We start from the raw sequence: 57,416 nt of genomic DNA, 5'->3' as shown, positions 1-57,416 counted from the left end.
GAAGGTATGAAGCCGGGCAAGCCGCTGAAGCACGAGAAGAAAGAGAAAGAAGTGGCGGCCACGGAAATTGACTCGAGTTCGCATTCAGCTGCCGGGGCAGAGGAGTAAACGATGTTTGGTAAATTAAGTTGGGAAGCAGTCCCATTCCACGAGCCGATCGTGATGGTGACCATCGCCATGATCGCCCTCGGTGGTCTGGCGCTGTTCGCTGCAATCACCTACTTCAAGAAGTGGACTTACTTGTGGACCGAGTGGCTGACGTCGGTCGACCACAAGAAAATCGGCGTGATGTACATCATCGTCGCCATGGTCATGCTGCTGCGCGGTTTTGCCGACGCCATCATGATGCGTACCCAGTTGGCCATGGCCACCGAGGGTTCGCCTGGCTACCTGCCACCTGAACACTATGACCAGATCTTCACCGCTCACGGTGTGATCATGATCATCTTCATGGCGATGCCATTCTTCACCGGCCTGATGAACCTTGCAGTGCCGCTGCAGATCGGCGCGCGTGACGTTGCGTTCCCGTTCCTGAACTCCCTGAGCTTCTGGCTGCTGGTGTCCGGCGTTGTGCTGATCAACCTGTCCCTGGGCGTCGGCGAATTCGCCAAGACCGGTTGGGTTGCTTATCCACCGCTGTCGGGTCTGCAATACAGCCCTGGCGTGGGGATGGACTACTACATCTGGGCGCTACAGCTATCCGGGTTGGGTACGACGCTAACGGGGGTCAACTTCCTCGCGACCGTGCTGAAAATGCGTACCCCTGGCATGAAACTGATGGACATGCCGATCTTCACCTGGACCTGCACCTGGGCAAACGTTCTGATCGTGGCTTCGTTCCCGATCCTGACCGCTACTCTGGCACTGCTGACCCTTGACCGTTACATGGATTTCCACATTTTCACCAATGAACTTGGTGGCAATCCAATGATGTACGTCAACCTGTTCTGGGCCTGGGGCCACCCTGAGGTTTACATCCTGATCCTGCCGGCATTCGGCATCTTCTCGGAAGTGATCTCGGCGTTCACCGGCAAGAAACTGTTCGGCCACCACTCGATGATCTACGCCTCGGGCGCGATCTCGGTACTGGGCTTCATGGTTTGGCTGCACCACTTCTTCACCATGGGTTCGGGTGCGAGCGTCAACGCCTTCTTCGGTCTGGCGACGATGCTGATTTCCATCCCGACGGGTGTGAAGCTATTCAACTGGCTGTTCACCATCTACCAGGGCCGTCTGCGCTTCACCAGCCAGGTGATGTGGACGCTTGGCTTCATGGTGACCTTCGCCATCGGCGGCATGACCGGCGTACTGCTGGCCATCCCGGGTGCTGACTTCGTTCTGCACAACAGCCTGTTCGTGATCGCGCACTTCCACAACGTGATCATCGGCGGTGCGGTATTCGGTTACATCGCAGGTTTCGCGTTCTACTTCCCGAAAGCGTTCGGCTTCAAGCTGCACGAAGGCTGGGGTAAAGCAGCGTTCTGGTTCTGGATCTCGGGCTTCTTCGTCGCGTTCATGCCGCTCTATGCACTGGGCTTCATGGGCATGACCCGTCGTCTGAACGCCACCACCAACCCTGAGTGGGTACCGTACCTGTACGTTGCCATGTTCGGTGCGGTGATGATCGCTGTCGGTATCGCCTGCCAGCTGATCCAGCTGTACGTGTCGGTGCGTGACCGCAACAAGCCAGAGAACGTTTGCGATCACGGTGACCCGTGGAATGCACACACTCTGGAATGGTCGACCTCGTCGCCACCTCCGTTCTACAACTTCGCTGTGCTGCCTAAGGCTGACTGCATCGACCCGTTCACCGAAGCCAAGGAAAACGGTACCGCGTACCAGCGTCCGGCCAAGTACGAGCCGATCCACATGCCGAACAACACCGCCACTGGCGTAGTGATGGGCGCACTGTTGACCGTGTTCGGTTTCGCGATGATCTGGCACATCTGGTGGTTGGCGATCGCCAGCCTGGCCGGCACTGTCATCTACTTCGTGATCCACGCTGCACGTGACGACCAGGGCTATATGGTTCCGGTTGAAACGATCGAGCGCATCGAAGCCGAGCAGCACAAGCGTCTGGTCGCGGCAGGGAAAATCCCGGCCGGTGCCACCCGTGTTGAAACCTCGTTGGAACAGGCTTAAACCATGTCGAATTTAGTGACCAATGCCGGACACGCCCATGGTGAACATGGGCACGATGACCATCACCACGATTCGGGCGAGATGACCGTATACGGTTTCTGGCTCTACCTGATGACCGACTGCATTCTGTTTGCGTCGATCTTCGCGGTGTACGCAGTACTGGTAAACAACGTAGCCGGTGGCCCGTCGGGCCACGACATCTTCGAACTGCCATACGTGCTGGGCGAAACTGCTCTGCTGTTGTTCAGTTCGATCACCTACGGCTTCGCCATGCTGGCGTTGTACAAAGGTAAAAAGCAGCAGGTTCTGGGCTGGTTGTTCATGACCTTCCTGCTCGGCGCAGGCTTTATCGCCATGGAGATCAACGAGTTCCACCTGCTGATCTCCGAGGGCTTCGGTCCTAGCCGTTCGGGCTTCCTGTCCGCGTTCTTCACCCTGGTCGGTACCCACGGTCTGCACGTGTCTGCGGGTCTGATCTGGATGGGCATCATGATGTACCAGGTCAACAAGCACGGCCTGACGGCGACCAACAAGACCCGTCTGAGCTGCCTGAGCCTGTTCTGGCACTTCCTGGACGTGGTGTGGATCTGCGTATTCACCGTTGTTTACCTGATGGGGACTCTGTAATGGCTAATGCACACTCCCATGACAGCCATGATGCTGGCCACGGCAGCGTAAAGTCGTACGCCATCGGCTTCATCCTGTCGGTGATCCTGACCGTCATCCCGTTCGGTCTGGTGATGTACCCGAGCCTGCCGAAGGCCACCACACTGGCAATCGTCCTGCTGTTCGCAGTGATCCAGGTGATCGTTCACCTGTATTACTTCCTGCACCTGGACCGTTCGGTGGCTCAGCGTAACAACGTGATCGCGTTCGTCTTCACGGCCATCGTGATCCTGCTGCTGGTTGGCCTGTCGTTGTGGATCATGTTCAGCATCCACACGTTCATGATGGCGAAGTGAGGTAAGACCCGATGTCGCTCAAGCACTTTATCCAAATCACCAAACCGGGGATCATTTTCGGTAACGTGCTTTCTGTGGCAGGCGGGTTTTTCCTGGCCTCGAAAGGGCATGTCGATCTGGCGGTGTTTCTGGCTGCCATGATCGGTACATCCCTGGTTGTCGCCTCCGGTTGCGTGTTCAACAACTGCATCGACCGCGACATCGACCTGAAGATGGAACGCACCAAGAACCGGGTGCTGGTGCAGGGCTTGATCTCCCTGAAACTGGCCCTGGTCTACGCGACCATCCTTGGTGTTCTCGGCGTTGCATTGTTGTACAAGGTGGCCAACCCGTTGGCCGCCCTGTTCGCGGTAATCGGCTTCGTGATCTACGTCGGCTTCTACAGCCTGTACCTCAAGCGCAAGTCGGTTCACGGCACGCTGGTGGGCAGTCTGTCGGGCGCCATGCCGCCAGTGATCGGTTACGTCGCCGTAACCAACAGCTTCGACATGGCCGCGCTGACGTTGCTGGTGATGTTCAGCCTGTGGCAGATGCCGCATTCCTACGCCATCGCGATCTTCCGCTTCAACGATTACCTGGCCGCATCGATTCCGGTGCTGCCAGTGAAGCGCGGAATTGAAGTGGCCAAGAAGCACATCCTGCTCTACATCCTGGCGTTCCTCGTGGCGACCTTGATGCTGACCTTCAGCGGTTACGCCGGCATGAGCTACCTCGCCGTCGCCGCGGCCATGGGCATGTACTGGTTGTACATGGCCTGGACCGGCTACAAGGCAGTGGATGACACGGTCTGGGCACGTAAGCTGTTCGTGTTCTCGATCTTCACCATCACCGCCCTGAGCGTCATGATGTCCCTGGACTTCAAGGTGCCGAGCGAGCTACTGCTGACGTACGCGCCGTAAGGCTCAAAGGCTTGAAGAAAAACCCCGCACATTGAGAGATGTGCGGGGTTTTTTATTGGGTGAATCATGCTGAATCGAGGTGACGCCATCGCGAGCAGGCTCGCTCCCACAGGGGATTTGTGAACGACGCCAATCAAATGTGGGAGCAAGCCTGCTCGCGATGGCGTGCGCCGCCGATTTCGAAGGTTGCGGAGTACTTTCAAAAGACCTAGATTTGGATCCAGTGATAGCGCCATGCCATTCCCTCGGCGCTCAACTGTTCTACTCCGCGATATTTCACGCATCGATTCAGAGGCTGGGCGAAATGACTGAGAGGATGACCTGCGACGAGCGCTTCATTGCCCTGGCACAAGAGCTGAATTACGACATCTATGGCGAGAACACCGCCGGTGGCAATTACGCACCGTTGATCCGTCATCGCGATGAGTTGTACATCAGCGGCATGGTGCCGCGTACTCACGGCAAGATTCAGTACCCGGGTCGGGTGGGTCTGGAGTTGACCCTCAAGGATGCCCAGGCTGCTGCGAGCATCAGTGCGATGCGTTGCCTGGCGCTGATCGTCGATGCAGTCGGTTCGCTGGACAAGATCAAGGCGTTGCTACGGGTCACTGTGTACGTGAAGTCGACGCCGGACTTTGTTGACCTGAGCGAAGTGGCCAACGGTGCATCGGATGTTTTCAGCCATGTGCTCGGCGATGCCGGCCGGCACACGCGCACCACGGTCGGTGTGTATCAGTTGCCGAAGAACGCGGCGATCGAAGTCGACATGATTGCGGCATTGCACTCCGACGCATAACTCCCAAGCCGAAAACCAAAAAGCCCCGCCTGAATCTCAGTGCGGGGCTTTTTCGTCAGCGCCGAAATATTACTGAGCGGCGATGCTGTAGCCATCGAACGCGGTCTGCTGTTGCAGGGCGGTGATGATGTTCTTGCGGTTGATCGCGTGTTCGGTGCCGGCGTTGTCGAGGAAGGTTTCGCCCTCCAGCTCGGCTTCTTCGCCTTCACCGACGAAGGTGAAACCGAGGAACTCCAGCGCTTCGCGGTCAACGCTCAAGCGCGAACGTGGAGTGCGCAGCGGCAAGGTCACACTGGCGCCGTCCTTGCTGATGGTGAAGATTTCGAGTTCTTTCTTCTTGGCGGCCTTGCTCTTGCCGCCGCTCGGGTTGCTGATCGCCTGATGGGTCTGATTCAGCACTTTCAGCGCGAGACCGTAAACGATTTCCTGAAAAGCCGGATCGTCCTTGAAGCAGGACAGGATGCGGCCGATCGAGAATTTGCTGCTCAGGTCTTCAAGTGCGGCGATGTCGGCGGCTTCGGCGTCTTTCAGAGCCTTGAGTTCGCCCATCAGCTCATAGGCCTTGTCGTCATCGAAGCTGTCGTGGGCCTGACGGATCGCGGCGCGCAGCTCGCGAATCTGGTCGCTTTCGCGGTTCGACTGAAAAGCGTCGAGGACCATCTCGCTGATGATTTTGGCTTGTGGCAGGTGTTGTGAAAGATTGATGGAGTTTTCGTATTCCGCTTTGGACGATTCGGTAACGACGGATTCAGCGGTGTTGAAATCGGACATTGAAATTTCACTACTTTTTAACTTGAGTGGAGATGAGAAAGCACAGGGCTTTTTCAGGCCGACTAATTTAGGGGAGCGGGGCGGCGTTGTCACGGAGCAACGGGCTGGCGGTCGAGTTTTTTACCGCTGACTCATCAAGCACCCAGAGGCGGGCGTTGCGCCTGAAGCGTTCGTAGCAGCCAATAGAACTTAAGCGAGCGGGTGCTGATCAATCCGCAGACAAATCCCGACGCTACAGCCTTGAGCAACAACATGCCCGCTTCGGTAGTGCGGTCCGGGTGCACGTCATCCTGGTAGCCGAAGTAGTAGTTCACCGCAAAAAACAGCAGCAACAACACCAGTGCCTTCCAGGTCCCCGGCACGATTAATCCGGTTTCCGGGTCGTCGAGCTCTACGCCCTTGCGGGAAAAGATCAGCCATGCCGACAGGGCACCGAGGGTCAAAGCGATCAACCAGCCGCCCAGCGTCAAACCGGGATCAACCGACAGGTTCAGCGAAAGCAGCGACCAGACCAGCAGGACCAGCGGTGTCGACAGCAGCGAAAACCGGGTCTCGTGCTGAGGCTTGCGAGCCTTCAGGCCGAAATACACCATGATCAGAAAAACCACATAAACCCACAGTGGGGTGTTTTGCAAAATGGCGAGCATCGCGCAGCGTCCTTGCTGAAAAAAGAGGGGAGATCATAGCTGGTGTCATAGCGTTAAGGGTTACTTCAGTCGTGGGCGCTCCATCGCAATCAGCGACGTTTGAAAACCCAGGCGGGCAAAAAACGCCTCGGCGCCTTCACGGCCTGCGCGCAGCACCCAGGTGATGTCGGGGTTATCCCCATGACGTGCTCAACCAATGCCCGGCCAATGCCTTCGCGTCGATGCTGCCCGTCGACCACGACCATCGACAGATAACCGTTGGATAAACCATCGCTGATACCGCGGGCGAAACCTGCGATGCATGTGCCTTTGAGGGCAATGGCCGTGCGTTGGGAGTTGGCGATGAGCTGTGCAAAGTCTTCGCTTGAACCGGTTCGATGGCCCCATCCATGCTGACCGAGGAACACTCGCACTGATTCCACTTCGGCGGGCAACAGATCGCGTACGGTCAGGTAGTTGTTCATCGGTGGGTCGACTCCTTGTCGCGGACGTGGTGAGTTAGAGGAACTAGGATCTGCCCCATGCCTGCATCGCGAAATCGACGAAGCGCCGCAGCTTGGGCAGGCGATAACGATCCGGGGCATACAACAGGTGTAGAGGTCGGCTCGGGGGTTGGTAGTCGGGGATGACCGTCACCAGTCGGCCATCGCGCAAATCCTCTTCCACCAGGGCATCGGGCAGCATCACGATGCCCATGCCCGTACGTGCCGCCTGATGCAGGCCGGCGGAGCTGTTGATCAGCATCGGCCCGCTGACGTCGACCATGATTTCGCCGTCCGGGCCGCTGAGGCGCCAGCGCTTTTCCACCGATTGCCAGTCATCGCCGGTGGGGTAGGCAAAGGACAGGCAGTCATGCTGTTGCAGGTCTTGTGGCGTCAGCGGCATGCCTCGTCTTGCGACATACTCCCGCGCCGCGCAGACGGTCAGGGTGTAGTCGATCAGGGGCCGGGCTATCAAGTTGGACTGTTCGAAGTGACCCAGGCGGAAGGCGACGTCGAGGCCGCTTTCCAGCAGATCCGGGCGGCTATTGGTCAGTACCACGTCGAGTTTGACCTTCGGCCATTGCAGGGAAAATTCACTCAGCGCTGGCGCCAGGCGCTCAACGCCGAAGGTCAGAGGAGCGGTAATACGCAGGATGCCACGAGGCTCATCAAGGGCCTGCTCGGCGAGGCGTTCAGAGTCAGCCAACAGTCCCAGCACTTCGAGGCAGCGCTGGTAATAGACGCTGCCGAACTCGGTCAGTCGCTGGCGCCGCGTGGTGCGTTGCAGCAGTTGCACGCCGAGCCGTTGCTCCAGCGCGCGCAGGTGATTGCCTACCATCGTCGTCGACATGTCGCACTGCAACGCGGCCGCCGTCATGCTCCCCGATTCGACCACTTTGACGTAGACGCTCATCGACTGAAACAGGTCCATTATCAAGTCCGGCTTTTAAATGATTGAAGTTTTACCGAGTTTATCCAGTTCTGGTGGCTAACCATACTGCGAGCACACCGACCTTCACTGGAGTTTGAAGTCATGACCGCCGCGCTGATGAACACCTACCAACCGCTGGCCCTGAGTTTCACCAAAGGCTTGGGCACGCGCCTGTGGGATCAGGCCGGTCGCGAGTATCTGGACGCGGTCGCCGGGGTGGCGGTGACCAATGTCGGCCACTCGCACCCGCGCATCGTTTCGGCGATCAGCGAACAGGCGGGATTGCTGCTGCATACGTCCAATCTGTACAGCATCGATTGGCAGCAACAGTTGGCCAACCGGCTGACTGAGTTGTCGAGAATGGACAAGGCGTTCTTCAACAACTCCGGGGCCGAGGCCAACGAAACCGCTTTGAAGCTGGCGCGGTTGTACGGCTGGCGCAAGGGCGTCGAGCAGCCGCTGGTGGTGGTGATGGCCAACGCGTTTCATGGCCGCACACTCGGTACGTTGTCCGCCAGTGATGGGCCGGCGGTGCGCCTGGGTTTCAACGAATTGCCGGGGGATTTCGTCAAAGTGCCGTTCGGTGATCTCGCTGCACTGGACCATGTTCAACGCAAACACGGTGAGCGGATCGTCGCGATTCTGGTGGAACCGATTCAGGGGGAAAGTGGTGTGCAACTGGCACCGCCGGGTTATCTGAAAGCCTTGCGTGAACTATGCAACCGGCATGCGTGGCTGCTGATGCTTGACGAGATCCAGACCGGTATCGGCCGCACGGGCCAGTGGTTTGCGTTTCAGCATGAAGGCATTGTCCCGGATGTCATGACCCTGGCCAAAGGACTCGGCAATGGCGTGCCGATCGGTGCATGCCTGGCGCGGGGCAGGGCGGCGGATCTGTTCACGCCCGGCAGCCATGGCAGTACGTTTGGCGGTAATCCGCTGGCCTGTCGGGTGGGCTGCACGGTGCTGGAAATCATTAATGAGCAAGGCTTGCTGGAAAATGCGCGGATACAGGGTGAGCGCTTGCTGGCCCGGTTACGCGCAGAGCTGGTGGATAACCCGAATGTGCTGGCGATTCGTGGTCAGGGTTTGATGATCGGCATCGAGTTGAAACAGCCGATTCGTGACCTGACGCTGATCGCGGCGCGGGATCATGGGCTGCTGATCAACGTCACGCGCGGCAAGACCATACGGCTGCTGCCGCCGCTGACGATTGATGAGCGGGAGGTGGGGATGATTGTCAGAGGTGTGGTGCGGGCACTGACCGCGCATTGACGGCTTGCAAGTAGCACTGTAGGAGCGAGCCTGCTCGCGAAGGCGGCCTATCAGTCGGCATCTGTGCTGGATGATTGATCGCTTTCGCGAGCAGGCTCGCTTCCGCAATCACAGTGCAAGGTCTTAGTCCGGGTATTCCGACAAATCCGGCGCCAGCATCCGTGTCTTCGCCGCTCCATTGGAGTTGTGCTGAATGATCTCGCGTGGCTGGCCTTGCTCGTTGAAAAACACCTGACCGATCCCCGCTGAGTTCCACAGTCGTTCACCTGCCTCGGCATGTTCTGGTGTGTACGGCACGATGCGCATACGTCGACGTTTGGTCAGCCAGTTCAGTGGCGAGCGCGGTGAGTAGAGCCAGCGGTTGAGACGGTCGAACCACTCCAGCAGGGTTTTCGGAAACTCGTTCTTGATCCCGCTGCTGGTGATCTGCCAGATCCGTGGGCCGGCCTTGCGGTGTCGGATAAGTACTTCGTAGACGAAGGAATAATGCACATCACCGGACAGCACCACGTAGTTACCCGGCGTACGTGTGTGTCGGAAAATATTCAGGATCACCTGCGCGGCGCCACGATGGGCCATCCAGTTCTCGGCATCCACCAGCAGTGGGTAACCGCACCAGCTGAAGACCTTTTGCACCGTTTCAATCAGCTTCACACCAAAAATCGGCGCGGGCGAAACGATGATCGCCGACGGGTGATCGAGCAGCTCTTGCTGCAGTTCGCTCAAGGCTTCCCAGTCGAGCAGACCCGACGGTTGCTTGAGCGTCATTTCGCTGCGCCAGCGTCGGGTACGCGTGTCAAGCACGACCAGCGCCGGGCTGGTCGGCATCACGAAGTGCCAGTTCTGAAAGCACAGCAAGTCATCGATCAGTTCGTCCTGCACCGGGCTGTCGAGGTAATGGTCATCGCCACTGGCGGCCAGGCGTCGGGTTTTCTCCAGTACATCCTTGAAGGCATCCGGGTTATTGCCCCAGCCCTGGCACAGCATGTAGGCAATCAGCGCGTTGCCGATGATGCGCTTGGAGAACGGATGGCCGTAGGCCGTTTCCTCCCATTGCGCGGAAAGGTTCCAGTCATCGGTGATGTCGTGATCGTCGAAAATCATCAGGCTCGGCAGATGCGCCAGCACTCGGGCGACGTTGTCCAGTCCTGCCTTGAAGGCGTCGATCCGGGTCTGTTCGAGTGCATATCGCTTGAGGCGATCCGGCGTCAGTAGCGGAGGCTGCGGATTGATCAGTGTCCACGCAACCGGTGACCACACCAGCAAGTACATCGCCATGATTTCGGCAAACGTCACCAGGTGATTGTCGGCGCTGCTGCTGGTGAAAATCGGCTTACGCGCACCGCCGAAAAATCGCTCGCGCAACGTCTCGTTGCTCTCCAGAGCCGGTAACAAATCCGCACGGTGGTAGTAACTGGCCGGGTGTTGGTAGAGTTTCGCGCTGTCGCTGACCACGGCACCTTCGAGGTGTTCGTCGAGCAGGCCGAGGCGCTCGATCAAGGCATGGATCGCCCGCAGCATCGGGCCGGCAACGTCATCGGCGTAGACCTGATCGCCGCTCATCATCAACAGCGCCGGGCGTTGTTGCGGGTCGGTTTGCGCCGCCAGCAGTTGATCGACACACAGCAAACCATCCGCCGCCGGGTGATGCGGCTTGCGGCAGGAGCCGTGGAGCAACTGATCTATCCGGGAGCGCAGGACAAAGTTCGGGCGGGTGGTATCGGCATAAAGCAGGTGCGGCGCCCAATCGGCTATGCCTTTTTCGTCATCGATCAGCAAGTCGTAGTCGATAAAGGTGTCGAAGGGCAGGGCGCTATCGAGTGTGATATCGATGAGGTGAACAAACGCTCGACTGCCTACGGGAATGACTGTGCAATTCTCTACATCGAGCGGAATGTCTCCTACACCCTGCAAGCGCAAAGTCAGCGACAGAGGACGCGTACCGACCAGCCACATCACCAGTCGTGTCGGCTCCAGCCGTCGCAGCAGCGGGCCGGCCAAAACAGCAGGCAGGGAGTTCAGGTCATCAAGTGTTGGAGACATCCGGGTCAAAGCTCAAGGCGCACAGGCCGGCGATGATAGCGCAGCCGGCGCCTTGATCCCTTAAACGAGGCTTAAGAGTCGCTCTTCTTCAGCTTCAGATCGAGCAGTCGCCACGCAGCCTTGCCGGCATCGTTGCCGTCCAGTTGCTGCACTGAACAATCAAAATGGTAGCGGACATCGTCGCCCAACATGTTGCGGGCAGTGGCGGTACTGCTGACGGTGTAGGTCTGATCCTTGAAGCGCTGGCTGCTGGCGTCCCGGGCACTCGAGATCACCGTCGACGCTGAAAAACGCATGGCACTCTTGATGAAGGGCTCGCAAATCATGTAAGCCATCAAGGATTTGTCGGCATTCGGATTGCTGCCGGCCAATCGGCGCAAAACGGCGAAGTCGTTGCTCACGTTATCCTTGAAGTCCTTCTCGGCCAGTGCAGCCGGCAGACGTTTGCTGAAGTTCGGCAGTAAAGCGGATTCGGGCGGCGAAGGCTCATTCTGTGGACTGCTGGCGACATAGGCCGGAAGGTTTTCAGTTTCAGTTTCAGTTTCAGTTGCAGTTGCAGTTGCAGTTGCAGTTGCAGGTGCAGGTGCAGGTGCAGGTGCAGGTGCAGGTGCAGGTGCAGGCGGCACGACTGTAACGGGGGGCGGCGTCGGAGCCGGTTCTGGGGCAGGTTCAGCTTCAGGCATCACTGCAACAGGCTCGACCTTTTGAGTGACAGTCTCTTGAATCTGCTTTTGCGCAGTTTTGCGCTCCGGCACGAACAGCGAGAACGTGATGGAGAACACCACAATGCCGACAATAAAACCCGCCCCCGCACCGAGAACGTTGCCGACAAACAGATTCCAGTTACCGCGGTTCTTCACCACCCAGCGCCACATGAAACCCCATGCCGCCAGAAATGCGAGTAGACACAGAAACTCCATTCGATCCTTTCCTTAACCTGCAAAAACCTTGAAACAGCGCGTGCTGATGAGCCGCGCTGAAGATGGACGGCAAGATAACAAAATAGTAGCGTCGCGCCACGCTCTTCATCGGCGTAACGGACTTTGATGAGGACGGGATCTTTCTCAACCAAAGGATGGACAGATGATCGACTTCAACAACAAAGGTTTCTTCAAACTCAAGCAGAACGACGAATACGCCGAGCGTGTGACGGCATTGCTGCTGGAAGGCGAAGAGGTGATCGATTCCTACAAAGCCATGCGCGACGGCGTGGTGTTCACCAACAAACGCATCATCGCGGTCAATGTGCAGGGCATCACCGGCAGCAAGAAGGATTTCACGTCACTGCCGTACAAGAACATCGTCGCGTACTCCGTGGAAACGTCGGGCACGTTCGATCTGGACTCGGAGCTGGAGATTTATTTTTCTTCGCTGGGAAAGGTGAAGTTCGAGTTCACCGGGAAAACGTCGATGGTGGAAATTTCGAAGTACATCTCCAGGCATTTGCTGTAAGCGCGTGGCGCGTTCAATTACAGAATGTCTTTCAAGTATCCCTTGAGCGCGAGGAGCGGCTGATCAAGCTGCTCCAACGACTGCGCCTGGCTCAAATCGGCGGATAATTTGTGCAGCTCACGGCCGAGCGGCTTCTCGACACCGCCCAAAGCATCCATCGCCAAGCCCAGGCATTCATTGATTTTGAACTGAATGGTCTGCACATCACCCCGTCGCACCAGCAGTTCGAAAATGTCTTTCTGATAGTCACCCATGACCATATCGTCCCGCAAAATCGGGCTCAGGCCTTCTTCCTCGTAAGCGAGTTTGAGGGAGAAAAGAGCGACTGTTTCCAGTGACGTTTCCATGGGATGGTTCCTTCGGGGCTGATGGCCAAGAAGCGGAAGATCAAAAGATCGCAGCCTGCGGCAGCTCCTACACAAGTCAGAGCTTTATTGCAGGCGAAAAAAAAGGCCTTGCTAAGCAAGACCTTTCTTAATTTTGGTGCCCCGAGGGAGACTCGAACTCCCACTCCTTTCGAAAACGGATTTTGAATCCGCCGCGTCTACCAATTCCGCCATCAGGGCTCAATGGCGGCGAAGTATAGAGATGAGATTACCGTCGGTCAATCAGGTACATAGAGAATTTTCGATATTTCCGCTAGACTTTCCGGCCCTGCTAGACGAACCCCATCATGCGCGTTGCTGACTTTACTTTCGAGCTCCCTGATTCGCTGATCGCCCGCCACCCTTTGGCCGAGCGTCGCGGTAGTCGCCTGCTGACCCTTGATGGGCCGAGCGGCGCCCTCGCACACCGTCAATTCACTGACTTGCTTGAGCATTTGCGCCCGGGCGATTTGATGGTGTTCAACAATACCCGGGTGATTCCGGCGCGGCTGTTCGGGCAGAAAGCGTCCGGCGGCAAGCTGGAGATCCTCATCGAGCGGGTTCTTGATTCGCATCGCGTGCTGGCGCATGTGCGCTCCAGCAAGTCGCCGAAGCCGGGTTCGAAGATTCTCATCGACGGGGGTGGCGAAGCCGAGATGCTCGCGCGTCACGATGCGCTGTTCGAGCTGGGGTTCGCTGAAGAAGTGCTGCCGCTGCTTGATCGCGTCGGGCACATGCCGTTGCCTCCTTATATAGATCGCCCGGATGAAGGCTCGGATCGCGAGCGTTATCAGACCGTTTATGCCGAGCGTCTGGGCGCGGTGGCGGCGCCGACGGCGGGGCTGCATTTCGATCAGTCGTTGATGGAGTCGATTGCTGCCAAAGGCGTCGAGACCGCATTCGTGACGTTGCACGTGGGCGCGGGTACGTTCCAGCCAGTGCGCGTCGAGAAGATCGAAGATCACCACATGCACAGCGAATGGCTGGAAGTCGGCCAGGATGTGGTTGATGCGGTCGCCGCGTGCCGTGCGCGCGGCGGTCGAGTGATTGCGGTCGGCACCACCAGCGTGCGTTCTCTGGAAAGTGCGGCGCGCGATGGCGTGCTCAAGCCGTTCAGTGGCGACACCGACATCTTTATCTACCCGGGCCGGCCGTTCCATGTGGTCGACGCTCTGGTGACCAATTTCCATTTGCCCGAATCCACGCTGTTGATGCTGGTTTCGGCGTTTGCCGGTTATCCCGAAACCATGGCCGCTTATAAAGCCGCTGTCGAAAACGGATACCGCTTTTTCAGCTACGGTGATGCGATGTTCATCACTCGTAATCCTGCACCTACTGCCCCTAAACAAACCGGCCCAGAGGAAACAGAATGAGTCGCGAATGTCGCATGTCCTTTGAGCTCCTGGCCACTGATGGCAAGGCCCGTCGTGGTCGTCTGACCTTCCCGCGTGGCACCGTCGAGACCCCGGCCTTCATGCCGGTCGGTACTTATGGCACGGTCAAGGGCATGTTGCCGCGTGACATCGTCGCCACCGGCGCGGAAATCATTTTGGGCAACACCTTCCACCTGTGGCTGCGCCCTGGCACCGAGGTCATCAAGGAACACGGCGACCTGCACGATTTCATGCAGTGGAAGGGTCCGATCCTGACCGACTCCGGCGGTTTCCAGGTGTTCAGCCTCGGCGCGATGCGCAAGATCAAGGAGGAGGGCGTGACCTTCGCCTCTCCGGTCGACGGCTCGAAAGTGTTCATGGGGCCGGAAGAATCGATGCAGGTTCAGCGCGATCTGGGCTCCGACATCGTGATGATCTTCGACGAATGCACGCCGTACCCGGCTGACGAAGATGTCGCTCGCGTATCGATGGAGCTGTCGCTGCGTTGGGCCCAGCGTTCGAAAAATGCCCACGGTGACAACACTGCGGCGCTGTTCGGTATCGTTCAGGGTGGCATGCACCAGGATCTGCGCATGCGATCGCTGGAAGGCCTCGACAAAATCGGCTTTGACGGCCTGGCCATCGGCGGTCTGTCGGTGGGCGAGCCCAAGCACGAGATGATCAAGGTGCTGGATTATCTGCCGGGCATGATGCCGGCTGACAAACCTCGTTACCTTATGGGCGTTGGCAAACCGGAAGATCTGGTTGAGGGTGTGCGCCGCGGTGTGGACATGTTCGATTGCGTGATGCCAACCCGTAATGCCCGCAACGGGCATCTGTTCATTGATACCGGCGTGCTGAAGATCCGTAACGCGTTCCATCGCCATGATGATTCGCCGCTCGATCCGACCTGCGATTGCTATACCTGCCAGAACTTCTCCCGCGCTTATCTGCATCACCTGGACAAGTGCGGCGAAATGCTGGGAAGCATGCTCAATACCATCCATAACTTGCGCCATTATCAGGTGCTCATGGCTGGTTTGCGCGAGGCTATTCAACAGGGTACATTGGCCGCCTTTGTCGATGCCTTCTACGCCAAACGCGGGCTCCCCGTTCCGCCTTTGGACTGAGTTTTCTGACCCCAAGATTCAACATTTGCAACTGGAGTGCTAAATGAGCTTTTTTATCTCTAACGCCATGGCCGACGCGGCTGCACCGGCTGCTGCCGGCCCAATGGGCGGCGGTTTCGAGTGGATTTTCCTGGTCGGCTTCCTGGTCATCTTCTACCTGATGATCTGGCGTCCACAGGCCAAGCGCGCCAAAGAGCAGAAGAACCTGCTGAGCAGCCTTGCGAAGGGCGACGAAGTGGTCACCACCGGCGGCATCGCCGGCAAGATCACCAAAGTGGCCGATGACTTCGTGGTTCTGGAAGTTTCCGACACCGTGGAAATGAAGTTCCAGAAAGGCGCCATCGCCGCCACGCTGCCAAAAGGCACGCTGAAAGCGATCTAAAGGTAACAACTTCTACTCAATCGACGGGGCGCGCAAGGCGCCCCGCGTCATAACGGGCGGCGTGATGCTGAACAAATATCCTCTGTGGAAATACATTCTGATCCTGGCGGTGCTGGCGGTCGGTCTGATTTATTCCGCTCCCAATCTATACCCCGATGACCCGGCCATTCAGGTCAGCGGTGCAAGCACTGCGCTGCAAGTCAATCAGGCTGATCTGGATCGTGTGAGCACTGCGCTCAAGGAGTCCGGGATCAACGTCAAGGCAGCCACTCTGGCGGCCAACGGCAAGGGCGGTCTGATCCGTCTGACCAAGGCTGAAGACCAGCTGCCGGCCAAAGACGTTGTGCGCAAGGCGTTGGGTGATGACTACGTCGTCGCGCTGAACCTGGCACAAACCACCCCGCAATGGCTGCGCAATCTGGGCGCGCACCCGATGAAACTGGGTCTGGACTTGTCCGGTGGTGTGCACTTCCTGCTCGAAGTGGACATGGACAAAGCCCTCGATGCACGCCTGAAAGTCTACGAAGGCGACGTCAAGAGCCTGCTGCGCAAAGAGAAGCTGCGCTATCGCAGCCTGCCGCAACTGGGCGGTGCCATTCAGTTGGGCTTCAGCGATGCTGACTCCCGCGAACAGGCCCGTGCGCTGATCCGCAAGAACTTCAACGATTTCGACATTGTTCCGGCCGACCTCAACGGTCAACCGGTGCTGCGTCTGGCGATGACCCCGGCCAAGCTGGCGGAAATCCGTGAATACTCCATCAAGCAGAACTTGACCACGGTACGTAACCGCGTCAACGAGCTGGGTGTTGCCGAACCGATCGTTCAGCGCCAGGGCGCCAACCGCATCGTGGTTGAGCTGCCGGGCGTGCAGGACACTGCCGAAGCCAAGCGTATTCTCGGCAAGACGGCCAACCTTGAGTTCCGTCTGGCAGCAGAGCCAGGTGCTTCGAAAGCCACTTCCGAGACTTTCGAGTTCCGTGAAGGCAAGCGTCCTCCTGCGCAGATCGAGCGTGGCCTGATCATCACCGGTGACCAGGTGACCGACGCCAAGGCCGGTTTCGGCGAGCACGGCACGCCTGAAGTGAACATCCGTCTGGATGGCCACGGTGGCGAGCTGATGAGCCGCGCAACCCGTTCCAACGTTGGTCGCAGCATGGCGGTGATCTTCATCGAGCAGCGTCCGATCACCACTTACACCAAGCAAGTGGTTGATGGCGTCGAGAAAGACGTTGCTGTTCAGACGTTCAAAGAAGAGAAGAAGATCATCAGTCTGGCGACCATTCAGTCGCCACTGGGTGCTCAGTTCCGCATCACTGGCCTGAACGGCCAGGGCGAATCGTCCGAACTGGCTCTGCTGCTGCGTGCCGGTGGTCTGGCGGCGCCGATGTACTTCGCTGAAGAGCGCACAATCGGCCCGAGCCTGGGTGCTGACAACATCACCAAAGGTATCGATGCGTCGCTGTGGGGCATGCTGTTCGTGTCGTTGTTCATCATCGCCATCTACCGCTTCTTCGGCGTTATCGCCACCGTCGCACTGGCGGTGAACATGGTGCTGCTGCTGGCCTTGATGTCGCTGCTGGGTGCAACACTGACCCTGCCGGGTATCGCCGGTATCGTGCTGACCATGGGTATGGCGGTCGACGCCAACGTGCTGATCTTCTCGCGGATTCGTGAAGAGATCGCCGCCGGCATGACCATCCAGCGTGCAATCAACGAAGGCTTCGGCCGGGCATTCACCGCGATTCTCGACGCCAACCTGACTACCTTGTTGGTTGGCGGCATTCTCTTTGCGATGGGCACAGGCCCGGTCAAAGGTTTCGCAGTGACCATGTCCCTCGGGATCTTTACCTCGATGTTCACGGCCATCATGGTGACCCGCGCAATGGTCAACCTGATCTTTGGCGGACGTGACTTCAAGAAGTTGTGGATTTAAGGGGCTGCCATGTTACGTACAATCAACTTCATGGGCGTTCGCAACTTTGCGTTCGGCGTCACAGTGTTTCTTACGGTGCTGGCTATTTTCAGCGTCTTCCACAAGGGCATGAATTGGGGTCTGGACTTCACCGGCGGTACGCTCATCGAGCTGACCTACGAGCGTCCGGCTGACGTCACCAAGGTGCGCGAGCAACTGACCACTTCCGGTTATCACGAAGCCATCGTGCAGAACTTCGGTGCAACCACCGATTTGCTGGTGCGTATGCCGGGTGAAGACCCGCAACTGGGCCATCAGGTCGCGGAAGCGCTGCAGAAGGTCGGCGGCGACAACCCGGCGACCGTCAAACGTGTCGAGTTCGTCGGTCCGCAGGTCGGTGAAGAGCTGCGCGATCAGGGCGGCCTCGGCATGCTTCTGGCGCTCGGCGGTATCCTGATCTACCTGGCTTTCCGCTTTCAGTGGAAATTCGCGGTCGGCGCCATTGTTTCGTTGATCCACGACGTGATCGTGACCATCGGTATCCTGTCGTACTTCCAGATCACTTTCGATCTGACCGTACTGGCGGCGGTGTTGGCGATCATCGGTTATTCGCTGAACGATACCATCGTGGTATTCGACCGGGTTCGTGAGAACTTCCGTGTGCTGCGCAAGGCAACGCTGATCGAGAACATCAACATCTCGACCACCCAGACCCTGCTGCGCACCATGGCGACGTCGATCTCCACCTTGCTGGCGATCGCGGCACTGCTGTTCTTCGGCGGTGACAACCTGTTCGGTTTCTCGATCGCATTGTTCATCGGTGTTCTGGCGGGTACCTACTCGTCGATCTACATCGCCAACGTGGTGCTGATCTGGTTGAACCTGACCACTGAGGATCTGATTCCTCCGGCCAACACCGAGAAGGAAGTCGACGACCGTCCATAAACGGCCATCGTTTTCCCGGCAGTCAGGCGAAAAAGGCGCGAGTTGAACTCGCGCCTTTTTTTATGCTCCAAGGCTGGGAGAAGCGCGGGCGCGTCCCGCATGTGATGGTCAGGAGGTTCATGTGAACAAGTCGTTGCTGGTTGGTGCGGTATTGGGTGCTGTCGGTGTGACTGCCGGGGGTGCTGTTGCCACCTACAGCCTGGTTAAAAGCGGCCCTGAGTATGCGCAAGTGTTGGCCGTCGAACCGGTCAAGACACAGATAAAGACTCCACGTGAAGTGTGCAAGGACGTGACAGTGACTCGTCAGGCACCGGTAAAAGATCAGCATCAGATCGCTGGTACGGTGGTCGGTGCACTGGCAGGTGGTTTGCTGGGTAATCAGATTGGCGGCGGCACCGGCAAGAAGATTGCCACGGTGGCTGGCGCGGTCGGTGGCGGCTATGCCGGTAACAAGGTTCAAGAAGGCATGCAGAACCGCGATACCTACACCACCACGCAAACCCGCTGCAACACGGTCAATGACATCAGCGACAAGGTCGTCGGTTACGACGTGCGTTACTCGCTCGATGGCAAGGAAGGCAAAGTGCGGATGGATCGCGATCCGGGCAACCAGATTCCGGTCGACAAGGAAGGCAAGCTGATTTTGTCGCAGAATGAGCCGGGTCAGTAAAGACCGACAGTTTTAACAAGAAGCACCCTGCGGGGTGCTTTTTTGTGCCCGGAATTTCTGGCTAAACCCGGATCTCTTGTGGGAGCGAGCAGGCTCGCTCCAGCATGAAGATTTTGGTGATCTGAAGATCGAATTCCAGGCATAAAAAAAGCACCCCTAGGGTGCTTTTTTTGTTTCGCTGGAAGCTTAGCGCTTCAGCGAAGCCGGCAGGTGCGGCTGGATCGCCGTCAGGACTGCCTTGAAGCATTTGGTGTTGCCGGCAACGATGTGGCCTTTTTCCAGGAAGTCGTGACCGCCAGTGAAGTCGCTCACCAGACCGCCTGCTTCTTGAATCAGCAGGGCGCCTGCAGCCATGTCCCACTCGGACAGGCCCGATTCCCAGAATGCGTCGAATCGACCGGCAGCCACGTAGGCCAGGTCCAGGCTCGCCGAACCGGCGCGGCGGATGCCGGCAGTCTGGCCAACCAGGGCGCGGAACATGCCCAGGTAGTTGTCGAGGTTGTCCATCTGGTCGTCACGGAACGGGAAGCCAGTACCCAGCAGAGCGCCGTCGAGGCTGGTGCGACCGCTGACGCGCAGACGACGACCGTTCAGTTGAGCGCCGCGACCACGGCTGGCGGTGAATTCTTCCTGGCGAACCGGGTCCAGAACCACAGCGTGCTCCAGTCGGCCGCGGTATTTGCAGGCAATGCTGACAGCGAAGTGAGGAATGCCGCGCAGGAAGTTGGTGGTGCCGTCCAGCGGATCGATGATCCACAGGTACTCTTCGCCTTCGATGCCGGTGCCGGCGTGCAGGCCAGTTTCTTCACCCTGGATCGAGTGATTCGGGTAAGCCTTGCGCAGGGCATCGATGATTTTCTGTTCAGCGGCGCGATCGACCTCGGATACGTAATCCTTGGCGTCTTTTTCGTCGACCTTGATGGTATCCAGGCGCTCGATGGAGCGGAAGATCAGTTCACTGGCGCTGCGGGCGGCGCGCAGCGCGATATTCAGCATGGGCTGCATGGATGTGTCACCTAAGGTTGTTAAAGAAAGCCGCGCATTCTATCAGAACTTTTCTTCAGGTGAAGGACGCTGTTCGCTTTCATAGCTTAACGGTAGGCTGTTCTGTAAGATTTGCACCCCTTTCCTGTGTCCGAGAGCGCCTCCCTTGCTGCAGAACATTCGTGTCGTCCTGGTCAATACCAGCCACCCCGGCAACATCGGCGGGGCCGCGCGCGCCATGAAAAACATGGGTCTGTCGCGGCTGGTGCTGGTCGAACCGCGGTTGTTTCCGCATCACGAAGCCGATGCTCGCGCTTCCGGTGCCGGTGACATCCTTGAAAACGCGCAAGTCGTCGCCACCCTGGAAGATGCCTTGGTCGGCTGCAATCTGGTGCTCGGCACCAGCGCCCGCGACCGCCGCATTCCGTGGCCGCTGCTGGATCCGCGTGAATGCGGCAGCAAAGTGGTCGAGGAAGCCGGGCAAGGCGCGGAAATCGCTTTGGTGTTCGGTCGTGAAGATTCCGGCCTGACCAACGACGAGCTGCAGCGATGTCACTTTCACGTGCACATCCCCTCTGATCCTGGGTTCAGTTCACTGAATCTTGGGGCAGCGGTGCAGGTGTTGAGCTATGAAGTGCGCATGGCCTGGCTGGCCGCACAAGGTCAGCCGACCAAGATCGAGAAAGAAGAAGTGGCCTCGGTGAAAAGTGCCGAGCTGGCGACCATGGATGAGCTGGAGCGTTTCTATGAGCATCTGGAGCAGACGCTGGTTGCCATCGAATTCCTCGATCCGGAAAAGCCGCGGCACTTGATGGCGCGCCTGCGCCGGTTATACGGACGCAGCTCGGTCAGCCGGGCGGAAATGAACATTTTGCGTGGCATCCTCACGGAAACCCAAAAAGCGGCCCGTGGCGAGCTTCTGAAGCGGAAGGACTAAATGATGTTTGAGCGTTTGCGTGAAGATATCCAAAGCGTATTCCATCGAGACCCGGCGGCGCGTAACGCTTTTGAAGTCCTGACCTGCTATCCCGGCATGCATGCGATCTGGATTCATCGACTCGCGGGCATGCTGTGGCGCAACGAGCTGAAATGGCTGGCGCGGCTGGTGTCGAATTTCGGTCGCTGGTTGACCGGGATCGAGATTCATCCGGGGGCGAAAGTCGGTCGACGCTTCTTTATTGACCACGGCATGGGCATTGTCATTGGCGAAACCGCCGAAATTGGCGATGACGTGACTATTTATCAAGGTGTGACCCTGGGTGGTACCAGCTGGAATAAAGGCAAGCGCCATCCGACGCTGGGTGATGGCGTTGTCGTTGGTGCTGGCGCCAAGGTGCTGGGGCCATTCACTGTCGGTGCTGGTGCCAAGGTCGGTTCCAATGCGGTGGTGACCAAGGAAGTGCCGCCGGGCGCCACGGTCGTGGGGATTCCCGGTCGAATCATCGTCAAATCCGATGAAGAGCAGGATGCCAAGCGCAAGGCCATGGCAGAGAAGATCGGTTTCGATGCTTATGGTGTCAGCGAGGACATGCCTGACCCGGTAGCGCGCGCGATCGGCCAGTTGCTCGATCACCTGCAAGCGGTCGACGGGCGTCTGGAGGGGATGTGCGGCGCGCTGAAAGATCTGGGCAGCAATTACTGTGCGAAAGATCTCCCTGAGCTGCGAGAAGAAGACTTCGCCTGCGTCAAAGGCAAGGATCAAAGCCAGGCCAGTTAAACCGCGCCGATTTCTTCGCGGGCAGGCTCCCTCCCACATTGGAATGAGTTCTCCTGTGGGAGCGAGCCTGCTCGCGTAGAGCGATAACTCGCAATCACTGGCTGTACGCCGCCAGCCTTTGCTATGATGCGCGCGCTCTTTTGCGGGTAAACCCGACTAAAGCACTAGGTCTTATAGTTGACTTAAATGCTCGGGAATTGCATACTCCCGCCCATTCCGAACTCCGTGGTAACTGTCCATGCGACTGACTACAAAAGGCCGATACGCCGTGACCGCCATGCTTGACCTGGCGTTGCACGCGCAGCACGGGCCCGTGTCCCTGGCCGATATCTCCGAGCGCCAAGGCATCTCCCTGTCCTATCTCGAACAGCTTTTCGCCAAGCTGCGCCGCAGTAACCTGGTTTCCAGTGTTCGCGGCCCCGGTGGTGGTTACCAGCTGTCTCGCGACATGCAGGGCATCCAGGTGGCGCAAGTGATCGATGCGGTCAACGAATCGGTCGATGCGACCAAGTGCCAGGGCCAGGGCGATTGCCATTCCGGCGACACCTGCCTGACCCATCATCTGTGGTGCGACTTGAGCCTGCAGATTCACGAATTTCTAAGTGGTATCAGCTTGGCTGATCTTGTGACTCGCCGTGAGGTGCAAGAAGTAGCCCAGCGTCAGGACCAGCGCCGTTGCAACAGCAAGGCGCCACGCCTGGAGAAGATTGAAGCGTCCGCCGTCGAATGACAGCCAAAGAGCTAGCGGCACGCCAGCCCTGATTTAGGAGATAGTCCATGAAATTGCCGATTTACCTTGATTACTCTGCGACCACCCCGGTCGATCCGCGCGTTGCGCAAAAAATGAGCGAATGCCTGCTGGTCGATGGAAACTTCGGTAACCCGGCGTCCCGTTCCCACGTGTTCGGCTGGAAAGCTGAAGAGTCCGTCGAAAACGCCCGTCGTCAGGTGGCCGATCTGGTCAATGCCGATCCGCGCGAAATCGTCTGGACTTCCGGTGCCACCGAGTCCGACAACCTGGCAATCAAGGGTGCGGCACATTTCTACGCCTCCAAGGGCAAACACCTGATCACCACCAAGATTGAGCACAAGGCTGTCCTCGACACCATGCGCCAACTGGAGCGTGAAGGTTTCGAAGTGACCTACCTCGAGCCTCAGACTGACGGTCTGATCACCCCGGCAATGATCGAAGCTGCATTGCGCGAAGACACCATCCTGGTGTCGGTCATGCATGTGAACAACGAAATCGGCACCGTCAACGACATCGCCGCCATCGGCGAGCTGCTGCGTTCGAAAGGCATCCTGTTCCACGTCGACGCCGCTCAGTCCACTGGCAAGGTCGAGATCGACCTGCAGAAGCTGAAAGTCGACATGATGTCCTTCTCTGCTCACAAAACCTACGGCCCTAAAGGCATCGGCGCGCTGTACGTCAGCCGCAAGCCGCGTGTGCGCATCGAAGCGACCATGCACGGCGGCGGTCACGAGCGTGGCATGCGTTCCGGCACCCTGGCGACTCACCAGATCGTCGGCATGGGTGAAGCATTCCGTGTAGCCAAGGAAGACATGGCTGCCGAAAACGTCCGCATCAAAGCCTTGAGCGACCGTTTCTACAAGCAGGTCGAGCATCTGGAAGAGCTGTACGTCAACGGCAGCCTGACCGCCCGCGTTCCGCACAACCTGAACCTGAGCTTCAACTACGTTGAAGGCGAGTCGCTGATCATGGCACTCAAGGATCTGGCGGTATCGTCCGGTTCGGCGTGCACCTCGGCATCGTTGGAGCCTTCGTACGTATTGCGTGCCCTGGGCCGCAACGACGAACTGGCACACAGCTCGATCCGCTTCACCTTCGGCCGCTTCACCACCGAAGAAGAAATCGATTACGCCGCGCAGAAAGTTTGCGAGGCCGTTACCAAGCTGCGCGCTCTGTCGCCGCTGTGGGACATGTACAAAGACGGCGTCGATATCTCGAAGATCGAGTGGGCGGCACACTAAATATAGAAGCCGCCAGGTACAGATCCTGTAGCGACGCGGCGACTGACGCAGCGCAGTTGCAGGGTCTCAAGAGCGGCCCTGATGAGTGAGGATTGAGAATCATGGCTTACAGCGAAAAGGTCATCGACCACTACGAAAACCCGCGCAACGTCGGCAAGATGAACGCGGAAGATCCTGATGTCGGCACCGGCATGGTTGGCGCACCAGCGTGCGGCGACGTGATGCGTCTGCAGATCAAGGTCAACGATCAGGGCGTTATCGAAGACGCCAAGTTCAAGACCTACGGCTGCGGTTCCGCCATCGCCTCCAGCTCCCTCGCCACCGAGTGGATGAAGGGCAAGACTCTGGATGAAGCGGAAACCATCAAGAACACTCAGCTGGCCGAAGAACTGGCCTTGCCGCCAGTGAAAATTCACTGCTCGGTACTCGCTGAAGACGCTATCAAGGCGGCTGTTCGCGATTACAAGCAGAAGAAAGGCTTGATCTAAGCATTGGGCGACGAGTAAGGAGTCAACGATGGCTATCAGCATGACAGAAGCGGCTGCTCGACACGTGCGGCGCTCCCTCGACGGGCGCGGCAAAGGTGAAGGGATTCGTCTGGGTGTTCGCACCACAGGCTGTTCCGGCCTTGCCTACGTGCTGGAGTTTGTCGACGAGGTGGTTGCAGAGGATCAGGTGTTCGAGAGTCACGGCGAAAAAGTGATCATCGACCCGAAAAGCCTCGCCTACCTGGACGGCACCGAGCTCGATTTCGTCAAGGAAGGGTTGAACGAAGGCTTCAAGTTCAACAATCCCAACGTTCGCGGTGAATGTGGCTGCGGCGAAAGCTTCAATATCTGAGGCTTGTCGTGGGTATTCCTTGTCATTTCGCTTTATTCGAGCTGCAACCGAGCTTCCGTCTGGATCTCGAGCAGTTGGCCACGCGCTATCGTGAGTTGGCGCGCGGCGTTCATCCTGATCGCTTTGCCGACGCTTCCGAGCGTGAGCAGCGTTCGGCACTCGAGCAGTCTGCGCGCCTCAACGACGCTTATCAGACGCTCAAGAGTCCGGCCCAGCGTGCACGCTACCTGCTGACCATCAGCGGGCATGAAGTGCCGATGGAAGTCACGGTCCATGACCCCGAGTTTCTTCTGCAGCAGATGCAATGGCGCGAAGAGCTCGAAGACCTCCAGGACAGCGCCGACCTCGACGGTGTCGCGGTATTCAAGCGTCGCTTGAAAGTGGCTCAGGAAGAACTCAACGAAAGCTTCGCGGCCTGTTGGGATGATGCAGCGCAACGTGAACAGGCCGAACGCCTGATGCGGCGCATGCAGTTCCTCGACAAGCTCACCTACGAAGTGCGCCAGTTAGAAGAGCGCCTCGACGATTAACCCAGTGCCGCTCCGGTCGCACGCCTGATATACAGATAAGTCCTGATCACGATGGCCCTACTGCAGATCGCCGAACCCGGCCAAAGTCCTCAACCGCACCAGCGTCGTCTGGCTGTGGGGATCGACTTGGGCACTACCAATTCGCTGGTCGCTGCGTTGCGCAGTGGTCTTTCCGAACCGCTGGCCGACGCAAACGGGCAGGTCATCCTGCCGTCCGCCGTGCGTTATCACGCCGACCGCGTCGAAGTCGGTGAATCGGCCAAGCTGGCTGCGTCCTCCGATCCTTTGAACACGGTACTGTCGGTCAAGCGCTTGATGGGTCGTGGTCTGTCCGACGTCAAGCAATTGGGCGAGCAACTGCCGTACCGCTTTGTTGGTGGCGAATCGCACATGCCGTTCATCGACACCGTGCAAGGCCCGAAAAGCCCGGTCGAAGTTTCCGCCGATATTCTCAAGGTGCTGCGTCAACGCGCTGAAGCGACGTTGGGTGGCGAGCTGGTCGGTGCGGTGATTACCGTGCCGGCGTATTTTGACGATGCTCAGCGCCAGGCCACCAAAGATGCGGCCAAACTCGCTGGTCTGAACGTGTTGCGTCTGCTCAATGAGCCGACCGCAGCCGCCGTGGCGTACGGTCTGGATCAGCATGCTGAAGGCTTGGTCGCGATTTATGACCTGGGTGGCGGCACCTTCGATATTTCGATTCTGCGTCTGACTGGCGGGGTTTTCGAAGTGCTCGCAACCGGCGGCGATAGCGCGCTGGGCGGCGATGACTTCGATCACGCGATTGCCAGCTGGATCATCGAGCGCGCGGGCCTGTCCGCTGACCTCGATCCGGGCGCACAGCGTAATCTGCTGCAAACCGCCTGCGCGGCCAAAGAAGCACTGACCGATGGGGTCAGCGTTGAAGTGACCTACGGCGACTGGAAGGCGCAACTGACCCGCGAAGCCTTCGATGCGCTGATCGAGCCGATGGTTGCGCGCAGCCTGAAAGCCTGCCGCCGTGCCGTGCGTGATTCCGGTATCGAGCTGGAAGACGTGCACGCCGTAGTCATGGTCGGCGGTTCGACTCGCGTTCCACGTGTTCGCGAAGCCGTTGCCGAAGCTTTCGGTCGTCAGCCTTTGACTGAAATCGATCCGGATCAAGTGGTGGCCATCGGTGCTGCGATCCAGGCCGATACGCTGGCTGGCAACAAGCGCGATGGCGGCGAACTGCTGCTGCTCGACGTGATTCCGCTGTCCCTGGGGCTGGAAACCATGGGCGGTCTGATGGAGAAGGTGATCCCGCGCAACACCACAATCCCCGTCGCTCGCGCACAAGATTTCACGACTTATAAAGATGGCCAGTCGGCCATGGCGATCCATGTACTGCAGGGTGAGCGCGAGCTGATCAGTGACTGCCGTTCGCTGGCGCGCTTCGAATTGCGTGGCATTCCAGCAATGGTGGCTGGCGCGGCGAAGATTCGCGTGACCTTCCAGGTCGATGCCGATGGTCTGCTCAGCGTTTCCGCCCGTGAACTGGGTTCGGGCGTCGAGGCGAGCATTCAGGTCAAGCCGTCCTACGGTCTGACCGACGGCGAAATCGCCAAGATGCTCAAAGATTCGTTCCAGCACGCCAATGACGACAAAGTCGCCCGCGTCCTGCGTGAGCAGCAAGTCGATGCCCAGCGCCTGATCGAAGCGGTGCAGGGCGCTCTGGAGGCTGATGGCGAGCGTTTGCTCGACGCCGAAGAGCGCATGGTCATCGACCTGCAAGTGCAGGAACTCACCGAACTGATGAAAGGTACCGATGGTTACGCCATCGAGCAGCAGACCAAGCGTCTGTCGCAAGTGACCGATGCTTTTGCTGCCCGCCGCATGGATCTCACGGTGAAAGCCGCTCTGTCGGGGCGCAATCTGAATGAAATCGAGGATATCTGATGCCGCAGGTCATTTTTCTGCCCCACGAGAAGTTCTGCCCTGAAGGCATGGTGGTCGAGGCTGCGCCCGGCACATCGATTCTCGAACTGGCCCACGAACACCACATCGAGATGGAAAGCGCCTGCGGCGGCGTCTGCGCTTGCACCACTTGCCACTGCATCATCCGCGAGGGTTTCGACTCGATGGAAGAGGCTGACGAGCTGGAAGAAGACTTCCTCGATCGTGCCTGGGGTCTGGAAGCGCAGTCGCGCCTGGCCTGTCAGGCTATCGTCGGTGAAGAAGACATCACCGTCGAAATTCCGAAATATTCGCTTAACCATGCGGCCGAAGCGCCGCACTGACTGGTAAGACTGTCATGAGCTACGGTTGGAATGATGTTCAACGTATTGCAGAAGAACTGGCCGAGGCCCATGCCGGCGTCGATCCGTATTCTGTAAGTTTTGTCCGTTTGCAGCAGATGATCCTGGATCTGCCTGACTTCGACAGCACTTCTGGCCGTGTCGGCGAGAAGGTGCTGGAAGCGGTTCAGGAGCTCTGGGCCAAAGAATTGGACTGATCGTCTCGCAGGTTAGGCAATACCCAAGAACCCGCGTATAATTCGCGGGTTTAATTTTTCGCAAATTACCGTTTCTGGAGTTACACCATGGCTGTTCAACGCACTTTCTCCATCATCAAGCCTGACGCTGTTGCAAAAAACGTCATCGGCGAAATCACCACTCGTTTCGAAAAAGCCGGCCTGCGCGTTGTAGCTTCGAAACTGAAGCAACTGTCCAAAGCTGAGGCTGAAGGCTTCTACGCTGAGCACAGCGCTCGTGGTTTCTTCGGCGACCTGGTTGCTTTCATGATCTCCGGTCCTGTTGTTGTTCAGGTTCTGGAAGGCGAAAACGCTATCGCTCTGAACCGTGAGCTGATGGGCGCTACCAACCCTAAAGAAGCTGCTGCCGGCACCATCCGCGCTGACTTCGCTGATTCCATCGACGCCAACGCTGTTCACGGTTCGGACTCCGAAGCCGCTGCTGCTCGCGAAATCTCGTACTTCTTCGCAGCTACTGAAGTAACCACTCGCTAAGCATTGCTTAAAGAGTGAAGGTGAATCCATGACTACATCGACTGTTAAAACAAACCTGCTGGGTCTGACCCAGCCGGAAATGGAAAAATTCTTCGACTCAATCGGGGAGAAGCGTTTCCGTGCCGGTCAGGTAATGAAATGGATTCACCACTTTGGCGTCGATGATTTCGACGCCATGACGAACGTCAGCAAAGCCTTGCGCGACAAGCTCAAGGCGATTGCTGAGGTCCGTGGTCCGGAAGTGGTCAGCGAGGACATCTCCAGCGACGGCACCCGTAAATGGGTGGTGCGCGTGGCGTCCGGCAGCTGCGTCGAGACCGTGTACATTCCCCAGGGCAAACGCGGCACTTTGTGCGTTTCGTCCCAGGCAGGCTGTGCCCTGGATTGCAGTTTCTGCTCCACCGGCAAGCAAGGCTTCAATAGCAACCTCACCGCCGCCGAAGTCATCGGTCAGGTGTGGATTGCCAACAAATCTTTCGGCAGTGTCCCGGCCACCGTCGACCGTGCCATCACCAACGTGGTGATGATGGGTATGGGTGAGCCGCTGCTGAACTTCGACAACGTCGTCGCCGCCATGCATCTGATGATGGATGATCTGGGCTACGGGATCTCCAAGCGCCGCGTGACCCTGTCCACCTCGGGTGTGGTGCCGATGATCGATGAGCTGGCCAAGCACATCGACGTATCCCTGGCGTTGTCCCTGCACGCACCGAATGACGCATTGCGTAACCAATTGGTGCCGATCAACAAGAAATATCCGCTTAAGATGCTGCTAGAGTCGTGCCAGCGCTACATGTCCGCCCTTGGCGAGAAACGTGTGCTGACCATCGAGTACACCTTGCTCAAGGACATCAACGACAAGGTCGAACACGCCGTTGAGATGATCGAGCTGCTGAAGAATATTCCATGCAAGATCAACCTGATCCCGTTCAACCCGTTCCCGCACTCCGGTTACGAGCGGCCAAGCAACAACGCGATCCGTCGTTTCCAGGATCAGTTGCATCAGGCCGGTTTCAACGTCACTGTCCGCACCACCCGTGGTGAAGACATCGATGCCGCATGTGGTCAATTGGTAGGGCAGGTGCTGGATCGCACCCGTCGCAGCGAACGTTACATCGCGGTGCGTGAGTTGAGCGCCGACAGCGATCTGGCACAGAACGCCGCGAACACTAACTAAGAGAGGATCTCTATGTCCCTGCGCTTTGCGCTGCTGTTGCTGTTGGCCAGCCTGAGTGCTGGTTGTGTCCTGTCGGGTGACTACAACCCGATGAAGACCAGCAAGGGCCGCGATGAAGCGCGGGCTGCCTATGTGCAGTTGGGGCTGGGGTATTTGCAGCAGGGCATGACCGAGCGGGCCAAGGTGCCGCTGAAGAAAGCACTGGATCTGGATAGCTCCGATCCCGACGCCAATGCTGCCCTCGGTCTGGTGTTTCAGGCCGAAATGGAGCCGAAACTGGCCGACGAGCACTTCCGAAAAGCCTTGTCCTCCCGTCCCGCTGATGCGCGCATCCTCAACAACTACGGCAGTTTTCTCTACGAAGAACAGCGTTATAAGGAAGCCTACGAGCGTTTTGAACAGGCCGCCGCCGATACCCTGTATCCTGAGCGTTCGCGTGTATTCGAGAACCTCGGCATGACCGCATCCAAGCTGGGGCAGCGTGAGTTGGCGCAGCAGCAGCTGGAAAAGGCCCTGCGTTTGAACCGTCAACAACCGCGTGCATTGCTGGAAATGGCTGAGTTGTCCTTCGAAGACAGGCATTATGTGCCCGCGCGTGACTATTACGACCGTTTCAGCCTGCTAACCGAGCAAAATGCACGTAGTCTATTGCTCGGCGTTCGGCTGGCAAAAGTGTTTGAAGATCGCGACAAGGCCGCCAGTTACGGCCTGCAATTAAAACGACTCTATCCCGGTACGCCGGAATATCAGCAATACCTGTCGGAGCAATGATGAAAGCGGCGCATCCCGAAGTTGTAGCAGCGAATCGCGTTAACCCCGGTGAGACCCTGCGCCAGGCCCGCGAAAGCAATGGCTGGTCGCTGGCCGAAGTGGCCCTCAAGCTCAACCTCACCGTGACTTCCCTGAGCAATCTTGAAGCCGGCGCCTTCGACAAGCTGCCGGGGCATACCTTCGCTCGCGGTTACATTCGCGCCTATGCCAAGTTGCTCGGTATGGATCAGACCGTTCTGGTTCAGCAATTCGACCAGTCCACCGGCACCGATTCCCAGGGCAGCAACGTCCATGCGCTGGGCCGTATCGAAGAGCCGGTGCGGGTGTCCCACACTATTTTGCGTATCGTCAGCCTGCTGTTGCTGATCGCGGTCATCGGCGGCGGTTTCGTCTGGTGGCAGGATCAGACCTCGCTGCGGAGCAAAGACTTGACCACTCTGGCCCCGGAGCACGTCGAAGTCGAAGGCGCCGATGGCACCACCCAGATTCACCCGATCGACGAGCCGGAAGATCAGGCTGTCGCTGAAGGTCAGGCGGAGGGCGCGACCGCTCTGGCCCTGCCGCAGTCGGAAACCACCGCTGAATCGACCGGTGCCGAGCCTGCTGCGCCAGCAACTGCACCGGTTGCTCCAACTGCTCCGAGCGCAACGCCCGCAGCACCGGTTCATACGCCCGCCCCGGTTGTTGCCACGCCTGCTACTCCGGCACCAACTGTTCCGAGCACGCCAGCGCCGACTGTCACCGCGCCAGTGGCCCCGACGATCAGCGCTCCTGCCGCAGCCGCTCCGGTGGCCGGTCAAGGCCAGGTGTCGGTACAGTTCGTCGCCGATTGCTGGACCCAGGTCAGCGACGGCAGCGGCAAAGTTCTGTTCAGTGGCCTGAAGCGTAAAGGCGACAGCCTGGCGGTTGCCGGCAAGCCACCGTTTGCCGTGCGCCTGGGCTATGCCCGTGGCGCGCAGGTCAGCTACAACGGCCAGCCGGTCGATGTCGCTCCGTTCACCAGTGGCGAGACTGCTCGCCTGAAGTTGGGTCAATAAGTCATGCACGGCGAATCTCCAATCAAACGTCGCGTTTCGCGCAAGATCTGGGTCGGCAATGTGCCGGTGGGCGGCGATGCGCCGATCGCTGTGCAGAGCATGACCAACAGCGACACCAATGATGTTGCCGCCACCGTTGCGCAGATCAATCGTCTGGAAGCCGCCGGTGTCGACATCGTCCGCGTATCGGTGCCGGACATGGACGCCGCCGAGGCGTTCGGCCGAATCAAGCAACTGGTCAAGGTGCCGCTGGTTGCCGACATTCACTTCGACTACAAGATCGCTTTGCGCGTAGCCGAACTGGGTGTGGACTGCCTGCGGATCAACCCGGGCAACATCGGTCGTGAAGACCGCGTGCGTGCCGTGGTCGATGCCGCCCGTGATCGCGGGATTCCGATCCGCATCGGCGTCAACGCCGGTTCGCTGGAAAAAGACCTGCAAAAAAAATACGGCGAGCCGACGCCAGCGGCGCTGGTCGAGTCCGCTCTGCGCCACGTCGAACACCTCGAACGCCTGAATTTCCAGGACTTCAAGGTCAGCGTGAAGGCCTCCGACGTGTTCATGGCCGTCGAAGCCTACCGTTTGCTGGCCAAGGAAATCGTTCAGCCGCTGCACCTGGGCATCACCGAAGCCGGTGGATTGCGTTCGGGCACAGTGAAATCCGCCGTGGGCCTAGGTATGCTGCTCGCCGAGGGGATTGGCGATACTATCCGCATCTCGTTGGCGGCCGACCCGGTCGAGGAAGTGAAGGTCGGTTACGACATTCTCAAGTCTTTGCATCTGCGTTCCCGTGGCATCAACTTCATCGCCTGCCCGAGCTGCTCGCGGCAGAACTTCGATGTGGTCAAGACCATGAACGAGCTGGAAGGGCGCCTTGAAGACCTGCTGGTGCCGCTGGATGTCGCGGTGATCGGTTGTGTGGTCAACGGCCCCGGCGAAGCCAAGGAAGCCCATATCGGCTTGACCGGCGGCACGCCAAACCTGATTTACATCGACGGCAAACCGTCGCAGAAACTGACGAATGACAATCTGGTGGATGAGCTGGAAAGGCTGATCCGCGAGAAAGCGGCCGAAAAGGTCGAAGCTGACGCAGCGGTTATCGCGCGCGGCTGAGCCTGACTGAAAGCCGAACGAATTTAAGGATTTAAAGTGAGCAAGTCTCTGCAAGCCATTCGTGGCATGAACGACATCCTGCCCGAGCAGACCCCGCTGTGGCGCTATTTCGAGAGCACCGTTGCGCGCCTGCTGGATAACTACGGTTACAAGCAGATCCGCATGCCGATCGTCGAGTTCACCGAGCTGTTCAAGCGCTCCATCGGTGAAGTGACCGACATCGTCGAAAAGGAGATGTACACCTTCGAAGACCGCAACGGCGACTCCCTGACCCTGCGTCCGGAAGGCACTGCCGCGTGCGTGCGCGCTGTGCTCGAGCACGGCATCACCGGCGGTGGTCAGGTGCAGAAGCTTTGGTACATCGGCCCGATGTTCCGCCACGAGCGTCCGCAAAAAGGCCGTTATCGCCAGTTCCACCAGATCGGTCTTGAGGTGTTCAACCTCGACGGTCCGGACATCGATGCCGAACTGATCATCATGACCTGGCGCCTGTGGGGCGAGCTGGGCATTCGTGATGCGGTCAAACTCGAACTCAACAGCCTCGGCACCAGCGAGTCCCGTGGTCGTTATCGTGAAGCGCTGGTCGAGTACCTCTCGGCGCACCACGACAAGCTCGACGAAGACAGCCAGCGTCGTCTGAAAACCAACCCGCTGCGCGTGCTCGACACCAAAAATGCCGACACCCAGGCCGTGCTGGTCGATGCGCCGAAAATGGCCGACTACCTCGACGACGAATCCCGTGCCCACTTCGAAGGCTTGAAGGCCCGTCTGGATGCCGTCGGCATTCCTTACGTGCTCAACCCGAAGCTGGTGCGTGGCCTCGATTACTACAGCAAAACCGTTTTTGAGTGGGTCACCGACAAGCTGGGTGCCCAGGGTACCGTGTGCGCGGGCGGCCGTTATGACGGTCTGGTCGAGCAGATGGGTGGCAAGCCAACCACTGGCGTCGGTTTCGCCATGGGTATCGAGCGCCTGGTGCTGATGCTCGAAACCCTTGAGCAGATCCCGGAAGAAATCTCCCGTCAGGTCGATGTCTACCTCTGCGCCTTCGGTGAAGCGGCCGAGCTGGCCGGTCTGAAACTGGCCGAACGTGTTCGCGATCAACTTCCAAACCTGCGCCTGCAAGTCAATGCCGGCGCCGGTAGCTTCAAGAGCCAGTTCAAGAAGGCCGACAAGAGCGGTGCGCTGTACGCGCTGATCCTCGGTGACGACGAAATGGCCCAGCAAGTGGTAGGTTTCAAACCCCTGCGTGGCCAGGGCGAACAACAAAGCATTGCCTGGGATGCGCTCGCCGCTCACCTGGCCACCTGCGTCGTGCAGGGTTGAAGCTGTCTAAACAGCCGATTTAGCGATTAAGGAGTATTGGGGTGTCGAGTACCGAAGACGAACAGTTGGCGGATTTGAAGGACTGGTGGACACGCAACGGCAAACCTCTGGTCACCGGCGGCCTGTTGGCGCTGGTCATCGTGTTCGGCTGGCAGGCTTATCACAAGTATCAGAGCAACCAGTCGCAAGGCGCCTCGGTGCTCTATCAGCAATTGCTGGAAACCACGCTGACGCCTGACGGCAAGCCTGATGTTGCCCGTGTTGCAGATCTGGCCGGCAAGCTCAATAGCGAGTTCGGCGGTTCTGCCTACGCACAGTACGGCAGCCTGTTCGTGGCCAAGGTTGCAGTCGACAGCGGCAAGCTGGACGACGCCGCGACCGAGCTGAAAACCATCGTCGACAAACCGGCCAACCCGGCGCTGGGCGAAATCGCCCGTCAGCGTCTGGCGCAGGTGCTCGGCGCGCAGAACAAGGCCGAAGACGCCCTGAAACTGCTCGACGGCGACGCCGACAAAGCGTTCCTGGCCACTCGCGAAGAACTCAAGGGCGACCTGCTGGTACAGCTGGGCCGTACCGATGACGCGAACAAGGCGTATCAAAAAGCCAAGGCGGCACTGTCGGATGAAGCGGCGGTCGGTGGCCTTCAAATCAAGCTCGACGACCTGGCCAAAGGGGATGCGTGACGTGATCCGTTGGAAGCATGCAGCATTGCTGGCTCTGGCCCTTCTGGCCGCGGGTTGCAGCAGCAACAGTAAAAAAGAATTGCCACCGGCTGAACTGACCGACTTCAAAGAAGAAGTGGTTCTGCACAAGCAGTGGAGTCGTTCGATCGGTGACGGTCAGGGCGAAACCTACAACATGCTGGTGCCGGCGATCGACGGTGACACCATCTACGCCGCTGATGTGACCGGCGTGGTGATGGCCATGGATCGCGGCAATGGCGACGTGAAGTGGAAGCAGGATCTCGATCTGCCTGTCTCCGGCGCCGTTGGCGTGGGTTACGGTCTGGTTCTGATCGGCACTCTGCGTGGCGAAGTGGTCGCTCTGGATACCAGCAATGGTGAAGAGAAGTGGCGTGCTCGCGTCAACAGCGAAGTCCTTGCGCCGCCGGCCAACAACGGCGACGTGGTGGTGGTTCAGACTCAGGACGATCGTCTGATCGGTCTGGATGCCTCCACCGGTACGCAACGCTGGGTGTATGACAGCACGCCTGCCGTTCTGACCCTGCGTGGCACCAGTGCACCGCTGGTGACCAACCGCCTCGCGGTGGCTGGCCTGTCGACCGGCAAAGTGGTCGCTCTGGACATCTCCAACGGCGTGCCGGTGTGGGAACAACGGATCGCGATTCCACAGGGTCGTTCGGAACTGGAGCGCGTGGTCGACATCGACGGCGGCCTGCTGCTGTCCGGCGGTACGCTGTACGTTGCCAGCTATCAGGGTCGCGTGGCGGCACTGGATCTGGAGAGCGGTCGTCAACTCTGGCAGCGCGATGCGTCGAGCTACGCCGGTATTGCCCAGGGTTTCGGCAGCGTTTACGTGAGCCTGTCCTCGGGCACCGTTGAAGGCGTCGACGAGCGTTCCACCACTGCGCTGTGGAGCAACGATTCGCTGGCTCGCCGTCAGTTGTCGGCTCCGGAAGTGTTCTCCAGCTACGTGGCAGTGGGTGACCTGGAAGGTTATCTGCACCTGCTGAGTCAGGTTGACGGTCGTTTCGTCGGCCGTGAGCGCATCGACAGCGACGGCCTGCGTGCCCGTCCGCTGGTGGTGGGTGACACGATTTATGTGTATGGCAACAGCGGCAAACTGGAAGCCCTGACCATCAAGTAACAACTATGCTTGGGGTTAATCCCCAAGCGGCCTTGTATTTACAAGGCTTGCAGCACCCATGGGTGTTGCCCCGAGCACCAGCCGCTGCCTCGCAGCGGCTTTTGTATTTTCTGAAATAACGAAGTGGAGAGCCGCATGGTTCCCGTAATCGCCCTGGTGGGCCGACCGAACGTCGGCAAATCCACCTTGTTCAACCGCCTGACCAGGACTCGCGACGCCATCGTCGGCGACTTGTCCGGTCTGACCCGTGATCGCCAGTACGGTGAGGCCAAGTGGCAAGGGCGTTCCTACATTCTGATCGACACCGGTGGTATCTCCGGTGACGAGCACGGTATGGACGAAAAAATGGCCGAGCAGTCGCTGCTGGCCATTGAAGAGGCAGATGTTGTTCTGTTCCTGGTAGATGCCAAGGCCGGTTTCACCGCCGCCGACCAGATGATCGCCGAGCACCTGCGCAAACGTAACAAGCGTTCCCACGTGGTCGCCAACAAGGTCGACAACATCGACCCGGAAATGGCTCGCGCCGAGTTCGCCCCGCTGGGCATGGGCCACGCGATCCCGATCGCGGGTGCTCACGGTCGCGGCATCACGCAATTGCTGGAAGCCGCCCTTGGCGATTTCCCGCGTGATGATGACGAGCCTGCTGAAGGCGAAGAAGAAGAGATCGTCGCCGAAGGCGAGGAAGCCAAGCGCATTCCTGGCCCGAGCGAAAAAGACGGGATCAAGATCGCCATCATCGGCCGTCCGAACGTCGGCAAATCGACGCTGGTCAACCGCATGCTTGGTGAAGACCGGGTCATCGTCTACGACCAACCCGGCACCACGCGTGACAGTATCTACATCCCGTTCGAACGGAATGAAGAGAAGTACACGCTGATCGACACCGCCGGTGTGCGCAAGCGCGGCAAGATCCACGAAGAAGTCGAAAAATTCTCCGTGGTCAAAACCCTGCAGGCGATCAAAGACGCCAACGTGGTGATCTTCGTGATGGACGCCCGCGAAGGCGTGGTCGATCACGACCTCAACCTGTTGGGCTTCGCCATCGAATCGGGTCGTGCGCTGGTTATCGCGATCAACAAGTGGGACGGCATGACGCCGAGCGAGCGCGACTTCGTGAAGGTCGAGCTGCAACGTCGACTGTTCTTCGTTGATTACGCCGACATCCACTTCATCTCGGCCTTGCACGGTACTGGCGTGGGCAACCTCTACGCTTCCGTGCAGAACTCGTTCAAGTCGGCGGTCACCCGCTGGCCGACCAACCGTCTGACCCAGATTCTCGAAGACGCGGTTGGCGAACACGCGCCTCCGATGGTCAACAACCGCCGGATCAAGCTGCGTTATGCCCACTTGGGTGGTGCGAACCCGCCGATCATCGTGATTCACGGTAACCAGATCGAGAAAGTGCCGAAGTCGTACGTGCGCTATCTGGAGAACACTTATCGCCGCGTGCTGAAGCTGGTCGGTACGCCGATTCGCATCGAGTTCAAGGGCGGCGAGAACCCGTACGAAGGCAACAAGAACACGCTGACCGACCGCCAGGTCAACAAGAAGCGTCGCTTGATGTCGCACAACAAGAAAGCCAGCAAGAAGCGCCGCGACAAGAAGTAAGGTCGCTGGCCGTTGATCGTTCCCATGCTCCGCGTGGGAATGTATCCCGTGACGCTCTGCGTCACAAAAGCTGCGGACGCAGAGCGTCCAAGGCTGCATTCCCACGCAGAGCGTGGGAACGATCGTTGAAAGAGAAGGGCGCCGGTAGGCGCCCTTTTTTTATGGGCGTCGGATGGGCTATCCTCGGGCTCTCCCGCGCCGCCGTCAGAGCCGGGTGTTGAGCAGGGAACCCCCGATGATCACCAGTAAGCTGCCGAATGTCGGCATCACTATTTTCACGCAGATGTCTCAGCTCGCGGCGCAGACCGGAGCCATCAACCTGTCCCAGGGTTTTCCTGATTTCGACGGCCCGCAGTCGTTGCGCGACGCGGTGGGACGGCATATCGCCAGTGGCCACAACCAGTATTCGCCGATGACCGGCCTGCCGGCACTGCGTGAGCAGATTGCGGCGAAGATCGCTCGCAGCTACGGCGTGAAGGTGGATGCCGACACTGAGGTGACGGTGACGCCGGGCGCCACCCAAGCGATCTTCTGTGCGATTCAGGCGGTTATCCACAACGGCGACGAAGTCATCGTGTTCGACCCTTGCTACGACAGCTACGAGCCGGCGACGGAGTTGGCGGGCGGTCGGTGTGTGCATGTGCAACTGAACCCGAACGATTTCTCCATCGATTTCGACAAGCTCGCGGCGGCCCTGAGCCCGCGCACGAAAATGATCGTCATCAACACCCCGCACAACCCCAGCGGCGCATTGATCAGCCGCGCCGAGCTGGATCAACTGGCGGCATTGATTCGCGACCGCGACATCTACCTGATCAGCGACGAAGTCTACGAACATCTGGTGTTCGACGGCGTGCCGCATGTCAGTGTGCTGGCCCATGAAGAGCTGTATCAGCGCGCGTTCGTGGTCAGCTCGTTCGGCAAGACCTACCACGTCACTGGCTGGAAAACCGGTTACGTCGTCGCGCCCCCCGCGCTGACCGCCGAGTTGCGCAAAGTGCACCAGTACGTCAGTTTCTGCGGGGTCACGCCGTTGCAATACGCCTTGGCCGATTACATGGCCGAACATCCTGAGCACGTCGAAGAGTTGCCGGGGTTCTATCAGGCCAAGCGCGATCTGTTCTGCGATCTATTGGCTTCGTCGCGATTCAGCTTCACCCGTGTCGCTGGCACCTATTTCCAGTTGGTCGACTATTCGCAGATCCGTCCCGAGCTGAACGATGTCGAGATGGCGACATGGATGACCCGCGAACACGGCGTGGCGAGTATTCCAGTGTCGGTGTTCTACCAGAACCCACCTGAAGGCCAGCGCCTGGTGCGTCTGTGCTTTGCCAAACGCGAGGAGACGCTGCGCGAAGCGGCGGCAAAACTATGCGCGATCTGAGTACGTTGCCCGACCTCAATCTGGCGTTGATCCAGACCAGCCTGGCCTGGCACGACCGTCAGGCCAACCTTGAGCACTTCGACGCGTTGCTGGAACAGGCGCGTGGGGCAGATCTGATTATCCTGCCGGAAATGTTCACCACTGGCTTCTCGATGGAGTCGGCAACCCTCGCCGAAGCCGAAAACGGCCCGACCAGCAAATGGCTCAAGGCGCAGGCGGCGAAACTCAACGCGGTGATCACCGGCAGCGTGATCATTCAGGCGGCTGACGGTAGCCATCGCAATCGTCTGCTGTGGGCACGTCCCGATGGCGAAGTGCTGCATTACGACAAGCGTCATCTGTTTCGCATGGCCGGCGAGCACAACCATTACACCCCCGGCGAGCGCCAAGTGCAGTTCGAGCTCAAGGGCTGGCGCATCCGCCCGCTGATTTGCTACGACCTGCGCTTCCCGGTGTGGAGTCGCGACGCCCAGGACACCGATCTGCTGCTGTACACCGCCAACTGGCCGGGTGCCCGGCGTCTGCACTGGAACCGTTTGCTGCCAGCGCGAGCGATTGAAAACCTCTGCTACGTGGCGGCGGTGAATCGCGTGGGGACCGACGGCAAGGGCTTTGCCTACACCGGTGACAGTCAGGTACTGGATTTCCAGGGCGAGATGTTGCTGGCGGCGGGGGAGGCTGACGGCGTGTTCAAGGCAGTGTTGGAAGCGGCGCCACTGGCGGCGTACCGCGAGCGCTTTCCGGCGAATCTGGATGCGGATACCTTCGAGTTCACCTGAGTTTTGCGCCGTCTGTTCAGGCCTCTTCGCGGGCAAGCCCGCTCCCACAGGGAATTGCGTTCAAACTGTGGGAGCGGGCTTGCCCGCGAAGAGGCCTGATTGAACAACACAAAACCATCAAGCAAAAAAAGGCCCCGGAGTTCGCACTCCGGGGCCTTTTGCATTTCAACGAAGGCTTAAGCCGCTTTCGCTTCCGGCTGGCTCAACGAGCGGTTCAGTGCACTGAACAGTGCCTTGAAGCTGGCGGTGGTGATGTTTTCATCGATCCCTACGCCGTGCACCGCACGCTCACCGTTCACACGCAGTTCGATGTAGGCCGCAGCCTTGGCGTTGGTACCCGCACCAATTGCGTGTTCGTTGTAGTCCATGATCTCCACTGGAATCGGCAAGCCGGCCACCAGTGCTTCCAGCGCACCGTTGCCTTTGCCGCGCCAGTGCAGGTTGGTTTCGCCTTGACCCTTGCTCGCCACTTCCACTTCAACATTGCTGTTGCCGTTTTCTTCCTGCAGGCGATGGCTGACCAGCGCGTACGGGGTGTTGGCTTGCAGATATTCGCTGATCAACAGCGAGTGGATCTGCTTGGCGGTCATTTCCAGGCCCAGACGGTCTGTTTCACGCTGCACGACCTGGCTGAACTCGATCTGCATGCGACGCGGCAGGCTGATGCCGTATTCCTGCTCCAGCAAGTAGGCGATGCCACCCTTGCCGGACTGGCTGTTGACGCGGATCACCGCCTCATAGCTGCGGCCGATGTCGGCCGGATCGATCGGCAAGTACGGCACTTCCCACAGGGCATCGGATTTCTGCTGGGCGAAGCCCTTGCGGATCGCGTCCTGGTGGGAGCCGGAGAATGCGGTGTGAACCAGGTCACCGACGTACGGGTGACGTGGGTGAACCTGGATCTGGTTGCACTCTTCGACGACTTTGCGCACGCCGTCGATGTCGGAGAAGTCCAGTTGCGGGTCGAGGCCCTGGGTGTACATGTTCAGTGCCACGGTGACGAGGTCGACGTTACCGGTGCGCTCGCCGTTGCCGAACAGGCAGCCTTCGACGCGGTCGGCGCCGGCCATCAGGCCCAACTCGGTGGCGGCCACGCCGGTGCCACGGTCGTTGTGGGTGTGCAGACTGATGAGCACGCTGTCACGACGGTTGATGTTGCGGTGGAACCATTCGATCTGGTCGGCGTAGACGTTCGGCGTCGCGCATTCAACGGTGGCTGGCAGGTTGAGGATGATCTTGTGCTCAGGCGTCGGGTTCCAGACCTCGATCACCGCGTCACAGACTTCCTTGGCGAATTCCAGTTCGGTGGCGCTGAAGGTTTCCGGCGAATATTCGAAGGTCCACTCGGTGTCTGGCTGCATCGCGGCGTATTTGACGAACAGCTTGGCGGCGTTGACCGCGATGGCCTTGATGCCGTCCTTGTCCTGGTTGAAGACAATGCGACGGAAAGACGGCGAGGTAGCGTTGTACAGGTGAACGATGGCTTTTTTCGCCCCGCGCAAGGATTCGAAAGTGCGCTCGATCAAGTCTTCACGGCCCTGGGTCAGCACCTGAATGGTGGTGTCTTCCGGGATATGGCCTTCTTCGATGAGAGTACGCACGAAGTCGAAGTCGGTTTGCGACGCTGCCGGGAACGAGGCTTCGATTTCCTTCACACCCACTTGAACGAGGGTTTTCCAGAAGCGCAGCTTTTTCACCGCGTCCATCGGCTCGATCAGCGACTGGTTGCCGTCACGCAGGTCGGAGCTGCACCAGATCGGCGCGGTGTCGATGGTTTTCGACGGCCAGGTGCGATCCGGCAAGTTAATGACGGGAAATGCGCGGTATTTCGAAGACGGATCTTTGAGCATGCTCATCGGGAAATTCCTTATTGTCTGGGCCGAAAAGAGGCGGCCTGCCGGTGGAACGAATGTTCTTGGAAAAGCGTGGGACGAGGCGCAGCGATTCAGCCCGGCAGTCGTGCGCTGACGAGGCACAGGCTGCGGTGCTGGCGAAGCTGAATAAGGGTGTGAGAGGTTTTCATGCCTTCAACCCTAACCGCGGGTGGGAAGGATGGCAAGCAGTCGGAAAAAATTGAGAGGAATACTCGGAAAGCGAGTTTTTGCGCGATTTTATTGTGCGTAATAAAGGCGATTGTTTAGTTTTTTGCGCGGGGTTCGGTTGGGGCGCAATTGGTTTTTTGGGGGCATTGAGTATTGCGGTGTTGTACAGGCCGCCTTCGCGAGCAGGCTCGCTCCCACAGGGGATCTTTGTTGTTAATAAGATCGAGTGTGGGAGCGAGCCTGCTCGCGAAGAGGCCAGTCGCCTCAACACATATTTAAGGCTGGAATGCACCAATGAAAATCGCCGGATCCACCCGCGCATCATTCAGGCTGATATTCCAGTGCATGTGCGGCCCGGTCGCCCGGCCAGTCGAACCCACTTTGCCGACCACTGCGCCACGCGCCAGTTGATCGCCGACCTTCACATCAATCTTCGACATATGGCAGAACATACTGATAAAGCCCTGACCATGATCGACAAACACCGTGTTGCCGTTGAAAAAATAGTTGCCGGTCAGAATCACTTTGCCCGCCGCCGGAGTCTTGATCGGCGTGCCCGCCGGCACCGCGAAGTCCAGGCCCGCATGCGGATTGCGCTCTTCACCATTGAAGAAACGGCGCACACCAAACTTGCTCGACAGCGGCCCGTTGACCGGTTTGTCCAGCAGCAGGTTACTCGGCGTGTTCGGGCTGAAACTGCGATACGCCTTGATCTGCTCGGCCAGTTCGCCCTCGATGCGCTTGAGGTTCGACTGATCCGGATTGACTTGCTGCTTGTTCTTCAGGGTGATGCGTTGTTCAGGGTATTTCTTGTTGCCCACGGTAAACGGCAGATTGCGCCCACCACTGCTGATCTGCTGCGCGCCGGGCTTGACCGTCAGCGGCACGCCAACAATCGCCAGCCAATTGTTCTGCTCCTTCACCACCAGCACCGGTTTGCCCTGATACGTGGCTTTCGGCGCCTGAGCGGCAACGCCCAGATCAACCACCGCGACGCCCCCCGGCACCGGTTTGTTCAGCAGCCGGGTGATGTAACTCTCGGCGTGGGCGTTGAAGGTCAGACAGAGCAAAAACAATGGAGCCAGAAAACGCGGCATGGATCAGTCCAGTAAAGAGAGGGTGACAGGCGTCAGGTGATTGTCCTCGACGCGCACTTGCAGTTCGCCTTCGCCGAGTTTGGCCTTGAGGCGCTGCCCGGTGTGAGTCTGTGCGGCGTTGCGAATCGCATGGCCGCGTTCGTCGAGCAGAATGCTGTAACCACGGCCGAGGGTCGCCAGCGGACTGACCACATGCAGTGTCTGCATCTGGCTATGCAATTGCAGACGACGGTTTTTCAGACCTTCGCGCATGGCTCGCGGCAGGCGTTCGGCGAGGCTGTCCAGACGTTGGCGCAGCATCGCCAGTTGCCGTCCCGGATGCTGACCGGCGAGGCGCGTTTCCAGGCGAATCAGGCGTTCGCGGCGGGTGTTGAGGTGACGTTCAAAGGCGCGGCGCATGCGCATGTCCAGATCGTCCAGACGCTGAGCCTGCTGGCGCAGACGTTCACCGGGATGACGCAGACGCCGGGCCATGCCTTCAAGGCGCAGGCGATCACGCATCAAACGGTCTCGCATGCGCATCACCAGACGGCGGTGCAGGCTTTCCACCTGACGGATCAGATGGCTGGAGTCTGGGGCGAGCAGTTCGGCGGCGGCGGAAGGCGTCGGTGCGCGAACGTCGGCGACAAAGTCGCTGATCGACACATCGGTTTCATGGCCGACAGCGCTGACAATCGGCGTTACGCAGGCATCGACGGCGCGGGCCACGGCTTCTTCGTTGAAGCACCAGAGGTCTTCCAGCGAGCCACCGCCACGGGCAAGGATCAACGCATCGAAGCCGCGGGCATCGGCCATTTTCAGGGCGCGGACGATTTGTGCAGTGGCTTCGCGGCCCTGTACGGCAGTCGGAATCAGCGTCAGTTGCACCTGCGGCGCACGACGGCGGAACACGCTGATGATGTCGCGGATCACCGCGCCGGTCGGCGAGCTGATGATGCCGATGCGCTGCGGATGCGCCGGCAGCGGCACTTTGCGTTCGGCGCTGAAAAGGCCTTCGGCGCTGAGCTTTTCCTTCAGTGCATCGAAGGCCAGACGCAACGCACCGTCACCGGCCGGCTCCACGGTGTCGAGAATCAGCTGGTAGTCGCCACGGCCCTCGAACAGTGAAACCTTGCCGCGCACCTTCACGGCCAGGCCATCCTTCAGCGCCTGACGCACGCGCGCCGCGTTCTGGCGGAACAAGGCACAGCGCACCTGGGCGCCGCTGTCCTTGAGCGTGAAGTAAATGTGCCCCGACGCCGGGCGGGCGAGGTTGGAGATTTCGCCTTCGACCCAGATGTTGCTGAACACGTCTTCGAGCAACACCCGCGCACGGCCGTTGAGCTGGCTGACGGTCAGGACTTCACGGTCCAGGCCAAGTCTTGCAAAGGGATCTTTAATCATGGGGCGCAGTTTAAAGGCATTCGCCGTCGAATCACCACATGTCCCCTGTAGGAGTAAGCCTGCTCGCGATAGCGGTGTGTCAGGCGAAGAGGTGGTGATGGACAGATCGCTATCGCGAGCAGGCTCACTCCTACAAGGGATTTGTAAAAGTCTGGAGGAAGTGCTGGATCAGCGGGGACGGGTTCTGGCGATAGGCGAGGGCGACGGTGCTTTGGCAGTCGGGGTCGCTCAGTGGCAAAAAGCGTACGCCGGGCGGGGCAAGGTCCTGCATCGATTCCGGCAGCATGGCAATGCCGAATCCGGCCTGAATCAACTGCAATTGCGTGGTCTTGCGCGACATCACCCGCGCCGCTTTCGGAAAAAAGCCCTGACGCATGCACAGGTCGGCACATAAATAGCTCAGGCCGCCGCGCTGTGGATGGGGAATGGAAATGAACGGTTCATCTTTCAGTTGCGCCAGTTCGACCAGGGCCGAATCGGCCAACCGATGTTCGGCCGGAACTGCCAGCAGCAAACGCTCAGTAAACAGCGGCACAATCTGAATGCCTTCACGCTGACGAAGCACAGGCAGGCGCAGCAAGCCAATATCGAGGCGCCCCTCGGCCAGATCCTCAAGTTGCGCCTCCGAGGACAGTTTGCCGATGTCCAGCGACACGCCTTGTTGCTGATCGAGATAGCGGCTGATGTCACGCAGCAGGCGCCCACTGATCGGTACGGTGCTCGAATGACTCAGGCGCAATGTACCGAGTTGGCCGTTACCGACTTCGGTGGCCATGGCGCTGGCTTTACTCAGCTCGTTGAGCAGATTTTTCGCACGCGGTAAAAACGCTTCGCCCGCGGCGGTGAGTCGAGGCTGGCGCGCGGTGCGTTCGAACAACGGTGTTTGCAACTGGATCTCCATCTCCTTGATCTGCCGGCTCAGCGCCGATTGCGCAATGAACAATCGCTCGGCTGCAGCACTGAAACTGCCGCATTCGGCGATTTCCACGAAGTAACGCAGTTGGCGAGTAGATAGCACGAGATATGCCTTTTCGAGATGGGTGGTCGGCTTTGAAGATATTAGTCGCAATGCTTGGCGCTGGCTAAAGTCATCGCAGGCTTATTAAGGAAGCGGATCGATGAGTGTGGCGGGGCTGTTGAGTGAATGGGCGTGGGGCGCCGAGGGCTGGGTGGTGATCGGGCTGGCTATCGCATTGGCTTACATCGTGTTCGGCATCGCCGGATTTGGCACGGCGCTGGTGGCGGGACCGATTCTGATTGTGTTTATGCCGTTGTCGAAAATCGTGCCGTTGCTGGTGTTGCTGGATTTCGTTGCAGCGTTCGGCAATCTGCTGCCGTCGCGCCGCGATGTGGCCAAGCCTGAGTTGTTGCGGCTGCTGCCGTGCATGGCCGTGGGTTGCACGTTGGGGGTGATCTTCCTGCTCAACCTCAAATCGGATCTGTTGTTGCTGTTGATGGGGCTGTTCATCAGCGCCTATGCGATTTACAGCCTGTGGGTCAAAACGCGGCCGGTGCAATTGTCAGCGGCGTGGGCGGTGCCGATGGGTACGGTCGGTGGGTTGTTCGGGGCGCTGTTTGGCAGTGGCGGCTTTTTATACGCGATCTATCTCAACAGCCGGTTGCCGAAAGACGCAGCGCGGGCCACGCAAAGTGCGCTGATCAGTTGCAGTACGGTGGTGCGTTTGAGCCTGTTTGCCATCGCCGGCGTGTATGCCGAGCTACCCTTGTTGATGTTGGCGCTGTGTCTGTTGCCGGCCATGGCGCTGGGGTTGTGGATCGGGCGGCGGTTGACCCTGCGCTTGTCTCGCGAGGCGTTTGTACGGCTGGTGACGTGGCTGGTGCTGGCGAGCGGGATTGCGTTGGTCGGGCGCTATTTCAGCACTTGACCGCATTTCGTCAGGGATTAAGCTGCCGCCCGCACTGACGCCATCGCTGGCAAGCCAGCTCCCACAGAGTTCGGTCGCTCACAAATATTGTGTACACCAGAAAAACCTGTGGGAGTTGGCTTGCCAACGATGGCGTCGGAGAGAGCACCGCAGAATTTCCATTTGACGTCACAGGCTGCACCCATGAATTCGCAAAGCATCATCGTCCCGAAAATTTCCACCCTGCCGGTCCACGAACCCCGGGCCCGGGCGATCGTGCGCTGGCTGGTGCGCAAGAACATCATCGAGGAAGAGTTGACCACCTGCGGGCGCACTGGCAACCGCATGGCCCACGCCATTGCCGATGGCGCCCGCGCCGTGGTGTTGCACCCAGAGGCGCTGCCGTTCGGCGAGCCGATCAACGGCCTGGAGATCGTCACCAAACGCTGCATCTACACCCCGGCCAAGGGCTTTCTCGAAGAAGCCGGTTGCGCCGAGTGCCGTCGCGAAGTCGGCGAAGCGCTGTTCGAAAGCCTTGAAGACTGGTTTCCAGGCCGCACGGACAACTTCACCTGCCCCGAATGCGGGCACGAAGACGACATCAACGGCTTTCTGTACCTGCAGGAGTGCGCGTTCTCCAACCTCGGTTTCATCTTCAATAACTGGCTGGAAGCAGGGTTCAAACAGAGCTTTATCGATGAATTTGCCGATTGGCTGGATCAACCTGTCTCTTGGGTCAAGGTGGAGCTGTAGGGCCGGCGATTCCCGTACATCAGCAACATTGATATTAAGCAGAGTTTTACATTGAACAGCAGGGGGTGTCTGACTATAATGGCGCGCTTCCATTTTCCCGCTCGGGAGCCCCCGCGATGCTGCGTATCAGCCAAGAAGCTCTGACATTCGACGACATTCTCCTAGTGCCTGGTTATTCCGAGGTGCTTCCTAACGAAGTCAGTCTCAAGACCCGCCTTACCCGTGGCATCGAGCTGAACATTCCTCTGGTTTCTGCTGCAATGGACACCGTCACTGAAGCCCGTCTGGCAATCGCCATGGCTCAGGAAGGTGGCATCGGCATTATCCACAAGAACATGACCATCGAGCAGCAAGCTGCCGAAGTTCGCAAGGTCAAGAAGTTCGAAGCCGGCGTCGTCAAGGATCCGATCACCATCGAGGCTGACGCCACGGTTCGTGATCTGTTCGAATTGACCCGCATGCACAACATTTCCGGCGTTCCGGTACTACACGATGGCGACCTGGTCGGCATCGTTACTTCCCGTGACGTGCGTTTCGAAACCCGTCTGGAAGCCACCGTACGTGAAGTGATGACGCCTAAAGAGCGTCTGGTCACCGTACGCGAAGGCGCCAACAAGAACGAAGTCCGCGAGTTGCTGCACAAGCACCGTCTGGAAAAAGTTCTGATCGTCGACGACAAGTTTGCCCTCAAAGGCATGATGACCGTCAAAGACATCGAAAAAGCCAAAGCCTACCCGCTGGCCAGCAAGGACGATCAAGGTCGTCTGCGCGTTGGCGCTGCTGTCGGCACCGGTAAAGACACCGGTGATCGCGTCGCAGCCCTGGTCAATGCCGGTGTGGACGTGGTGGTGGTCGACACCGCGCACGGTCACTCCAAAGGTGTGATCGACCGCGTTCGCTGGGTCAAACAGAACTTCCCTGAAGTGCAGGTGATCGGCGGCAACATCGCCACCGGCGCCGCTGCCAAGGCTTTGGCCGAAGCGGGCGCCGACGCAGTCAAGGTGGGTATCGGCCCTGGCTCGATCTGCACCACCCGTATCGTCGCCGGTGTCGGCGTCCCGCAAATCAGTGCCATCGCCAACGTTGCCGCTGCCCTCGAAGGCACCGGCGTGCCGTTGATCGCCGACGGCGGTATCCGTTTCTCCGGTGACCTGTCCAAGGCCATCGTGGCCGGTGCTTCCTGCGTGATGATGGGCTCGATGTTCGCCGGTACTGAAGAAGCACCGGGCGAGATCGAACTGTTCCAGGGCCGTTCGTACAAGGCGTATCGCGGCATGGGTTCGCTGGGCGCCATGTCCCAGGCTCAAGGCTCCTCCGACCGTTACTTCCAGGACTCCTCGGCCGGTGCCGAGAAACTCGTTCCGGAAGGCATCGAAGGCCGTGTGCCTTACAAAGGCACCCTGAGCGCGATCATTCACCAGTTGATGGGCGGTCTGCGTTCCTCGATGGGTTACACCGGCAGCGCCAACATCGAAGAGATGCGCACCAAGCCTGAATTCGTGCGGATCACCGGCGCCGGCATGGCCGAATCCCACGTGCACGACGTGCAGATCACCAAAGAAGCGCCAAACTACCGCGTAGGTTGAGCCTTCAAGCAACAAGCTAAGCAACCGGGGCTGTTTTATTCAGCCCCGAGTTGTTTCTGAATCACGACTGTTTCTGAATGACTTAGACGAGACTGAATCATGGCCCTCGATATTCACGCTCACCGCATCCTGATCCTCGACTTCGGCTCGCAATACACCCAACTGATCGCCCGCCGCGTGCGCGAGATCGGTGTGTACTGCGAACTGCACCCGTTCGACATGGACGAAGATGCGATCCGCGAATTCGCTCCAAAAGGCGTCATCCTCGCCGGCGGCCCCGAGTCCGTACACGAAGCCAACAGCCCGCGTTGCCCGCAGGCCGTGTTTGACCTGGGCGTGCCGGTCTTCGGTATCTGCTACGGCATGCAGACCATGGCCGAGCAACTGGGCGGCAAGGTTGAAGGTTCCGAGCTGCGTGAGTTCGGTTACGCCCGCGTTGACGTGGTCGGCAAGAGCCGCCTGCTCGACGGCATCGAAGACCACATCGACGCCGACGGCCTGTTTGGCCTCGACGTATGGATGAGCCACGGTGACAAAGTCACCAGGATGCCGGAAGATTTCCATATCCTCGCCAGCACCCCGAGCTGCCCGATCGCCGGTATGTTCAACGACGAGCGTGCTTACTACGGCGTGCAGTTCCACCCGGAAGTGACCCACACCAAGCAGGGCGGTCGCATCCTGTCGCGCTTCGTTCTCGACATCTGTGGCTGTGAAGCCTTGTGGACGCCGTCGAAAATCGCTGAAGACGCCATCGCCAACATCCGCGCACAAGTCGGCACCGACAACGTGCTGCTGGGTCTGTCCGGCGGTGTCGACTCCTCGGTAGTTGCCGCACTGCTGCACAAAGCCATTGGCGATCAGCTGACTTGCGTCTTCGTCGACAACGGCCTGCTGCGTCTGCACGAAGGCGAGCAAGTGATGGCCATGTTCGCCGAGAACATGGGCGTCAAAGTCATTCGCGCCAACGCTGAAGACCAGTTCCTCAACAACCTGGCCGGCGAAGCGGACCCTGAGAAGAAGCGCAAAATCATCGGTCGCACCTTCATCGACGTATTCGATGCCCAGTCGAACAAACTGGAAAACATCAAGTACCTCGCTCAGGGCACCATCTACCCGGACGTGATCGAGTCGGCTGGCGCGAAAAGCGGCAAGGCGCACGTGATCAAGTCGCACCACAACGTGGGCGGTCTGCCGGAAGAGATGAACCTGAAACTGGTCGAGCCACTGCGCGAACTGTTCAAGGACGAAGTCCGTCGTCTGGGTCTGGAACTGGGCCTGCCGTACGACATGGTCTACCGTCACCCGTTCCCGGGCCCGGGCCTGGGCGTACGCATCCTCGGTGAAGTGAAAAAGGAATACGCCGACCTGCTGCGTCGTGCCGACCACATCTTCATCGAAGAACTGCGCAAAGCCGACTGGTACCACAAAGTCAGCCAGGCCTTCGTGGTGTTCCAGCCAGTGAAATCGGTTGGCGTGGTGGGCGATGGCCGTCGTTACGCCTGGGTCGTGGCCCTGCGTGCCGTGGAAACCATCGACTTCATGACCGCACGTTGGGCACACCTGCCTTACGAACTGCTGGAAACCGTATCCGGCCGCATCATCAATGAAATCGAAGGTATCTCCCGCGTCACTTATGACGTGTCGAGCAAGCCGCCGGCGACCATTGAGTGGGAATAATGTCACCGGCCTGAGGGCCGATTGACTGAAATAAAAAACCGTCTGGCGTTCGCGTCAGGCGGTTTTTTTTTGAGTTCACCGTGTGCAATCGAAGTGGGTACTAGCACACCTGTACTATAGCTACGCGTATTTCATCGCCCTAAGCTACAGGCAACTTCTGTTGTGGGTTGGACCGCCATCATTCGTGGCAAAACCACTAAAAACCAGATATCTCAGATGTTTGGCCCGCCGATGCAGGAACAGGCCGACTCGGACACCATGACTAACTGGACGTACGTAAAAAGCGAAGAAGGGCTGGAGAAGTACGTGAATCTTGTCCACCGATTCGTCTCGCCGGAAACCAGCGGTGCTATTGGTACAGCAACGTCACACGTGGCCAATGCGCAGGGCACGATGAATGAAGTGACCAGCGTAACCACCGGCAAGACCACCGCCCAAGGGATCAATTTGAGGATTTTTTTCGAGAACGATATCGTCCAGAATTATTCTGTTTCGCGTTGATTACAGCCTACGGATCCTCGCCAATGCCAGTCAGTTTTACTGACTGGCATTTTTGTTTCCGGGCGCAAAGCACCTTGGCAAGACTCGTCGCGCTCAATTGATCGCGAAGACTGGAGTCGTTACTAAAGAAACTGCGATCGAATCACGTCTGTATCGAACGGCGTTGTCCCTTGATCAGGCGCAAAAACCATCTGTGCCTGCTGCGGCGAAGCCACGCGTTCCCCTCGTGCTCGTACATGTAAATCGAACAGAGTCTCCAGATCCGGCCGTGGCGTATGCACCAAAGCCCGCAGCATCAACGATACCCCGCTGAGATTGTTGCCGACGTTGTTCCACCGTGGAGATGAAGTGAGCCCCAGATCGGCCCAGATCATGCGTCGTTCCTGAAGGTCCATCACGAATGGCAGACAGATCACTGTGTCGGACGCGATATCGATACGGTCGAACACGGTTCGCGGCTCGTACACTTCACCCGACGCAGTGTCAGTGCGGGCCATCCAGCCAGCGAAGCATTCCGGGAGATCACAGTACGGCTGCTGGGTGTATGAGTTGATGGACGTGACGACATAACGGATGCCCTGCTCGACGAGCACGTCGATGTCGAGATCGATAAATTCCGAAGCCCCCTCGGGTGCATCGACGATGTCGCCGCTGTGGTAACCGCCGTAACCCTTCAGGTTGTAGTACGCGACCGTATCCTTGAACACGAAGTCGGCATCGAAAAATGCGGCGGACAAGTCGATGTCCGTGCGTTCGCGGCCATTCTTCCACCACAGAAACAGGCGAATGAATCGTGTGTCAGGCACAGGCAGCCGACTGCCCCGCACCAGTGTACGTAGTGACTTCGATGAAGCGCGCTGCGCCAGCGGCACCTTGTATTCACGTAATGCTGGATCAATGAAACAGCGACCTAATGGCGGCAGGGAGGCAAAACGCTGTACGAGTGCGTTCTCGCAGATACGGGCAGCACGCGCCAACGTTTCAGGTGTGAGAGGTTCGCGTCGATCCTTGATGGCAAAGACTTTGGCGAATGAACCTTTCGGGGTGAACGCCCGCAGGGGCAGAGGGCGCGGCGCACGTAACTGGGCCAGCAACTGCAGCAGAACGGGTGAGGAAACGTGTGCCGCAACAGCCTCGAACGCGTCGAGTACCGATTCGGTTTCCGTCGCGCGGCGCAGGGTTACGTCAAGCCGTCGTGCGAACTCGCCAGGACGGCTTTGTAGTATTGGCACAAGCGTGGCGATGTCACGCTGGGCCAGCATTGTTTCGACACGTGAATTAAATGTGGCGGGCGGTTCGTTACGACGCGCTGCCGTGATGGCGGCAAGAGCTCGTGGGTACTTCTCGGCGTAGTCGCCCGGATGCAGTACTTCAGCCAGGCGTTTCCAGCGCTCAGCATGGCGCATCACGTCTTCTACAGCGTCGGGAATGTTATCGAGCAGGCGCAAAAACAGGCGACGCATCGAGCGCTTCATCGCTTTGAAACGTGTCGAAGCGGTCGCCAGCGACACGTCTCCGCCACTCAACGCGACCGCCAGTCGTAGCACGTCAGTTGCCGTTTCGACGTTTCGCTGCAGAAATGTGTCGACCCGAGCATCGCTGGCGACATGCAGAATCAACGCTCCGCCAACCAGTGCACGGATCTCCCGGAAGGGGATGGTCTCGGGCAGCAGACGGAATACATCGCTTTTGTACTCGCGGATAAACCAGACGACATCGGCCGTCTCCTCTTCGGAGAGCGAGGTGCGCGATGAAACCAGTGGCTCAAGCAGTGACTCGAACTCAGAGACGCTTCCGGATTCGATCACCCAAGGTATGAAGTTGCCTTCAAGCAGGGGAGGTCGAGAGTGTTCAGTCGGTGGTAAACGCCGAACCGTGAGGTAGTGCATGACGGCGTTCAGGTACAGCTCTGCATCTGGGGCCTGCAGAACCTGCTCTGGAAAGTCAGGATAAAACGGCCGGTGGTGCACATGAGCGCCAGCCCGGCGCCGAAGCATTCCGATAATGTCGCGCAGCCAGTGCTTGAGTTCTGCGGGTGATAGCCCGCCGATTTGCTCAATCAGAGACTCCGAGAGTACGCATCGGAACGCCGCGATTTCCTGGATGGCCGACGCGACATGAGCACGCGTAGCACCGCCAGTACCCATCGGGACGTGAACTTTGCTGCGGCGACGCAGGAACAGCTCCTGATTCATCCTTGATTTTCTCCTTTGGTCGCCGTCGTGAACGAGCAGCAGCATTGTGTCTACAGCAGATATGAAAACGCCTGCAAGCAGCAGGCGCAGTGTGGAGAGCGAAACCCCTAGGTCATAGGAGGTTTAGAAGGAAGGTGTTCCATAGCCACGGACGCATTCTACGGGAGGTTGTCCCCGTTTGTCAGGTTGCTCTGCGCCCCGACACGAACGGGGGCTGAGGGCCTGACAAGCCACCAGCGGACCATTGAACGGCAATGATCGCGCTGAACTTGCCTGCTTGCTTCAAGTGGCTGAAACCCCCGGCCCAGGCCGGATTTGGGGCATTTCAATCGCTTGCGAAAACCCTTCAGTCGGGTAGGCGACTTTGTATTTTCAGGCCTATTTCTATCAGGCGCTGCGATAACGCTGAGATATCAGGAAACAATACGCCACTGATGCGTGGCATTGATTGAAGCCAGAGGTAGGCTTGGCCGTCCAGCGTCCGATTCACGGGTGTTCGCACAATGCTGCCTGTGCTGTTGCGACGCACGAGTGTGTAATTGCCTTGCGACTTCTCAATCAGGTACATGCCATTGCGATGCAGCAGGCGGTCCAGTGTTTCGTCAGTCCATGTCACCGGCGGTGCGTCGATTTGCAGGCGCAAGTCAGCGTGCAGGTAATCGAACGAGTCGCGCGTCGATGCCCCGTTGTCAAAGGGGCCGCGAGCGACTTTGATTCCCGGGTCGATGCTGACGCCCGGATCTTCTCCGGGAAAGGCTTCTTCAATCCGCAAACCGATGCCGCCTTTGAGCTCGCTGATGCCCGGCAGATTTCTGAAGTTATTGGTGTTCTGCGCATCGACCAGGGCGATCCATTTGTCTGGGCGATTGAGGATTTCGTCGCCCCACATGATTTTGGACGTCATGCGAGCGCGCATCATCTGCTCTTCAATCGAGGTGAGCGGCACCTTCATTTTGTAACTCGCCGCACAATCGAGACTTTGAACCCGGACGCCATTTGCCTGGGCAGACTTGACCAGTTCGAGCATGTTGAACGCTTCGTTCGGATCGGTTCCGAGGCTGGTCAGATAAATCCGCAGATCCTCTGACATCTGACCGGACGTGTGGAAGCTGTTCAGGTCTGACTGGGCGAAATCACTCAGCAGGTCACGCACGTAGAGCGTCGTGGCGTGGCGCGCCAGCGCAGGCATGTTTTCGATCATGAAGCGCATGCTGGTGATGCGATCCAGGGTTTCTCCCACCACCAGACCTTTGGTTTTTTCAAAAATGCGATCAATCAATGCATCGGTCGTCATTGAGTGACTGACCTCGGGCAGAATCGGACGTGCGGGCAGATTGGACCAGTTCAGTGCTGAGTAATACTCTCTGGCTTCGTTCAGGAGCAATGTGCGTTGGTGGTCGAAATGCAGGGTATACAGATCGTTAACAGACAAATTGCGTCTGGCCTCGCGAACCGCATCGGCGGAATCGTCAGGCAAGTTCATCGCCCACTTTCTCAGCCTGGCCATGTCCAGCCCCAAAACATCATAGAGGGTGGTCACAAGGCGTAGCGGACGGGCGGTTGCCGGGACGGGTTCGACCAATGGCAGCTCCGGCGATGGTGTTGATGGGGTGGGCGGGTTTGATGAGCTGGTCGACGAGTGCGGATCAAAGTACGAATGGCACGCCGTACCCAGACATTGACCGCCGCCATTGAGTCGCAGCGCCAGCATGCGCTCCCACCGGCCGGCGGCACTATAGCGGACCGGCAATGAGCCGACGAACTGATTGGCGCGCTCAGGGTCGACGATAGCCCAGTGGCCACTGTCCTCGGAGGTGTCGAAATAACGTACGTAGTAGGGCTTGCCATCGAGATCAATGGCATAGGGCGGTTCGCCATCAAGGCGATAAATGCCCTGAAATTTCCCTGATTGCGTTTCTGCGCTGTAGCGATCAAGTAACTCATTGCATAGATACCGGGCCGGAACCTTCGGTACCGATGGGGGTTGTGGTGCAGTGGGAGCGAGGACTACGGGCGAAGTGGGGGGTGTTTCGCTGGCAATGTCGTTTGCCATCTCGACAACATCTTTATCCGCCACCACAACCTGCGCCTGATCCTGGGTTGGCAGGAAAGGTTCGTCAGCCGAGGTGAACTCGATCAACCCGGCCATCTCTTGCGCTTCGGCAAATTCAACCTGTGGCCCCACTTCCAGATGCGCCCCGGTGCCGATCAGAAACGGCACGTTGAACAGCGCTTCTATGCCATTGAGCACCGCGCCAAGGGTACCGGCCCTGCGCTCGGCGGGCGTCCTGCCGTTGACCGCTCTGTCGATGTTCAGTCCCATGTTGGCAATGCCGGCGCCAATAACCGGCAGCGCCAACGGCCAGCCCACGGTGGCCATCGGGCCGAACACCTTGAGTCCGGCACTCAAATAGCCGATCCAGAGCTTTTTGCGCAGCTCAGCATTGGACGTCAGTAACAGACTGACTTCCTCGGACATCGAGTGGCGGGCGCAAATGCGTAGCCAGGTGAACGCATCACGGCTGATCTCAAGGTTGGTCTTGTTGATCAGGTAATGATCGGAATGACCCCAAGTGCTGACCAGACGATTCATCAGGTCGGTGAAGTTCTGGTTGATGGCGTGACGGTCTGCGAAAGAGAAATGGTTGAGAAAAATCTTGCAGCGCGTCTCATCATTCAATTGTTCAAGCACCCACCAGTGCAGCGCCGCTTCGTTCTCCAGCACTTTAAAGGCCTGGGCTTCGCCTGGCAGATAAAGTGTTTGCCGCCCGCTATCTTCAACAAAGCGCAGGATATTGACGGCGATGTGACCGTCGATATCCAGCGCGCGCACCTCACTGCCGACAGGGTAAGAGGACTGCAGCATTTGCAGGGTGACGGGCCAGGTGACGGGACCGCACACCGAGTTGATCACGCGTTGAAAATCAGTGCCGTCGAGGTGACCTTTTTGCAGCGCGTTCACCGCCAGGCTGAGAAAACTGCACTTGGCCAGCGTGCGGAAATTGTCCGCTGAGTTCTGCCAGAACGTGGTCAGTTGATGGGTGTAGTGCGTGCTGAAATCGATGTTCCAGAACGCCTTCAGAACATCGCTGCCCAGCAGCTTCACTTCATTGCTCTGATTGAAGGATTCGGCCTGCGGCCCGTCCGTGTAAAAGCCGCCGTACAGGCTCAGCAGGTCTGCATTGTCCTGATCGGTGACACGAAAGCGATGGATCACCAATTGTGTGAGGGTCAACGATTCGTATGGTTTTTCCAGTGTGTGTTCCCAACCGGTAAATGTCAGAGCGCTGCTTTGCGCCGTCCTGAATCGGTGGAAATAGACATGGTCCGGATCGTTGCCCGAAAGTCCTTTGTCCGTCAGTAGCTCAATGGCGACTTCGCGGGCCGCGTCCAGCAGACTGGGACAGGTTTGTACGACGGTGGTAGCGATGGCCTTGAGGCTGGCCTTGTCTGCTGCGTTCGGCAGCAGACGGCGTTCGGGTGCGTTCATGCAGTTCTTCATCCATGAGGAAACGAAGATCGAGCATGTCCCATCGGCTCACGGGCCATGCACTATCCCTGTATTTTTCATTTGCGGTGCGGATTCAGTCCGGCAGCCGGCTCTGCAACGTCAGCCCCATCTCGGTCAGACGATGAGACATGTCCTCGATGCTGGCAAAGCTGACATCGTTCACCAGCGGCCAGGCCGGCCGGTGCAGGGAAACCCGTCCATCGGCCAGACGCGTCACAGGTGTATGCGCGAGCATTCCTGACTTGCTCCGGTGCAGCACGGTGAAGCTGTCGCCGACTTTTCTGAACAGGTACATGCCACGTCGGTGCAGCAGGTTTTCCAGCGTCTGCTCATTCCAGTTCACCGGTTCGCTCGGCATGCGCAGGCGTAAATCGGCGCGAAGCACATCGTCATTGCTCCGCGCGGCAGCCCCATTGGCAAACGGCCCCCGGTTCACGTCGATACCCGGATCGATGTCGATTTCCATGGCGTCCGCTGCGCCGACTTCCTCGATGCGCAAACCGATGCCGCCCTTTATCTCACTGAGGCCGGTCAGCCCCCTGAGGGTGTTGGTGTTCTGCGCGCCGGTCAGTACGATCCATTTTTTCGGGCTGTTGAGGTAGGTATCGCCGGTCATGATGTCGCTTGCCAGATACGTACCGATCATTTGCTCGTCAAAGGGTGACAGTGGAGTCTTCATCTTGTAGCTCGCTGCACAGTCGATGCCCTGGACCCGAACGCCGTTTTCCCTGGCCACTTTGACCAGTTCCAGTGCATTGAAGCGTCCCGTCGGATCGGTGCCCAGGCTGGTCAGGTAGGTTTGCAGATCGGCCGACAGGTTGCCGGTTGTGAAATAGCGGTTCAGTTCCACCTGCGCGAAATCACTGAGGATGCCGCGCATGTACAGGGTTTTTGCGTGCCGAGCCAGTGCCGGCATGTTTTCAATCAGGAAGCGCATGCTGGCAATGCGATCCAGGGTTTCCCCCACGACCAGCCCGACGGCGGATTCAAAGAGGCGGTCGATAAGCTCGGAAAGGCTGATCTGCGCATTGATCGCGGGAATGGGGGCGCGAAACGGTGGAGTGATCCACGGCAGTGAACTGAAAAATCTTTTCGCGGCGGTTTGCAGCGCAATGCGTTTGTTGACGGCGTACAGCTCAAAAGGGTCAGTCATGCCGAAGGCACCGTCGGCGTCGGGCACCAGTTGAGCGTGGGTTTCGTTCAGATTCAGTGCCCAGGCTCTTATCGAACGGCGTACCGTCGGCTCGATGTCGAAGGCAGACGTCACAATGCGCACCGGACGTGATACCGGGCTGCGCAATTCGACCTCCGTTTGCGCGGGCGCTTCGGGGGCTGGCGGTTCCTGAGGGGCGAGCGCAAGGTCGGGCGCGCACGGTTTGCCCGCGCATTGGCCGCCGCCCCGCAAGCGCAGGGCCTGCATCCGCTCCCACTGGCCCTCGGCGTTCAGGCGAACAGGCAATGAGTGGACAAATTGATTGGGCCTGTCCGGATCAACGATGGCCCAGTAGCCGCCCTCGTCGGTGTCGCCGAAATAGCGCACGTAGTATGGGTTGTCATC

The 57,416-nt window shown here is 58.8% G+C and carries 53 protein-coding genes, 1 tRNA gene and 2 pseudogenes (2 of these 56 cut by a window edge); 40 read left to right on the top strand and 16 right to left on the bottom strand.

What is annotated here, in order from left to right; all coding sequences use genetic code 11:
• The 6 genes from cyoA to KI231_RS24045 all read left to right on the top strand — a co-directional run.
• A protein-coding gene (gene cyoA / locus KI231_RS24070) for a ubiquinol oxidase subunit II (RefSeq protein WP_007916947.1) crosses the window boundary here: on the top strand, positions 1-108 show its 3' portion. 834 nt of this gene lie to the left of the window's left edge; only the last 108 of its 942 coding nucleotides appear in the window; its start codon lies off the left edge, out of view; it ends in the stop codon at positions 106-108.
• A 3-nt stretch (positions 109-111) separates the two neighbouring features.
• Positions 112-2,142 (top strand): cytochrome o ubiquinol oxidase subunit I, encoded by a 2,031-nt coding sequence (gene cyoB / locus KI231_RS24065; RefSeq protein ID WP_103304511.1) that lies wholly within the window; start codon positions 112-114, stop codon positions 2,140-2,142.
• A gap of 3 nt (positions 2,143-2,145) precedes the next feature.
• A complete protein-coding gene (cyoC, locus tag KI231_RS24060; RefSeq protein WP_042560958.1) occupies positions 2,146-2,769 on the top strand; it encodes a cytochrome o ubiquinol oxidase subunit III in 624 nt (207 codons plus the stop codon).
• Positions 2,769-3,104, top strand: a complete 336-nt coding sequence (cyoD, locus tag KI231_RS24055; RefSeq protein ID WP_103304512.1) for a cytochrome o ubiquinol oxidase subunit IV — start codon at positions 2,769-2,771, stop codon at positions 3,102-3,104. Before cyoC ends, cyoD begins: the two co-directional genes overlap by 1 nt.
• Before the next feature lie 11 nt (positions 3,105-3,115).
• A complete protein-coding gene (gene cyoE / locus KI231_RS24050) occupies positions 3,116-4,003 on the top strand; it encodes a heme o synthase (protein WP_103304513.1) in 888 nt (295 codons plus the stop codon).
• Between the two features lie 304 nt (positions 4,004-4,307).
• Complete coding sequence (locus KI231_RS24045; RefSeq protein WP_103304514.1) at positions 4,308-4,799, top strand: RidA family protein; 492 nt, start codon at positions 4,308-4,310, stop codon at positions 4,797-4,799.
• 69 nt (positions 4,800-4,868) lie between these two features.
• Here the strand turns inward: KI231_RS24045 and KI231_RS24040 are convergent, their stop codons facing one another.
• From KI231_RS24040 to KI231_RS24025, 4 genes and pseudogenes are all read right to left on the bottom strand, one after another.
• On the bottom strand, positions 4,869-5,570 hold the full coding sequence (locus tag KI231_RS24040; RefSeq protein WP_103304515.1) for a hypothetical protein: 702 nt from the start codon (positions 5,568-5,570) through the stop codon (positions 4,869-4,871).
• Between the two features lie 134 nt (positions 5,571-5,704).
• Positions 5,705-6,223 (bottom strand): annotated as a pseudogene (locus KI231_RS24035) (DUF6622 family protein); the annotation flags it as partial.
• A 54-nt stretch (positions 6,224-6,277) separates the two neighbouring features.
• Positions 6,278-6,681: pseudogene (locus KI231_RS24030) on the bottom strand (GNAT family N-acetyltransferase).
• 43 nt (positions 6,682-6,724) lie between these two features.
• Positions 6,725-7,630, bottom strand: coding sequence for a LysR family transcriptional regulator (locus KI231_RS24025; RefSeq protein ID WP_213026527.1), 906 nt, complete (start codon positions 7,628-7,630; stop codon positions 6,725-6,727).
• Between the two features lie 102 nt (positions 7,631-7,732).
• On the opposite strand from KI231_RS24025, the gene KI231_RS24020 reads away from it, so the two are divergent.
• Complete coding sequence (locus tag KI231_RS24020; RefSeq protein WP_213026526.1) at positions 7,733-8,905, top strand: aspartate aminotransferase family protein; 1,173 nt, start codon at positions 7,733-7,735, stop codon at positions 8,903-8,905.
• 123 nt (positions 8,906-9,028) lie between these two features.
• On the opposite strand, the gene KI231_RS24015 is transcribed toward KI231_RS24020, so the two are convergent.
• Entirely contained in the window at positions 9,029-10,948 is a 1,920-nt protein-coding gene (locus KI231_RS24015) for an alkaline phosphatase D family protein (protein WP_213026525.1), read from the bottom strand.
• Positions 10,949-11,019: 71 nt separating this feature from the next.
• Positions 11,020-11,868, bottom strand: coding sequence for a hypothetical protein (locus KI231_RS24010; protein ID WP_213026524.1), 849 nt, complete (start codon positions 11,866-11,868; stop codon positions 11,020-11,022).
• 163 nt (positions 11,869-12,031) lie between these two features.
• On the opposite strand from KI231_RS24010, the gene KI231_RS24005 reads away from it, so the two are divergent.
• Positions 12,032-12,400, top strand: a complete 369-nt coding sequence (locus KI231_RS24005; protein ID WP_103304522.1) for a PH domain-containing protein — start codon at positions 12,032-12,034, stop codon at positions 12,398-12,400.
• A 17-nt stretch (positions 12,401-12,417) separates the two neighbouring features.
• On the opposite strand, the gene KI231_RS24000 is transcribed toward KI231_RS24005, so the two are convergent.
• Positions 12,418-12,747 (bottom strand): hypothetical protein, encoded by a 330-nt coding sequence (locus KI231_RS24000; protein WP_103304523.1) that lies wholly within the window; start codon positions 12,745-12,747, stop codon positions 12,418-12,420.
• A 134-nt stretch (positions 12,748-12,881) separates the two neighbouring features.
• Positions 12,882-12,966 (bottom strand) — tRNA-Leu (locus KI231_RS23995).
• 107 nt (positions 12,967-13,073) lie between these two features.
• Between KI231_RS23995 and queA the strand changes: the two genes are divergently transcribed.
• The 6 genes from queA (at position 13,074) to KI231_RS23965 (ending at position 19,177) form a co-directional block, all read left to right on the top strand.
• Positions 13,074-14,138, top strand: a complete 1,065-nt coding sequence (gene queA / locus KI231_RS23990) for a tRNA preQ1(34) S-adenosylmethionine ribosyltransferase-isomerase QueA (protein WP_103304533.1) — start codon at positions 13,074-13,076, stop codon at positions 14,136-14,138.
• 14 nt (positions 14,139-14,152) lie between these two features.
• Positions 14,153-15,268, top strand: a complete 1,116-nt coding sequence (gene tgt, locus KI231_RS23985) for a tRNA guanosine(34) transglycosylase Tgt (protein WP_161794909.1) — start codon at positions 14,153-14,155, stop codon at positions 15,266-15,268.
• A 43-nt stretch (positions 15,269-15,311) separates the two neighbouring features.
• Positions 15,312-15,650 (top strand): preprotein translocase subunit YajC, encoded by a 339-nt coding sequence (gene yajC, locus KI231_RS23980; protein WP_003227923.1) that lies wholly within the window; start codon positions 15,312-15,314, stop codon positions 15,648-15,650.
• 64 nt (positions 15,651-15,714) lie between these two features.
• Positions 15,715-17,583, top strand: coding sequence for a protein translocase subunit SecD (gene secD, locus KI231_RS23975; RefSeq protein WP_103304534.1), 1,869 nt, complete (start codon positions 15,715-15,717; stop codon positions 17,581-17,583).
• 9 nt (positions 17,584-17,592) lie between these two features.
• On the top strand, positions 17,593-18,507 hold the full coding sequence (gene secF, locus KI231_RS23970) for a protein translocase subunit SecF (RefSeq protein ID WP_103304535.1): 915 nt from the start codon (positions 17,593-17,595) through the stop codon (positions 18,505-18,507).
• Positions 18,508-18,628: 121 nt separating this feature from the next.
• Positions 18,629-19,177, top strand: coding sequence for a glycine zipper 2TM domain-containing protein (locus KI231_RS23965; protein ID WP_053123539.1), 549 nt, complete (start codon positions 18,629-18,631; stop codon positions 19,175-19,177).
• 186 nt (positions 19,178-19,363) lie between these two features.
• On the opposite strand, the gene suhB is transcribed toward KI231_RS23965, so the two are convergent.
• On the bottom strand, positions 19,364-20,182 hold the full coding sequence (gene suhB / locus KI231_RS23960) for a type III secretion system regulator SuhB (protein ID WP_016773320.1): 819 nt from the start codon (positions 20,180-20,182) through the stop codon (positions 19,364-19,366).
• A gap of 145 nt (positions 20,183-20,327) precedes the next feature.
• Between suhB and trmJ the strand changes: the two genes are divergently transcribed.
• The 21 genes from trmJ (at position 20,328) to KI231_RS23855 (ending at position 39,248) form a co-directional block, all read left to right on the top strand.
• Entirely contained in the window at positions 20,328-21,098 is a 771-nt protein-coding gene (gene trmJ / locus KI231_RS23955) for a tRNA (cytosine(32)/uridine(32)-2'-O)-methyltransferase TrmJ (protein ID WP_064589075.1), read from the top strand.
• A gap of 3 nt (positions 21,099-21,101) precedes the next feature.
• Complete coding sequence (gene cysE / locus KI231_RS23950) at positions 21,102-21,878, top strand: serine O-acetyltransferase (protein ID WP_025109222.1); 777 nt, start codon at positions 21,102-21,104, stop codon at positions 21,876-21,878.
• A gap of 238 nt (positions 21,879-22,116) precedes the next feature.
• Positions 22,117-22,608 carry a Fe-S cluster assembly transcriptional regulator IscR gene (iscR, locus tag KI231_RS23945; RefSeq protein WP_213026523.1) on the top strand — a complete coding sequence of 164 codons (492 nt, stop codon included), beginning with the start codon at positions 22,117-22,119 and terminating at the stop codon, positions 22,606-22,608.
• 47 nt (positions 22,609-22,655) lie between these two features.
• Positions 22,656-23,870 carry an IscS subfamily cysteine desulfurase gene (locus KI231_RS23940; protein ID WP_103304536.1) on the top strand — a complete coding sequence of 405 codons (1,215 nt, stop codon included), beginning with the start codon at positions 22,656-22,658 and terminating at the stop codon, positions 23,868-23,870.
• Between the two features lie 101 nt (positions 23,871-23,971).
• Positions 23,972-24,358 (top strand): Fe-S cluster assembly scaffold IscU, encoded by a 387-nt coding sequence (gene iscU / locus KI231_RS23935; protein ID WP_003227907.1) that lies wholly within the window; start codon positions 23,972-23,974, stop codon positions 24,356-24,358.
• A gap of 28 nt (positions 24,359-24,386) precedes the next feature.
• Positions 24,387-24,710, top strand: a complete 324-nt coding sequence (gene iscA, locus KI231_RS23930) for an iron-sulfur cluster assembly protein IscA (protein ID WP_003227904.1) — start codon at positions 24,387-24,389, stop codon at positions 24,708-24,710.
• 8 nt (positions 24,711-24,718) lie between these two features.
• The gene (gene hscB, locus KI231_RS23925) at positions 24,719-25,240 is read left to right on the top strand and encodes a co-chaperone HscB (protein ID WP_008084660.1); all 522 of its coding nucleotides are present in this window, start codon (positions 24,719-24,721) and stop codon (positions 25,238-25,240) included.
• A gap of 51 nt (positions 25,241-25,291) precedes the next feature.
• Complete coding sequence (gene hscA, locus KI231_RS23920; protein ID WP_213026522.1) at positions 25,292-27,157, top strand: Fe-S protein assembly chaperone HscA; 1,866 nt, start codon at positions 25,292-25,294, stop codon at positions 27,155-27,157.
• Positions 27,157-27,498: an ISC system 2Fe-2S type ferredoxin gene (gene fdx / locus KI231_RS23915; protein ID WP_007916885.1), complete on the top strand. Its 342-nt coding sequence runs from the start codon at positions 27,157-27,159 to the stop codon at positions 27,496-27,498. Before hscA ends, fdx begins: the two co-directional genes overlap by 1 nt.
• Positions 27,499-27,512: 14 nt before the next feature.
• Positions 27,513-27,713, top strand: coding sequence for a Fe-S cluster assembly protein IscX (gene iscX / locus KI231_RS23910; RefSeq protein WP_213026521.1), 201 nt, complete (start codon positions 27,513-27,515; stop codon positions 27,711-27,713).
• Between the two features lie 87 nt (positions 27,714-27,800).
• Complete coding sequence (ndk, locus tag KI231_RS23905) at positions 27,801-28,226, top strand: nucleoside-diphosphate kinase (RefSeq protein WP_007916882.1); 426 nt, start codon at positions 27,801-27,803, stop codon at positions 28,224-28,226.
• Positions 28,227-28,254: 28 nt separating this feature from the next.
• Positions 28,255-29,403 (top strand): dual-specificity RNA methyltransferase RlmN, encoded by a 1,149-nt coding sequence (gene rlmN / locus KI231_RS23900; RefSeq protein WP_186549103.1) that lies wholly within the window; start codon positions 28,255-28,257, stop codon positions 29,401-29,403.
• A 12-nt stretch (positions 29,404-29,415) separates the two neighbouring features.
• The gene (pilW, locus tag KI231_RS23895) at positions 29,416-30,174 is read left to right on the top strand and encodes a type IV pilus biogenesis/stability protein PilW (protein ID WP_201236917.1); all 759 of its coding nucleotides are present in this window, start codon (positions 29,416-29,418) and stop codon (positions 30,172-30,174) included.
• Complete coding sequence (locus KI231_RS23890; RefSeq protein ID WP_213026520.1) at positions 30,174-31,211, top strand: RodZ domain-containing protein; 1,038 nt, start codon at positions 30,174-30,176, stop codon at positions 31,209-31,211. The genes pilW and KI231_RS23890 overlap by 1 nt, the downstream gene beginning before the upstream one ends.
• Before the next feature lie 3 nt (positions 31,212-31,214).
• Positions 31,215-32,324, top strand: coding sequence for a flavodoxin-dependent (E)-4-hydroxy-3-methylbut-2-enyl-diphosphate synthase (gene ispG / locus KI231_RS23885; RefSeq protein WP_213026519.1), 1,110 nt, complete (start codon positions 31,215-31,217; stop codon positions 32,322-32,324).
• Between the two features lie 36 nt (positions 32,325-32,360).
• On the top strand, positions 32,361-33,650 hold the full coding sequence (gene hisS, locus KI231_RS23880) for a histidine--tRNA ligase (RefSeq protein ID WP_213026518.1): 1,290 nt from the start codon (positions 32,361-32,363) through the stop codon (positions 33,648-33,650).
• A 41-nt stretch (positions 33,651-33,691) separates the two neighbouring features.
• A complete protein-coding gene (locus tag KI231_RS23875) occupies positions 33,692-34,333 on the top strand; it encodes a YfgM family protein (protein WP_103304544.1) in 642 nt (213 codons plus the stop codon).
• Positions 34,326-35,477 (top strand): outer membrane protein assembly factor BamB, encoded by a 1,152-nt coding sequence (gene bamB, locus KI231_RS23870; protein WP_034156262.1) that lies wholly within the window; start codon positions 34,326-34,328, stop codon positions 35,475-35,477. The genes KI231_RS23875 and bamB overlap by 8 nt, the downstream gene beginning before the upstream one ends.
• 135 nt (positions 35,478-35,612) lie before the next feature.
• Positions 35,613-37,085: a ribosome biogenesis GTPase Der gene (gene der, locus KI231_RS23865; protein WP_213026517.1), complete on the top strand. Its 1,473-nt coding sequence runs from the start codon at positions 35,613-35,615 to the stop codon at positions 37,083-37,085.
• 235 nt (positions 37,086-37,320) lie between these two features.
• The gene (locus KI231_RS23860; RefSeq protein WP_103304545.1) at positions 37,321-38,469 is read left to right on the top strand and encodes a pyridoxal phosphate-dependent aminotransferase; all 1,149 of its coding nucleotides are present in this window, start codon (positions 37,321-37,323) and stop codon (positions 38,467-38,469) included.
• Positions 38,457-39,248 carry an amidohydrolase gene (locus KI231_RS23855; protein WP_213026516.1) on the top strand — a complete coding sequence of 264 codons (792 nt, stop codon included), beginning with the start codon at positions 38,457-38,459 and terminating at the stop codon, positions 39,246-39,248. The genes KI231_RS23860 and KI231_RS23855 overlap by 13 nt, the downstream gene beginning before the upstream one ends.
• Before the next feature lie 176 nt (positions 39,249-39,424).
• On the opposite strand, the gene leuA is transcribed toward KI231_RS23855, so the two are convergent.
• From leuA to KI231_RS23835, 4 genes are all read right to left on the bottom strand, one after another.
• On the bottom strand, positions 39,425-41,104 hold the full coding sequence (gene leuA / locus KI231_RS23850; RefSeq protein WP_213026515.1) for a 2-isopropylmalate synthase: 1,680 nt from the start codon (positions 41,102-41,104) through the stop codon (positions 39,425-39,427).
• Between the two features lie 461 nt (positions 41,105-41,565).
• The gene (locus KI231_RS23845) at positions 41,566-42,387 is read right to left on the bottom strand and encodes a peptidoglycan DD-metalloendopeptidase family protein (RefSeq protein ID WP_213026514.1); all 822 of its coding nucleotides are present in this window, start codon (positions 42,385-42,387) and stop codon (positions 41,566-41,568) included.
• A 3-nt stretch (positions 42,388-42,390) separates the two neighbouring features.
• Positions 42,391-43,770, bottom strand: coding sequence for an exodeoxyribonuclease VII large subunit (gene xseA / locus KI231_RS23840; RefSeq protein ID WP_016984362.1), 1,380 nt, complete (start codon positions 43,768-43,770; stop codon positions 42,391-42,393).
• 130 nt (positions 43,771-43,900) lie between these two features.
• Complete coding sequence (locus KI231_RS23835; RefSeq protein WP_213026513.1) at positions 43,901-44,788, bottom strand: LysR family transcriptional regulator; 888 nt, start codon at positions 44,786-44,788, stop codon at positions 43,901-43,903.
• A 100-nt stretch (positions 44,789-44,888) separates the two neighbouring features.
• Between KI231_RS23835 and KI231_RS23830 the strand changes: the two genes are divergently transcribed.
• From KI231_RS23830 to KI231_RS23810, 5 genes are all read left to right on the top strand, one after another.
• Entirely contained in the window at positions 44,889-45,656 is a 768-nt protein-coding gene (locus KI231_RS23830; RefSeq protein ID WP_213026512.1) for a sulfite exporter TauE/SafE family protein, read from the top strand.
• A gap of 183 nt (positions 45,657-45,839) precedes the next feature.
• Complete coding sequence (locus tag KI231_RS23825) at positions 45,840-46,388, top strand: sugar ABC transporter ATPase (RefSeq protein ID WP_103304552.1); 549 nt, start codon at positions 45,840-45,842, stop codon at positions 46,386-46,388.
• 116 nt (positions 46,389-46,504) lie between these two features.
• Positions 46,505-47,974: an IMP dehydrogenase gene (gene guaB, locus KI231_RS23820; RefSeq protein ID WP_008025544.1), complete on the top strand. Its 1,470-nt coding sequence runs from the start codon at positions 46,505-46,507 to the stop codon at positions 47,972-47,974.
• 99 nt (positions 47,975-48,073) lie between these two features.
• Complete coding sequence (gene guaA / locus KI231_RS23815) at positions 48,074-49,651, top strand: glutamine-hydrolyzing GMP synthase (protein WP_213026511.1); 1,578 nt, start codon at positions 48,074-48,076, stop codon at positions 49,649-49,651.
• Between the two features lie 162 nt (positions 49,652-49,813).
• Positions 49,814-50,152 carry a hypothetical protein gene (locus tag KI231_RS23810; protein ID WP_213026510.1) on the top strand — a complete coding sequence of 113 codons (339 nt, stop codon included), beginning with the start codon at positions 49,814-49,816 and terminating at the stop codon, positions 50,150-50,152.
• Positions 50,153-50,274: 122 nt separating this feature from the next.
• Here the strand turns inward: KI231_RS23810 and KI231_RS23805 are convergent, their stop codons facing one another.
• The 3 genes from KI231_RS23805 to KI231_RS23795 all read right to left on the bottom strand — a co-directional run.
• Positions 50,275-52,347: a TerD family protein gene (locus tag KI231_RS23805; RefSeq protein WP_213026509.1), complete on the bottom strand. Its 2,073-nt coding sequence runs from the start codon at positions 52,345-52,347 to the stop codon at positions 50,275-50,277.
• Positions 52,348-52,693: 346 nt separating this feature from the next.
• On the bottom strand, positions 52,694-55,837 hold the full coding sequence (locus KI231_RS23800) for a membrane-targeted effector domain-containing toxin (RefSeq protein ID WP_213026508.1): 3,144 nt from the start codon (positions 55,835-55,837) through the stop codon (positions 52,694-52,696).
• A 94-nt stretch (positions 55,838-55,931) separates the two neighbouring features.
• Positions 55,932-57,416, bottom strand: partial view of a membrane-targeted effector domain-containing toxin gene (locus tag KI231_RS23795; RefSeq protein WP_213026507.1) — the end only. It continues 1,611 nt past the right edge of the window; 1,485 of the gene's 3,096 nt are visible here — the last part of the coding sequence; its start codon lies beyond the right edge, outside the window; it ends in the stop codon at positions 55,932-55,934.

It is taken from the genome of Pseudomonas sp. Seg1 (assembly GCF_018326005.1).
GTDB lineage: Bacteria > Pseudomonadota > Gammaproteobacteria > Pseudomonadales > Pseudomonadaceae > Aquipseudomonas.
Note: the sequence above shows the minus strand (reverse complement) of the source record. Positions and strands in the feature narration are given on the sequence as shown.

Bases quoted from the DNA above. Each gene is read 5' to 3' on its own strand.
- cyoB (WP_103304511.1), top strand. From the start codon at position 112: ATGTTTGGTAAATTAAGTTGGGAAGCAGTCCCATTCCACGAGCCGATC.
- cyoC (WP_042560958.1), top strand. From the start codon at position 2,146: ATGTCGAATTTAGTGACCAATGCCGGACACGCCCATGGTGAACATGGG.
- cyoD (WP_103304512.1), top strand. From the start codon at position 2,769: ATGGCTAATGCACACTCCCATGACAGCCATGATGCTGGCCACGGCAGC.
- cyoE (WP_103304513.1), top strand. From the start codon at position 3,116: ATGTCGCTCAAGCACTTTATCCAAATCACCAAACCGGGGATCATTTTC.
- KI231_RS24045 (WP_103304514.1), top strand. From the start codon at position 4,308: ATGACTGAGAGGATGACCTGCGACGAGCGCTTCATTGCCCTGGCACAA.
- KI231_RS24040 (WP_103304515.1), bottom strand. From the start codon at position 5,570: ATGTCCGATTTCAACACCGCTGAATCCGTCGTTACCGAATCGTCCAAA.
- KI231_RS24025 (WP_213026527.1), bottom strand. From the start codon at position 7,630: ATGGACCTGTTTCAGTCGATGAGCGTCTACGTCAAAGTGGTCGAATCG.
- KI231_RS24020 (WP_213026526.1), top strand. From the start codon at position 7,733: ATGACCGCCGCGCTGATGAACACCTACCAACCGCTGGCCCTGAGTTTC.
- KI231_RS24015 (WP_213026525.1), bottom strand. From the start codon at position 10,948: ATGTCTCCAACACTTGATGACCTGAACTCCCTGCCTGCTGTTTTGGCC.
- KI231_RS24010 (WP_213026524.1), bottom strand. From the start codon at position 11,868: ATGGAGTTTCTGTGTCTACTCGCATTTCTGGCGGCATGGGGTTTCATG.
- KI231_RS24005 (WP_103304522.1), top strand. From the start codon at position 12,032: ATGATCGACTTCAACAACAAAGGTTTCTTCAAACTCAAGCAGAACGAC.
- KI231_RS24000 (WP_103304523.1), bottom strand. From the start codon at position 12,747: ATGGAAACGTCACTGGAAACAGTCGCTCTTTTCTCCCTCAAACTCGCT.
- queA (WP_103304533.1), top strand. From the start codon at position 13,074: ATGCGCGTTGCTGACTTTACTTTCGAGCTCCCTGATTCGCTGATCGCC.
- tgt (WP_161794909.1), top strand. From the start codon at position 14,153: ATGTCCTTTGAGCTCCTGGCCACTGATGGCAAGGCCCGTCGTGGTCGT.
- yajC (WP_003227923.1), top strand. From the start codon at position 15,312: ATGAGCTTTTTTATCTCTAACGCCATGGCCGACGCGGCTGCACCGGCT.
- secD (WP_103304534.1), top strand. From the start codon at position 15,715: ATGCTGAACAAATATCCTCTGTGGAAATACATTCTGATCCTGGCGGTG.
- secF (WP_103304535.1), top strand. From the start codon at position 17,593: ATGTTACGTACAATCAACTTCATGGGCGTTCGCAACTTTGCGTTCGGC.
- suhB (WP_016773320.1), bottom strand. From the start codon at position 20,182: ATGCAGCCCATGCTGAATATCGCGCTGCGCGCCGCCCGCAGCGCCAGT.
- cysE (WP_025109222.1), top strand. From the start codon at position 21,102: ATGTTTGAGCGTTTGCGTGAAGATATCCAAAGCGTATTCCATCGAGAC.
- iscR (WP_213026523.1), top strand. From the start codon at position 22,117: ATGCGACTGACTACAAAAGGCCGATACGCCGTGACCGCCATGCTTGAC.
- KI231_RS23940 (WP_103304536.1), top strand. From the start codon at position 22,656: ATGAAATTGCCGATTTACCTTGATTACTCTGCGACCACCCCGGTCGAT.
- iscU (WP_003227907.1), top strand. From the start codon at position 23,972: ATGGCTTACAGCGAAAAGGTCATCGACCACTACGAAAACCCGCGCAAC.
- iscA (WP_003227904.1), top strand. From the start codon at position 24,387: ATGGCTATCAGCATGACAGAAGCGGCTGCTCGACACGTGCGGCGCTCC.
- hscA (WP_213026522.1), top strand. From the start codon at position 25,292: ATGGCCCTACTGCAGATCGCCGAACCCGGCCAAAGTCCTCAACCGCAC.
- fdx (WP_007916885.1), top strand. From the start codon at position 27,157: ATGCCGCAGGTCATTTTTCTGCCCCACGAGAAGTTCTGCCCTGAAGGC.
- iscX (WP_213026521.1), top strand. From the start codon at position 27,513: ATGAGCTACGGTTGGAATGATGTTCAACGTATTGCAGAAGAACTGGCC.
- ndk (WP_007916882.1), top strand. From the start codon at position 27,801: ATGGCTGTTCAACGCACTTTCTCCATCATCAAGCCTGACGCTGTTGCA.
- rlmN (WP_186549103.1), top strand. From the start codon at position 28,255: ATGACTACATCGACTGTTAAAACAAACCTGCTGGGTCTGACCCAGCCG.
- pilW (WP_201236917.1), top strand. From the start codon at position 29,416: ATGTCCCTGCGCTTTGCGCTGCTGTTGCTGTTGGCCAGCCTGAGTGCT.
- KI231_RS23890 (WP_213026520.1), top strand. From the start codon at position 30,174: ATGAAAGCGGCGCATCCCGAAGTTGTAGCAGCGAATCGCGTTAACCCC.
- ispG (WP_213026519.1), top strand. From the start codon at position 31,215: ATGCACGGCGAATCTCCAATCAAACGTCGCGTTTCGCGCAAGATCTGG.
- bamB (WP_034156262.1), top strand. From the start codon at position 34,326: ATGCGTGACGTGATCCGTTGGAAGCATGCAGCATTGCTGGCTCTGGCC.
- der (WP_213026517.1), top strand. From the start codon at position 35,613: ATGGTTCCCGTAATCGCCCTGGTGGGCCGACCGAACGTCGGCAAATCC.
- KI231_RS23860 (WP_103304545.1), top strand. From the start codon at position 37,321: ATGATCACCAGTAAGCTGCCGAATGTCGGCATCACTATTTTCACGCAG.
- KI231_RS23855 (WP_213026516.1), top strand. From the start codon at position 38,457: ATGCGCGATCTGAGTACGTTGCCCGACCTCAATCTGGCGTTGATCCAG.
- leuA (WP_213026515.1), bottom strand. From the start codon at position 41,104: ATGAGCATGCTCAAAGATCCGTCTTCGAAATACCGCGCATTTCCCGTC.
- KI231_RS23845 (WP_213026514.1), bottom strand. From the start codon at position 42,387: ATGCCGCGTTTTCTGGCTCCATTGTTTTTGCTCTGTCTGACCTTCAAC.
- xseA (WP_016984362.1), bottom strand. From the start codon at position 43,770: ATGATTAAAGATCCCTTTGCAAGACTTGGCCTGGACCGTGAAGTCCTG.
- KI231_RS23830 (WP_213026512.1), top strand. From the start codon at position 44,889: ATGAGTGTGGCGGGGCTGTTGAGTGAATGGGCGTGGGGCGCCGAGGGC.
- KI231_RS23825 (WP_103304552.1), top strand. From the start codon at position 45,840: ATGAATTCGCAAAGCATCATCGTCCCGAAAATTTCCACCCTGCCGGTC.
- guaB (WP_008025544.1), top strand. From the start codon at position 46,505: ATGCTGCGTATCAGCCAAGAAGCTCTGACATTCGACGACATTCTCCTA.
- guaA (WP_213026511.1), top strand. From the start codon at position 48,074: ATGGCCCTCGATATTCACGCTCACCGCATCCTGATCCTCGACTTCGGC.
- KI231_RS23805 (WP_213026509.1), bottom strand. From the start codon at position 52,347: ATGAATCAGGAGCTGTTCCTGCGTCGCCGCAGCAAAGTTCACGTCCCG.
- KI231_RS23800 (WP_213026508.1), bottom strand. From the start codon at position 55,837: ATGAACGCACCCGAACGCCGTCTGCTGCCGAACGCAGCAGACAAGGCC.